The sequence below is a fragment of the Streptomyces sp. NPDC002838 genome (genome assembly GCF_040295365.1).
GTDB lineage: Bacteria > Actinomycetota > Actinomycetes > Streptomycetales > Streptomycetaceae > Streptomyces.
Genome location: NZ_JBEOVF010000057.1, coordinates 1 through 55,361 on the forward strand (window position 1 = coordinate 1; position 55,361 = coordinate 55,361).

At 69.8% G+C, this 55,361-nt stretch carries 50 protein-coding genes and 1 pseudogene; 15 read left to right on the top strand and 36 right to left on the bottom strand.

Annotated features, from left to right (window positions below):
* Window positions 1–101: 101 nt before the first annotated feature.
* The 4 genes from ABT063_RS43015 to ABT063_RS43030 are packed head-to-tail and all read right to left on the bottom strand — an operon-like array spanning window position 102 to window position 3,709.
* Complete coding sequence (locus tag ABT063_RS43015; protein ID WP_351066407.1) at window positions 102–1,193, bottom strand: amidohydrolase family protein; 1,092 nt, start codon at window positions 1,191–1,193, stop codon at window positions 102–104.
* 10 nt (window positions 1,194–1,203) lie between these two features.
* On the bottom strand, window positions 1,204–2,013 hold the full coding sequence (locus ABT063_RS43020; RefSeq protein ID WP_351066408.1) for an amino acid ABC transporter ATP-binding protein: 810 nt from the start codon (window positions 2,011–2,013) through the stop codon (window positions 1,204–1,206).
* Window positions 2,010–2,843, bottom strand: a complete 834-nt coding sequence (locus ABT063_RS43025) for an amino acid ABC transporter permease (RefSeq protein WP_351066409.1) — start codon at window positions 2,841–2,843, stop codon at window positions 2,010–2,012. Before ABT063_RS43025 ends, ABT063_RS43020 begins: the two co-directional genes overlap by 4 nt.
* Complete coding sequence (locus ABT063_RS43030; RefSeq protein WP_351066410.1) at window positions 2,840–3,709, bottom strand: transporter substrate-binding domain-containing protein; 870 nt, start codon at window positions 3,707–3,709, stop codon at window positions 2,840–2,842. The genes ABT063_RS43025 and ABT063_RS43030 overlap by 4 nt, the downstream gene beginning before the upstream one ends.
* A 203-nt stretch (window positions 3,710–3,912) precedes the next feature.
* Here ABT063_RS43030 and ABT063_RS43035 point away from each other — a divergent pair, with 203 nt between their 5' ends.
* From ABT063_RS43035 to thpD, 6 genes are all read left to right on the top strand, one after another.
* Window positions 3,913–5,013 (top strand): pyridoxal-phosphate-dependent aminotransferase family protein, encoded by a 1,101-nt coding sequence (locus ABT063_RS43035; RefSeq protein ID WP_351066456.1) that lies wholly within the window; start codon window positions 3,913–3,915, stop codon window positions 5,011–5,013.
* A 117-nt stretch (window positions 5,014–5,130) separates the two neighbouring features.
* On the top strand, window positions 5,131–5,658 hold the full coding sequence (locus ABT063_RS43040) for a DinB family protein (protein WP_351066411.1): 528 nt from the start codon (window positions 5,131–5,133) through the stop codon (window positions 5,656–5,658).
* 305 nt (window positions 5,659–5,963) lie between these two features.
* The gene (gene ectA / locus ABT063_RS43045) at window positions 5,964–6,506 is read left to right on the top strand and encodes a diaminobutyrate acetyltransferase (RefSeq protein ID WP_351066412.1); all 543 of its coding nucleotides are present in this window, start codon (window positions 5,964–5,966) and stop codon (window positions 6,504–6,506) included.
* A 41-nt stretch (window positions 6,507–6,547) separates the two neighbouring features.
* Window positions 6,548–7,819: a diaminobutyrate--2-oxoglutarate transaminase gene (gene ectB / locus ABT063_RS43050; RefSeq protein ID WP_351066413.1), complete on the top strand. Its 1,272-nt coding sequence runs from the start codon at window positions 6,548–6,550 to the stop codon at window positions 7,817–7,819.
* Window positions 7,820–7,839: 20 nt separating this feature from the next.
* Window positions 7,840–8,244: an ectoine synthase gene (locus ABT063_RS43055; protein ID WP_351066414.1), complete on the top strand. Its 405-nt coding sequence runs from the start codon at window positions 7,840–7,842 to the stop codon at window positions 8,242–8,244.
* A 7-nt stretch (window positions 8,245–8,251) separates the two neighbouring features.
* Window positions 8,252–9,154, top strand: a complete 903-nt coding sequence (gene thpD / locus ABT063_RS43060; RefSeq protein ID WP_351066415.1) for an ectoine hydroxylase — start codon at window positions 8,252–8,254, stop codon at window positions 9,152–9,154.
* A gap of 37 nt (window positions 9,155–9,191) precedes the next feature.
* Here thpD and ABT063_RS43065 read toward each other — a convergent pair whose 3' ends face one another.
* From ABT063_RS43065 to ABT063_RS43090, 6 genes are all read right to left on the bottom strand, one after another.
* Complete coding sequence (locus ABT063_RS43065) at window positions 9,192–10,211, bottom strand: maleylpyruvate isomerase family mycothiol-dependent enzyme (RefSeq protein WP_351066416.1); 1,020 nt, start codon at window positions 10,209–10,211, stop codon at window positions 9,192–9,194.
* A gap of 43 nt (window positions 10,212–10,254) precedes the next feature.
* The gene (locus ABT063_RS43070; protein WP_351066417.1) at window positions 10,255–10,881 is read right to left on the bottom strand and encodes an RNA polymerase sigma factor; all 627 of its coding nucleotides are present in this window, start codon (window positions 10,879–10,881) and stop codon (window positions 10,255–10,257) included.
* A 45-nt stretch (window positions 10,882–10,926) separates the two neighbouring features.
* The gene (locus ABT063_RS43075; protein ID WP_351066418.1) at window positions 10,927–11,976 is read right to left on the bottom strand and encodes an aminotransferase class V-fold PLP-dependent enzyme; all 1,050 of its coding nucleotides are present in this window, start codon (window positions 11,974–11,976) and stop codon (window positions 10,927–10,929) included.
* Between the two features lie 124 nt (window positions 11,977–12,100).
* Entirely contained in the window at window positions 12,101–12,817 is a 717-nt protein-coding gene (locus tag ABT063_RS43080) for a DsbA family oxidoreductase (protein ID WP_351066419.1), read from the bottom strand.
* A gap of 98 nt (window positions 12,818–12,915) precedes the next feature.
* Window positions 12,916–13,308: a GNAT family N-acetyltransferase gene (locus ABT063_RS43085; RefSeq protein WP_351066420.1), complete on the bottom strand. Its 393-nt coding sequence runs from the start codon at window positions 13,306–13,308 to the stop codon at window positions 12,916–12,918.
* On the bottom strand, window positions 13,305–14,300 hold the full coding sequence (locus ABT063_RS43090; protein ID WP_351066421.1) for a GlxA family transcriptional regulator: 996 nt from the start codon (window positions 14,298–14,300) through the stop codon (window positions 13,305–13,307). The genes ABT063_RS43085 and ABT063_RS43090 overlap by 4 nt, the downstream gene beginning before the upstream one ends.
* A gap of 70 nt (window positions 14,301–14,370) precedes the next feature.
* Between ABT063_RS43090 and ABT063_RS43095 the strand changes: the two genes are divergently transcribed.
* Complete coding sequence (locus ABT063_RS43095) at window positions 14,371–15,762, top strand: MFS transporter (RefSeq protein ID WP_351066422.1); 1,392 nt, start codon at window positions 14,371–14,373, stop codon at window positions 15,760–15,762.
* On the opposite strand, the gene ABT063_RS43100 is transcribed toward ABT063_RS43095, so the two are convergent.
* Window positions 15,722–16,330, bottom strand: coding sequence for a DUF1349 domain-containing protein (locus ABT063_RS43100; RefSeq protein ID WP_351066423.1), 609 nt, complete (start codon window positions 16,328–16,330; stop codon window positions 15,722–15,724). The genes ABT063_RS43095 and ABT063_RS43100 overlap by 41 nt on opposite strands.
* 106 nt (window positions 16,331–16,436) lie before the next feature.
* Window positions 16,437–17,966 carry an aldehyde dehydrogenase (NADP(+)) gene (locus ABT063_RS43105; protein ID WP_351066424.1) on the bottom strand — a complete coding sequence of 510 codons (1,530 nt, stop codon included), beginning with the start codon at window positions 17,964–17,966 and terminating at the stop codon, window positions 16,437–16,439.
* Between the two features lie 146 nt (window positions 17,967–18,112).
* Here ABT063_RS43105 and ABT063_RS43110 point away from each other — a divergent pair, with 146 nt between their 5' ends.
* From ABT063_RS43110 to ABT063_RS43120, 3 genes are all read left to right on the top strand, one after another.
* A complete protein-coding gene (locus ABT063_RS43110; RefSeq protein ID WP_095751788.1) occupies window positions 18,113–18,886 on the top strand; it encodes an IclR family transcriptional regulator in 774 nt (257 codons plus the stop codon).
* 3 nt (window positions 18,887–18,889) lie between these two features.
* A complete protein-coding gene (locus tag ABT063_RS43115) occupies window positions 18,890–19,360 on the top strand; it encodes a GNAT family N-acetyltransferase (protein WP_351066425.1) in 471 nt (156 codons plus the stop codon).
* Window positions 19,361–19,455: 95 nt separating this feature from the next.
* Window positions 19,456–20,904, top strand: a complete 1,449-nt coding sequence (locus tag ABT063_RS43120) for a peptidoglycan D,D-transpeptidase FtsI family protein (RefSeq protein WP_351066426.1) — start codon at window positions 19,456–19,458, stop codon at window positions 20,902–20,904.
* A 53-nt stretch (window positions 20,905–20,957) separates the two neighbouring features.
* On the opposite strand, the gene ABT063_RS43125 is transcribed toward ABT063_RS43120, so the two are convergent.
* Window positions 20,958–22,415 (bottom strand): NCS2 family permease, encoded by a 1,458-nt coding sequence (locus ABT063_RS43125; protein ID WP_351066427.1) that lies wholly within the window; start codon window positions 22,413–22,415, stop codon window positions 20,958–20,960.
* A gap of 285 nt (window positions 22,416–22,700) precedes the next feature.
* Between ABT063_RS43125 and ABT063_RS43130 the strand changes: the two genes are divergently transcribed.
* The 3 genes from ABT063_RS43130 (at window position 22,701) to ABT063_RS43140 (ending at window position 25,024) form a co-directional block, all read left to right on the top strand.
* On the top strand, window positions 22,701–23,264 hold the full coding sequence (locus ABT063_RS43130; RefSeq protein ID WP_351066428.1) for a SigE family RNA polymerase sigma factor: 564 nt from the start codon (window positions 22,701–22,703) through the stop codon (window positions 23,262–23,264).
* Entirely contained in the window at window positions 23,261–24,109 is an 849-nt protein-coding gene (locus ABT063_RS43135) for a hypothetical protein (protein ID WP_351066429.1), read from the top strand. Before ABT063_RS43130 ends, ABT063_RS43135 begins: the two co-directional genes overlap by 4 nt.
* An 84-nt stretch (window positions 24,110–24,193) precedes the next feature.
* Window positions 24,194–25,024 (top strand): pectate lyase, encoded by an 831-nt coding sequence (locus ABT063_RS43140; RefSeq protein WP_351066430.1) that lies wholly within the window; start codon window positions 24,194–24,196, stop codon window positions 25,022–25,024.
* A gap of 135 nt (window positions 25,025–25,159) precedes the next feature.
* Here ABT063_RS43140 and ABT063_RS43145 read toward each other — a convergent pair.
* A pseudogene (locus tag ABT063_RS43145) lies at window positions 25,160–26,011 on the bottom strand (right-handed parallel beta-helix repeat-containing protein); the annotation flags it as partial.
* 238 nt (window positions 26,012–26,249) lie between these two features.
* Here ABT063_RS43145 and ABT063_RS43150 point away from each other — a divergent pair.
* Window positions 26,250–28,463, top strand: coding sequence for a glycoside hydrolase family 43 protein (locus ABT063_RS43150; RefSeq protein WP_351066432.1), 2,214 nt, complete (start codon window positions 26,250–26,252; stop codon window positions 28,461–28,463).
* A gap of 6 nt (window positions 28,464–28,469) precedes the next feature.
* Here the strand turns inward: ABT063_RS43150 and ABT063_RS43155 are convergent, their stop codons facing one another.
* From ABT063_RS43155 to ABT063_RS43260, 22 genes are all read right to left on the bottom strand, one after another.
* The gene (locus ABT063_RS43155) at window positions 28,470–29,582 is read right to left on the bottom strand and encodes a right-handed parallel beta-helix repeat-containing protein (RefSeq protein WP_351066433.1); all 1,113 of its coding nucleotides are present in this window, start codon (window positions 29,580–29,582) and stop codon (window positions 28,470–28,472) included.
* 37 nt (window positions 29,583–29,619) lie between these two features.
* Complete coding sequence (locus ABT063_RS43160) at window positions 29,620–30,666, bottom strand: dienelactone hydrolase family protein (RefSeq protein WP_351066434.1); 1,047 nt, start codon at window positions 30,664–30,666, stop codon at window positions 29,620–29,622.
* Window positions 30,659–31,921, bottom strand: coding sequence for a pectate lyase family protein (locus tag ABT063_RS43165; RefSeq protein ID WP_351066435.1), 1,263 nt, complete (start codon window positions 31,919–31,921; stop codon window positions 30,659–30,661). Before ABT063_RS43165 ends, ABT063_RS43160 begins: the two co-directional genes overlap by 8 nt.
* On the bottom strand, window positions 31,914–32,945 hold the full coding sequence (locus ABT063_RS43170) for a pectinesterase family protein (protein WP_351066436.1): 1,032 nt from the start codon (window positions 32,943–32,945) through the stop codon (window positions 31,914–31,916). Before ABT063_RS43170 ends, ABT063_RS43165 begins: the two co-directional genes overlap by 8 nt.
* 1 nt (window position 32,946) lies before the next feature.
* Window positions 32,947–34,077: a pectinesterase family protein gene (locus ABT063_RS43175; RefSeq protein ID WP_351066437.1), complete on the bottom strand. Its 1,131-nt coding sequence runs from the start codon at window positions 34,075–34,077 to the stop codon at window positions 32,947–32,949.
* Between the two features lie 132 nt (window positions 34,078–34,209).
* Complete coding sequence (locus ABT063_RS43180; RefSeq protein WP_351066438.1) at window positions 34,210–35,532, bottom strand: pectate lyase family protein; 1,323 nt, start codon at window positions 35,530–35,532, stop codon at window positions 34,210–34,212.
* Between the two features lie 32 nt (window positions 35,533–35,564).
* Entirely contained in the window at window positions 35,565–36,359 is a 795-nt protein-coding gene (locus ABT063_RS43185) for a rhamnogalacturonan acetylesterase (protein WP_351066439.1), read from the bottom strand.
* A 182-nt stretch (window positions 36,360–36,541) separates the two neighbouring features.
* The gene (locus ABT063_RS43190; RefSeq protein ID WP_351066440.1) at window positions 36,542–37,888 is read right to left on the bottom strand and encodes an ABC transporter substrate-binding protein; all 1,347 of its coding nucleotides are present in this window, start codon (window positions 37,886–37,888) and stop codon (window positions 36,542–36,544) included.
* Window positions 37,889–37,959: 71 nt separating this feature from the next.
* On the bottom strand, window positions 37,960–39,975 hold the full coding sequence (locus tag ABT063_RS43195; protein WP_351066441.1) for a pectinesterase family protein: 2,016 nt from the start codon (window positions 39,973–39,975) through the stop codon (window positions 37,960–37,962).
* A 37-nt stretch (window positions 39,976–40,012) separates the two neighbouring features.
* Window positions 40,013–41,530 (bottom strand): glycoside hydrolase family 43 protein, encoded by a 1,518-nt coding sequence (locus tag ABT063_RS43200; protein WP_351066442.1) that lies wholly within the window; start codon window positions 41,528–41,530, stop codon window positions 40,013–40,015.
* Window positions 41,527–42,372, bottom strand: a complete 846-nt coding sequence (locus tag ABT063_RS43205; RefSeq protein WP_351066443.1) for a DUF6807 domain-containing protein — start codon at window positions 42,370–42,372, stop codon at window positions 41,527–41,529. Before ABT063_RS43205 ends, ABT063_RS43200 begins: the two co-directional genes overlap by 4 nt.
* Window positions 42,372–43,526: a Gfo/Idh/MocA family protein gene (locus ABT063_RS43210; protein ID WP_351066444.1), complete on the bottom strand. Its 1,155-nt coding sequence runs from the start codon at window positions 43,524–43,526 to the stop codon at window positions 42,372–42,374. Before ABT063_RS43210 ends, ABT063_RS43205 begins: the two co-directional genes overlap by 1 nt.
* A complete protein-coding gene (locus tag ABT063_RS43215; RefSeq protein ID WP_351066445.1) occupies window positions 43,523–44,815 on the bottom strand; it encodes a pectate lyase family protein in 1,293 nt (430 codons plus the stop codon). The genes ABT063_RS43210 and ABT063_RS43215 overlap by 4 nt, the downstream gene beginning before the upstream one ends.
* Window positions 44,812–45,708: a carbohydrate ABC transporter permease gene (locus tag ABT063_RS43220; RefSeq protein ID WP_351066446.1), complete on the bottom strand. Its 897-nt coding sequence runs from the start codon at window positions 45,706–45,708 to the stop codon at window positions 44,812–44,814. Before ABT063_RS43220 ends, ABT063_RS43215 begins: the two co-directional genes overlap by 4 nt.
* Complete coding sequence (locus tag ABT063_RS43225) at window positions 45,705–46,640, bottom strand: carbohydrate ABC transporter permease (RefSeq protein ID WP_351066447.1); 936 nt, start codon at window positions 46,638–46,640, stop codon at window positions 45,705–45,707. Before ABT063_RS43225 ends, ABT063_RS43220 begins: the two co-directional genes overlap by 4 nt.
* A 122-nt stretch (window positions 46,641–46,762) precedes the next feature.
* Window positions 46,763–48,499 carry an L-arabinonate dehydratase gene (gene araD / locus ABT063_RS43230; RefSeq protein ID WP_351066448.1) on the bottom strand — a complete coding sequence of 579 codons (1,737 nt, stop codon included), beginning with the start codon at window positions 48,497–48,499 and terminating at the stop codon, window positions 46,763–46,765.
* Window positions 48,496–49,404 carry a dihydrodipicolinate synthase family protein gene (locus ABT063_RS43235; RefSeq protein WP_351066449.1) on the bottom strand — a complete coding sequence of 303 codons (909 nt, stop codon included), beginning with the start codon at window positions 49,402–49,404 and terminating at the stop codon, window positions 48,496–48,498. Before ABT063_RS43235 ends, araD begins: the two co-directional genes overlap by 4 nt.
* Window positions 49,401–50,069, bottom strand: coding sequence for a GntR family transcriptional regulator (locus ABT063_RS43240; RefSeq protein ID WP_351066450.1), 669 nt, complete (start codon window positions 50,067–50,069; stop codon window positions 49,401–49,403). The genes ABT063_RS43235 and ABT063_RS43240 overlap by 4 nt, the downstream gene beginning before the upstream one ends.
* A 144-nt stretch (window positions 50,070–50,213) precedes the next feature.
* Window positions 50,214–50,966, bottom strand: a complete 753-nt coding sequence (locus ABT063_RS43245; protein ID WP_351066451.1) for an MBL fold metallo-hydrolase — start codon at window positions 50,964–50,966, stop codon at window positions 50,214–50,216.
* A 40-nt stretch (window positions 50,967–51,006) separates the two neighbouring features.
* Window positions 51,007–51,594 (bottom strand): TIGR03086 family metal-binding protein, encoded by a 588-nt coding sequence (locus tag ABT063_RS43250; RefSeq protein ID WP_351066452.1) that lies wholly within the window; start codon window positions 51,592–51,594, stop codon window positions 51,007–51,009.
* Window positions 51,595–52,017: 423 nt separating this feature from the next.
* Complete coding sequence (locus ABT063_RS43255) at window positions 52,018–53,181, bottom strand: hypothetical protein (protein ID WP_351066453.1); 1,164 nt, start codon at window positions 53,179–53,181, stop codon at window positions 52,018–52,020.
* A 25-nt stretch (window positions 53,182–53,206) separates the two neighbouring features.
* Window positions 53,207–54,148, bottom strand: coding sequence for a 5-dehydro-4-deoxyglucarate dehydratase (locus ABT063_RS43260; RefSeq protein WP_351066454.1), 942 nt, complete (start codon window positions 54,146–54,148; stop codon window positions 53,207–53,209).
* Window positions 54,149–54,375: 227 nt separating this feature from the next.
* Between ABT063_RS43260 and ABT063_RS43265 the strand changes: the two genes are divergently transcribed.
* The gene (locus ABT063_RS43265) at window positions 54,376–55,200 is read left to right on the top strand and encodes an NAD-dependent epimerase/dehydratase family protein (RefSeq protein ID WP_351066455.1); all 825 of its coding nucleotides are present in this window, start codon (window positions 54,376–54,378) and stop codon (window positions 55,198–55,200) included.
* Window positions 55,201–55,361 lie beyond the last annotated feature (161 nt).

Consider the following 55,361-nt stretch of genomic DNA (forward strand, 5'->3'; position numbering starts at 1 on the left):
TTATCGCCCACTCGCTCCTCTTTTTTGTTTTTTGGGTGGCGCCCCTCGCTTGCATCCACCCGGGTCCTGCCCGCTGTGGTATGTTGGGGGGGGTCGCGGGACTACCCCGCGACCCGCCCGTTCAGCATCACCCGCCGCGGCGTCGCCAACACCCGTACTTCGACCCGCGGATCCGCCTCGTACACCACCAGGTCCCCCACCGCCCCCTCCTCCAACCCGGGCCGCCCCAGCCACTTCCGGGCGCCCCATGTCGTCGCCGACAGCGCCTCCACCGTTGGGATCCCGGCCGTCACCAGTTCCGCCACCTCCGCTGCCACCAGCCCGTGCGGCAACGAACCCCCCGCGTCCGTGCCCACATACACCGGGATCCCGGCGTCGTATGCGTTGCGGACCGTGTCGTACCTGCGTTCGTGCAACCGCCTCATGTGGGCCGACCAGCGTGGGTACTTCGACGCTCCGCCCTCAGCAAGCTGAGGAAACGTCGCGATGTTGACCAGCGTCGGGACGATCGCCACGCCCCGCGACGCGAACAGCGGGATCAGGTCCTCCGTCAGGCCCGTCGCGTGTTCGATGCAGTCGATGCCCGACTCCACCAGATCGCGGAGTGAGGACTCCGCGAAGCAGTGGGCCGTCACCCGGGCGCCCAGGCGGTGGGCCTCCCTGATCGCCGCCTCGATCGCGTCCCTCGGCCAGCAGGGCGACAGGTCGCCCACCTCGCGGTCGATCCAGTCGCCGACCAGCTTCACCCAGCCGTCGCCGCGCCGGGCCTCCTGCGCGACGTACGCCACGAGGTCATCCGGCTCGATCTCGTGCGCGTAGCCCCGGATGTAGCGGCGCGTGCGCGCGATGTGCCGGCCCGCGCGGATGATCTTCGGGAGGTCCTCGCGGTCGTCTGTCCAGCGGGTGTCGGAGGGCGAGCCCGCGTCGCGGATGAGGAGCGTGCCCGCCTCTCGGTCGGTCAGCGCCTGCTTCTCCGCGACGTTCGCCTCGACCGGACCGTGCGGGCCGAGGCCCACGTGACAGTGAGCGTCGACCAGGCCGGGCAGCGCCCAGCCCTTCACCGTACGGATGTCACGGGCGCCGACGGGACGGTCGTAGGAGATCCGGCCGTCGACCACCCACAGCTCGTCCCGGACGTCCTCGGGTCCGACCAGGACCCGTCCCTTCACGTGAAGCACCGCACGATCGCTCATGTACCGCACCTTAGTCAGGCGTGCCGCCCACCTGATCGGACGCCTCCTCCACGTCCGCCATCGCCGGGTCGAGCAACCTCGACAGGAAGTGGCGGGTGCGTTCGTGACGGGGTTTGCCGATGACCTGCTCGGGGATCCCGTCCTCGACGATCACGCCGCCGTCCATGAAGACGACCCGGTCGGCGACCTCGCGGGCGAAGGTCATCTCGTGGGTCACCACCATCATGGTCATGCCCTCGTTCGCCAGCATGCGCATGACCGCAAGGACGTCGCCCACGAGCTCCGGGTCGAGCGCCGACGTCGGCTCGTCGAACAGCATCACCTCGGGGCCCATCGACAGCGAACGGGCGATCGCGACGCGCTGTTGCTGGCCGCCGGAGAGGGAGGCGGGGTAGGCGTCCGCCTTGTCCGACAGGCCCACCCGCTCCAGGTTCTCGGCGGCCACCTCGGCGGCTTGCGCCTTGTCGCGCCTGAGCACCCTGCGCTGCGGCAGCGTCAGGTTCTCGGTCACCGTGAGGTGCGGGAAGAGGTTGAACTGCTGGAAGACCATGCCGATACGGCGGCGTACGGCGTCGATGTCGACGTCGGGGTCCGTGAGTTCGATGCCGCCGACGAAGACCTGGCCCTTCGTCGGCTCCTCGAGGAGGTTCACGCAGCGCAGCAACGTCGACTTGCCCGAGCCGGACGGGCCGATCACGCACACGACCTCGCCCTGGCCGATCTCCAGGTCGATGCCGCGCAGCACCTCGTTGTCACCGAACGACTTGTGCAGGCCCTGGACTTGGATCTCCGGCCGCCCGCCGAGAGTCTTCTCGCTCATTTCACGGCCTCCTGGGCCTTGGCCTCCATACGCCGTACGACGAAGCCGAGCGGGATCGTCACCAGCAGATAGCACAGGCCGGCGACGAGGATCGGCGTGGAGTTGGCGGTCGTACTGGCCAGGTCGCGGCCGTACTTGGACAGTTCACGCTCCTCCAGGGTGACGCCGAGGAACAGCACCAGCGAGGAGTCCTTGAAGAGCAGGACCAGTTCGTTGGTGAGCGGCGGGAGGATGATGCGGAACGCCTGCGGGATGATGATCGAGATCATGGCGCGGGCGGGAGAGAAGCCCAGGGAACGGGCTGCCTCCATCTGCCCCTTGGGGACGGCCTGGATGCCCGCGCGGATCGTCTCGGCCATGTACGCCGCCGCCACCAGACCGAGCGCGAGCGCGACCTTGCCGTACGTGCCGCCGATGATCTCCGTGCCGGGGAAGGCGAGCGGGACGGCGACGCCGATGAAGATGAAGATCAGCAGGGCGGGCAGGCCGCGGAAGATCTCGATGTACACGCCGGCGAACCAGCGGTACGGCCCCACCGACGACAGTCGCATCAGCGCGATCACCATGCCGAGCAGGAGTCCGACGACGAAGCCGGACACGGTGTACAGCACGGTGTTCTTCAACGCCAGTGTGATGACGTCCGGGAACATCTGATCGGCGATGTCCGCCTGCGCGAACTGGTTCTGCAGCCGGTCCCAGTCCGCCGAGACCGCGAAGGCGATCACGGCGGCGAGGAAGACGGCGTACTGGATGCCGCGCGACAGACGGCGCTTCTGACGCCGTGTCAAGCCCTTCCTGTGGGGCGCGGTTCCAAGCTTCGTATCACTCATGAGGCGGACGGGGACGCCGCGGACTCACCCTTTGCCGTAGAAGCGGCGTATGGGCCGATCCACTGCTCGTAGATCTTCTTGTACGTGCCGTCGGCCTTGGCGTCCGCGATCGCCTTGTTGACGGCGGCGAGGAGCTCGGTGTTGCCCTTCTTCACCGTGAAGCCGTACTGCTCACCGGTGTTGAGGTTGTCGACCACCTCGAAGGCATCGGCGTTGGCCTTGTCCTTCAGCCAGCCCTGGACGACCGGGTAGTCGATGATGACGGCCTTGACCTGGCCGGTGCGCAGACCGTTGAGAACGGCGTCGGAGGACTCGAAGGAGACCGGGTCGAAGCCCTGCTTCTTGGCGTAGTCCTCACCGGTGGTCTGCGCCTGGGCGCCGAGCTTCACGTTCTTGGACTTCACGGCGGCGAGGGAGCCGGCCCCGGCCTTCTTGTCGACCAGCACGGCCTGGGTGGCGTCGAAGTACGGGTCGGAGAAGTCGACGTTCTTCTTGCGCTCCTCGGTGATGGTCATGCCGGCCGCGGCGAGGTCGCACTGGCCGGAGTTGAGGGACCCGCCGGTCTTGAAGTTCTCGAAGGGCTGGTCGAGGATCTCCTGCTTCACGCCCAGGTCCTTGGCGACCAGGTCGATCAGCGAGACGTCGAAGCCCTGCACCTTGCCGTCGATCTCCGACTGGAAGGGCGGGTACGGCAGGTGCGTGCAGGTGGTGAGCTGCCCGCCCTTGACCAGCTCGACCCCGCCGGCGGCGGTCTTCGAGCCGCTGCCGCCGTCGTCGGTGGAGGTGCATGCGGCCACGAGCACCAGCCCGGCCGTCGCGGTGATGGCGGCCAGGACGCGGGTCCGGCGCCCGAGGAGCGTGTTCACGGCGGGCCTTCCTTGAGCCTTTGAGGTAACTGTAGGTTCCGATTATAAGGAGAGGTTTGAGTCTCTCAAACCAAACCGATGGCCGGGAGGCCGCCCGGCCTAAGAAGTCGCCAGTCCCCCAGGGGCGCGGAGACAGCCGATGGCCCTCGACGACCGCCGGTTACCCTCGACTCGTCTACCCCGTGAGTGAAGAGAGCACCCTCGTGACGCATCCGTTTCTGGATCTCGCCCCGTTGACCGCCGCGCACTTCGCGTCGATCGAGGACCGCGTGGCGCGGCTGCTGAGCACCGAGCAGGACGTCGTGATCATGCAGGGCGAGGCGCTGCTGCCGCTGGAGGGGGCGATCCGGGGGACGGCCGGTCCGGGCACGACCGCGCTGAACGTGATCACGGGTCCGTACGGGCAGACCTTCGGGGACTGGCTGCGGGACTGCGGCGCGACGGTGATCGATCTGGCGGTTCCCTTCCATGCGGCGGTCACGGCCGAGCAGATCCGGGAGGCCTTCGCCGAGCACCCGGAGATCGACTTCGTGTCGCTGGTGCACGCGGAGGCGGCGACCGGCAACACCAATCCGGTCGCGGAGATCGGCGAAGTGGTACGGGAGCAGGGCGCGTTGTTCTACCTGGACGCCGTCGCCTCCGTCGGGGCCGAGCCGGTGCTGCCGGACGCGTGGGGCGTGGACCTGTGCGTGATCGGGGCGCAGAAGGCGATGGGCGGGCCGGCGGGTGTCTCGGCGGTGTCGGTGAGCGAGCGGGCGTGGGCGCGGATGGCGGCGAATCCGGGGGCGCCGCGGCGGTCGTACCTCTCCTTGCTGGACTGGAAGGAGAGGTGGATCGACGGCGGCCGGAAGGTCCTGCCGCACGCGCCGGCGCAGCTGGAGATGCTGGCGCTGGAGGCGTGTGTGGAGCGGATCGAGGCGGATGGGCCGGCCGCGGTGACGGGGCGGCACGCGTCGGCGGCCGCGGCCACTCGGGCGGGGGCCGTGGCCTTGGGCGGGGGGCTGGAGCCGTATGTGTACGAGGCGGTGGACGCGGCGCCGGTCGCCACGACGCTGAGGGCGCCGTCGGGGGTGGTGGCGTCGGAGTTGGTGGCGCGGGCGTTGGAGTCCGATCCGGCGGTGCCGTTGGCGGCGGGTGGGGGTGCGTTGGCCAAGGAGATGATCCGGGTGAACCACTACGGGGTCGACGCGACGCGAGGGGCGGTGCGGGCGAGTCTTTCGGCGTTGGGGGGCGCGTTGCGCGAGAAGGGGCTGAGTGTGGATGTGGAGGGGGCGCTGCGGGCCGTGGAGGGTGCGTGGCGGTAGTCGCCGGCCGGGGTCCTGAAGCCGCCCCGCCGCCCGCCCCGTCCCATCACCAGGGGCTCCGCCCCAAAGGCGTTGGAGCGGCTGAGGATTGTCGTACCCCCGTGCCATGCTCCCTCTATGAGCACCGACACACCCCTCACCCTCCCCGACGGCCGCCCCATTCCCCTCCTCACCGGCGATGAGCGACCCATGCTCGAAAGCTGGCTTGCCTTTCATCGCGCCACCCTGGAGCTGAAGTGCGCCGAGTTGGATGACGCGCAGGTGCGGGCCGCGTCCGCCGAGCCGTCCTCGCTGACGTTGCTCGGACTGGTGCAGCACCTCACGGAGGTCGAGCGGAACTGGTTCCAGCGGGTGGCCGCGGGGCTGGACGTGCCGCCGGTGTACGGGAAGGGGAACGGGTACGTCCTCGAACCGGAGCGGGGGCTCGACGAGGCGCTGGCCGTGTGGCAGCGGGAGATCGCCCGGGGGGAGGCGCTGTGTGCCGGGCGGTCGCTGGACGACGTCGGGCGGATCGCCGACGGTCCGATGGCCGGTCTTGAGGTCAGTCTGCGCTGGGTGTACGTGCACATGATCGAGGAGTACGCGCGGCACAACGGGCACGCGGACATCTTGCGGGAGCGGATCGACGGAGTAACCGGAGCCTAATTCCGACGTAATTCTGGAATTCATTCGAGGGCAGCTTCCCGTATTCTTCTGCCCGCTTTCTCTCAACCTAAACCCGCAGATTCTGCGAACGCCGACCGGAGTAATTCGGGTGGGTCTCGTGGCGATTACATACCTGTGACGCGTTACACATTGTGATCGATTTGCCCCTTATTTACCGGACAAACCGACACAAGCGGGGTCACTTCCGCACGGCCATCCGCGCCCGCGCGATAACACAGACTCCGCCCGTGCGTAACCCCGACCGACGATGCAATTTTGAATTTCTCTCGGTAAATTCAATTCGCATGACTGCCGCACAAGCAGACCTGCAAGGCGATCTACAAGCCAGCTTGCGAATCGACCGCCCGACGGTGGCGGACGGAGCCGCGTTGTGGCGGATGGCCAGGGACTCGAAGGTCCTCGACCTGAACTCGTCGTACAGCTATCTGCTGTGGTGTCGCGACTTCGCCGCCACGTCTGCCGTCGCGCGCGCCGGGGACGGCGAGCCGGTCGGCTTCGTCACCGGGTACGTCCGGCCCGACCGCCCGGACACCCTGCTCGTCTGGCAGGTGGCCGTGGACGAGGCGTACCGCGGGCGCGGGCTCGCCGCCGCGCTGCTGGACGGGCTGGTCGCACGGACCGCCGCCGAGCGCGGACTGACCATCGTCGAGACCACGATCACGCCGGGAAACACCGCCTCCGAGCGGCTGTTCACCTCGTTCGCCGAGCGCCACGGCGCCGGCCTGGAACGCGAGGTGCTGTTCGAGACGGGCCTGTTCCCCGACGGCCCGCACGACCCCGAAGTCCTGTACCGCATCGGTCCCCTCTCCTTCACGACCTCTGCCTGACTCCGCCCACGGAACCCCCACGCAATGAGGAGCGATTCGTCGTGACCATCATCCAGCCCGACCTCAGCGTCTTCGAGACCCTCGAGTCCGAGGTGCGCAGCTACTGCCGCGGCTGGCCCACCGTCTTCGACCGCGCGCAGGGCAGCCGCATGTACGACGAGGACGGCCATGAGTACCTCGACTTCTTCGCCGGAGCGGGGTCGCTGAACTACGGGCACAACAACCCCGTCCTCAAACGGGCATTGATCGACTACCTGGAGCGGGACGGCGTCACGCACGGGCTCGACATGTCGACCACGGCCAAGCGCGCCTTCCTGGAGTCCTTCCAGAACCTGGTCCTCAGGCCGCGCGACCTGCCGTACAAGGTCATGTTCCCGGGGCCGACCGGCACCAACGCCGTGGAGTCCGCGCTGAAGCTGGCGCGGAAGGTGAAGGGGCGCGAGGCGATCGTGTCGTTCACCAACGCCTTCCACGGAATGTCGCTCGGCTCGCTCGCCGTGACCGGCAACGCCTTCAAACGGGCCGGCGCGGGCATCCCGCTCGTGCACGGGACCCCGATGCCGTTCGACAACTACTTCGACGGCAAGGTCCCGGACTTCCTGTGGTTCGAGCGGCTGCTCGAGGACCAGGGCTCCGGCCTCAACAAGCCCGCCGCCGTGATCGTGGAGACCGTGCAGGGCGAGGGCGGCATCAACGTCGCCCGCCCGGAGTGGATGCGTGCGCTCGCCGAGCTGTGCGAGCGCCAGGACATGCTGCTCATCGTCGACGACATCCAGATGGGCTGCGGCCGTACCGGCGCCTTCTTCTCCTTCGAGGAGTCCGGGATCACGCCGGACATCGTCACCGTCTCCAAGTCCATCAGCGGCTACGGCCTGCCCATGTCGCTGTGCCTGTTCAAGCCGGAGCTGGACATCTGGGAGCCGGGCGAGCACAACGGCACCTTCCGCGGCAACAACCCCGCCTTCGTCACGGCCACCGCCGCCCTGGAGGCGTACTGGGCGGACGGGTCCGCGATGGAGAAGCAGACCCAGGCACGGGGCGAGCAGGTCGAGCAGGCCCTGATCTCCATCACCGAGGAGAACCTCGCCGATGTGAAGGAGTACCGGGGGCGCGGGCTCGTGTGGGGCATGGAGTTCCACGACAAGGAGCGCGCGGGACGCATCGCGCAGCGCGCCTTCGAACTCGGGCTGCTCATCGAGACGTCGGGCCCGGAGAGCGAGGTAGTCAAGCTGCTCCCGGCGCTCACCATCACACCTGAGGAACTGGACGAGGGACTCAGCGTCCTCGCCCGTTCCGTACGGGAAACCATCTAAGTAGGAGGCATCGCAACACCGTGATCGTCCGTTCGTTCAAGGACATCGAAGGCACCGACCGGCATGTGAAATCCGCGTCCGGCACCTGGGAGAGCAAACGCATCGTCCTCGCGAAGGAGAAGGTGGGCTTCTCCCTCCACGAGACCATCCTGTACGCGGGTACGGAGACGTCGATGTGGTACGCGAACCACGTCGAGGCCGTCGTGTGCGTCGAGGGCGAGGCCGAGCTCACCGACGACGAGACCGGGCAGAAGTACACCATCACGCCCGGGACCATGTACCTGCTCGACGGGCACGAGCGGCACACGATGCGGATCAAGGAGGACTTTCGCTGCCTCTGCGTCTTCAACCCGCCCGTGACCGGACGGGAGGACCACGACGAGAACGGCGTCTACCCGCTGCTCACCGAACCCGAGGAGGTGTGACATCCCCATGACGACCACCACGCCCACCACCGTCACGGATCTCTACCCCAGCCGCGGCGCCACCGAGGTGGCGACCCCGCGCCAGGACCCGGTCGTCTGGTCCGCGCCCGGCACGCCCGGGCCTATCTCCGACACCGATCTCCAGGGGTTCGAGCGGGACGGCTTCCTGGCCGTCGACCAGCTCATCCGCGACGACGAAGTAGCCGTGTACCACCGGGAGCTGGAGCGGCTCGTCACGGATCCCGCGATCCGGGCCGACGAGCGGTCGATCGTCGAGCCGAAGTCCAAGGAGATCCGCTCCGTCTTCGAAGTGCACAAGATCAGCGAGGTGTTCGCGAATCTCGTGCGCGACGAGCGGGTCGTCGGCCGGGCGCGGCAGATCCTCGGCTCGGACGTGTACGTCCACCAGTCGCGGATCAACGTCAAGCCGGGCTTCGGGGCGAGCGGCTTCTACTGGCACTCCGACTTCGAGACCTGGCACGCCGAGGACGGTCTGCCGAACATGCGGACGGTGTCGGTCTCGATCGCGCTCACCGAGAACTACGACACCAACGGCGGGCTCATGATCATGCCGGGGTCGCATCGGACCTTCCTCGGGTGTGCGGGGGCCACGCCGAAGGACAACTACAAGAAGTCCCTGCAGATGCAGGACGCGGGCACGCCGTCCGACGAGGCGCTGACCGCCATGGCCTCCGAGTACGGCATCAAGCTGTTCACGGGCAAGGCCGGTTCGGCGACCTGGTTCGACTGCAACTGCATGCACGGCTCGGGCGACAACATCACGCCCTTCCCGCGCTCCAACGTGTTCATCGTGTTCAACAGCGTGGAGAACAAGGCGGTCGAGCCGTTCGCGGCGCCGGTACGGCGGCCGGAGTTCATCGGGGCTCGGGACTTCACGCCGGTGAAGTGAGCCTTCCGACGAGGTGAGCCTGCGGGAGCGGGCGGTGTCACAGCCACGCCAGTGACGCCGCCCGCTCCAGTACGTTCCGTACGGCTCCCTCGTTCCCGTTGGCACCCCGCGGCACCTCGTCGGGCGCGTACCGTCCGCCGATGAGGAGGCAGAAGTCGACCGGATCCAGGGCGAGTTCGGCGGTGACGGGTTCGTCCTCGGAGCCCAGCACCCATTCCTCGCCGCCGGTGACCGCGAACAGCACCGGCGGCGCGGTGGGTCCGAGGGCCAGGCCGAGGACGCGGACGGCGAGGCGGACCAGTTGCCACAGGTGTGCCTCGGGCGGCGGCGGGACGGACAGGCCGAGGGCGCGGCCGATGTCGTCGGTGTGGATCCACACCTCGAAGGCGCGTACCAGGAAGTGGTCGGCGACCGGCAGCCGCATTCCCATCAACGTCATGGCGGGGGCGGCGGGTTCGAGGTCGCGGGCCTCGGGCGTGGCGAGCAGCGCCTCCGCCTGCGCGGCCCAGTCGGCGACGGTCTCCTCGGGCGTACGGCGGTACTGGTGGGCGATGACATCGGCGGTACGCCGGTTCCAGGCGTCCTCCCAGGACATCCCCTCACCCGCCGGTGTGGCCGGCACCCGCGCCTCGATGCCGAGCAGACCGGCGAGCGGCTCGTCGGCGGCGAGCAGGTGGGCGACGGTCGCGTGTACGTCCCAGTCGTGCACGACCGGCGTACCCCAGCGGCCTTCCGCCTCGGGCAACAGCGCGTGCAGTCCGGCGACGGCACAGGCGTAGGGGGCGGCGTGCGGGGCCACGCGGGGGGCGGGGCGGCGGGTGCGCAGGGCACGGGAGAGCACGCCGTCGGTGAGCGGTGGTGCGGGGGCGCTGTGCCGCGGCGGCTCGGCCGGCGGCCCGTCCAGCAGTCGTACCGTCTCCCGCAGTCGTTCCGCCTCCGCCGCGCAGCTCTCGCACTCGGCCAGGTGCGGCGGAACCGCCTTCTCGTCGGCCGGTTCCAGGGCGCCGAAGGCCCACGCGGCCAGCAGGTCCCGTACTCCGTCGTGATCCGCGGTCACCGTACGCCTCCTTCCGTGGCTTGCCCGGCTTCCCTGCTCGTCATCATGCGCCCTTTTCCCACGCCGGATCGGGTGGGTCGGGCGCATCCGCCAAGGACGCGGCCAAGGTGCGTAACGCCCTGCGCATGCGGGTCTTGGCGGTGCCCTCGGGGATGCCGAGTTCGATGGCGGCCTGCCGGTAGGTGCGGCCGGCGAAGTAGGCCAGGTGCACCACCTCCCTTTCGGGCTGCGGGAGTTCGGCGAGTGCGGAGTGCAGCAGCAGGGAGCGTTCCCGGTCCACGACCGTCTCGTCGGGGCCGGGGCCCGCGTCGGCGATCGCATGCAGCGCCGAGTCGTCGGCCCGGACGTCCTTGCGGTGCCGGGCCTCGCTGCGCACCCAGTCGACGGCCCGCCGGTGTGCGAGCACGGACAGCCAGGTGCGCAGGCTGCCGCGGCCCGCGTCGAAGGCGTACGGTCTGCTCCACAGGTGGGCGAAGACCTCCTGTGCCACGTCCTCGGCGGCGGCCGGACTGCGGGTGACCCGCACGGCCACCCGTCGCACCAGCTCGCCGTATGCCGTGTACACCTCGGCCAGCGCGGACTCGTCGCCGTACACCAGCCGCCGCCGCAACTCCGCGTCGGCGGCCGGTTCGACGGACGTCTTGCCCGTGGACTCCAACGGCACCACCACCCCTGGTGCCCTTCCTAGCGTCCCGGACGGGACCGCGCCAGTGGTTCACGAAGACAGGACGTCCAGCAGGCGGTCGACGTCCGCGATCGTGTTGTAGAGGTGGAAGGCGGCCCGCAGGTTGCCCGCGCGGTCGGAGACTTCGACGCCGGCGCTGCTCAGGCCGGACTGCCGGTGGCCCAGGCCGGGGACGGAGACGATCGGCGAGCCGGGCGCCGGGACCGGCTCGTGTCCGAGATCGTGCAGGCCGTCGCGGAAGCGGTCGGCGAGGGCGAGGTCGTGGGTGCGTACGGCGTCCACGCCCAACTCCTCCAGCAGGGCGAGGGAGCGGCGGGCGCCGGCGTAGGAGAAGAGGGCGGGGCTCTCGTCGAACCGGCGGGCGGAGTGGGCGAGTTCCTCGACCGGACCGTAACAGGCGTCCCAGGGGCGCTCCCCCGCCACCCAGCCGGCGAACAGCGACGGGAGTCCGCCGAGGTCCTCCGGGACGACCAGGAAGGTCACCCCGCGCGGGCACACCAGCCACTTGAACGCGACGGAGGCGACGTAGTCGTAGGCGTCGGCGGTGAAGTCCATCCATCCGGCGGCCTGGGACGCGTCGACGTACGTACGCGCCCCGTGCTCGCGCGCCGCCGCCCCGATGGCGGACAGGTCGGCGACCCGGCCGTCCGCCGACTGGGCGGCGCTGACCGCGACCAGCGCCGTACCGGGCCGCACCGCCTCGGCGACACGCTCCAGCGGCACGCTGCGGACCTTGAGGTCACCGCGGACGTGGAAGGGGTTCACCAGGGAGCTGAAGTCGCCCTCGGCGGTGAGGACTTCGGCACCGGCGGGCAGGGATGCGGCGACCAGCCCGCTGTAGACCGCGACCGAGGCACCGGCGGCCACCCGGCCGACGGGAACCCCGGCCAGTCGGGCGAAGGAGGCCCGGCTCGCCTCGACGTCCGCGAACATGTCCGTCGGCTGCCCGGCCGCGGCCGCTTCCACGGCCGTATGCATGGCCGCGACGGTACGGGCGGGCAGCAGCCCGGTGCTCGCGGTGTTCAGATAGGTGTTCTTCGGGGCGAACTCGGCACGGACGAGGCTCTCGAAGGTCTCCATAGGAACCACTGTGAGCCCCTGGGATCCCCTCGTCCATTGCGAATCTTTACGTGGTTTCGCTAAGGAACGCTTATACGTCGGCCCCGACCTGCACCGTTTCCCAGCTTCCCAGGTTCCCGGCTTCTCAGCGCTGCGGCACCGCACAGCCGTCGGGACCACACGCGTCCGCACCACCGTCGTCGATGAGCTTCAGCGGCGACCGCTCGCCCCAGGCCTGCGTCAGCGCCTGCGCGAAGGCCTCGGCGGGCTGGGCGCCGGAGACGCCGTACTTGCGGTCGAGGACGAAGAAGGGAACGCCGTTCGCGCCGAGCTCGGCGGCCTCACGCTCGTCGGCGCGGACCTCGTCGGCGTACGCGGTCGGGTCGGCGAGCACCTCGCGGGCGGCGTCGGCGTCGAGACCGGCCTCGACGGCCAGCTCCACCAGCCGCTCGTCGCCCTCCGAGAAGACGGACCGCTCCTCGGCGAAGTTGGCCCGGTAGAGGATCTGGATCAGCTCGTCCTGCTTCCCCTGCTCCTTGGCGAGGTGGAGCAGCCGGTGCATGTCGAAGGTGCTGCCGTTGTCGCGGCCCCGGGTGCGGTACTCCAGGCCCTCGGCGGCGGCCTGCGCGCCCAGGTTCTCCTCGCCCGCCTGGGCCTGCGCCTCGCTCATGCCGTACTTCTTGGTGAGCATCGTGATCACGGGCTGGATGTCGCCCTTGGCAAGGCTCGGGTCCAGCTCGAAGGAACGGTGCACCACCTCGACCTGGTCGCGGTGCGGGAACGCCTCCAGCGCCTTGTCGAAGCGGGCCTTTCCTACGTAGCACCAGGGACAGGCGATGTCGGTCCAGATCTCGACGCGCATGTGTCGGCTCACTCCAAGTCGTACGGGTTCGGAGACTCCCTCCGATTAGTTGGTGAACGTTCAAGCAGCGGGGTTCATTCCCCGGCTCGTTCCCCGGATCACTCTCCGGCGACCGCGTGGCGCAGGAAGAGGTGGTGATCCCCGTGGGCGGGCGGGTGACAGGCCGCGTGCAGGGCCGTACCGACGCCGGAGCGCCAGCGGTCGGGATCGACATGGAACTGGAACAGCTTGACCATCTCCGCGGGGGCGCCCTCGGGGGTACGGAAGGAGGCGAGGCCGACGATCCTCCCCTGTTCGACGGCGCACAGCACACGCCCGTCGGGCCGCGCGAGAGCGGTCCGCCAGGCGGCGAGCCAGTCGGTGCCGTCGTCCGGGACACCGTCCGGGTAGTACGTCGCCCGGGCCCGCGCGTGCAGCGCGGTCACGGCCTCGGCCTCGGCGGGCAGGACGGTGCGGATCACCCGGCTTCCGGTCACGCGTTCGCTGATCACGCAGCGGAGGACGTGTCCGCGGCGGGCGCGGTTCCCAGGCGGCTGAACTGCGCCCGGTACGCGCTCGGCGTCAGCCCCGTGCGCCGGACCAGATGACCGCGCAGCGAGTCGGCCGTACCGAGGCCGCAGGCGCGGGCCACCTGGTCCATGGGCAGGGTGGTGGTCTCCAGCAGTTCCTTGGCGCGCTCGACACGCTGGTGGAGCAGCCACTGCAGGGGGCTCACCCCGCTCTCGGCGTGGAAGCGCCGGGTGAGCGTCCGTACGGACACTCCCGCCTGCCGGGCCAGGTCGGTGAGGGTGAGCGGCTTGTCGAGGTTGCGCATGGCCCAGCCGCGGGTGTCGGCGCAGGCGGTGCCGCGCTCGGGCGGCAGCGGGGTCTGGGTGAACTGGGTCTGGCCGCCGGGGCGGACGGGGGCGACGAGGGCGAAGCGGGCGACCTCGTTGGCGACGGCGGCGCCGTAGTCGCCGCGGATGATGTGCAGGCACAGGTCGATGCCCGCCGCGTATCCGGACGACGTCAAGTACGGCCCGTCCTGCACGTACAGCACGTCTCCCCGCAGGTCGACGTGCGGATACCGCCGGCGCAGCTCGTCGGCGTGGGCCCAGTACGTCGTGGCCCGGCGTCCCTGGAGCAGGCCCGCCTCGGCGAGCTGGAAGGCGCCGGTGCACAGGGACGCGATCCGCTTGCCGGCGGCGGCCGCCTCGCGGAGGGCGGTCACGATCCGCGATTCCGGCTCGAACGGCGCCCCGGTCCCCGCGACGAGCACCGTGTCCGCCTCCCGCACGGCGTCGAGCCCGTGCCGCACGTGCAGGTCGAGACCGCCGGTCGTGGGCACCGGTCCCGGCTCGGCCGCACAGATGACCACCTCGTAGCCCGGCCGCCCGTCCACCTCGACCTTGCAGAACAGCATCTCCGGGATGGCGAGGTTGAACATCGAGACGGGCGAGGGCGCGATGACGACGATGCGGTGCGGGGCGATCCCCTGGGGCATGGCCAGAACCTCCGGGTGCGTGGCATTCCGGCCACTACTGTACGACGGAGAAGATCCGCAGCATGGGAGCATGTCAACGAACGAGATGCTGAAGGGCCCTCAACTCACCTCTGCGGAGAGCGAGTTGGTCAGCGAGAGGCCGCCCTCCCCCGTCCTCACCCTCGCCGCCGCCCTCCTCGGCTTCGCGCTGATCTGCCTCGACGCGTCCGTGGTGAACGTGGCCCTGCCCGCGATCGGTTCCTCCTTCGGCGCCGGCATGTCCGGCCTGCAGTGGGTGGTGGACGCCTACACCCTCCCGTTCGCGGCACTGATGCTGTCCACGGGGGCCTTCGCGGACCGGGCGGGGGCGAGCCGGGCGTACGCGATCGGCACCACGATGTTCGCGCTCGCCTCCGCGGCCTGCGGGCTGGCGCCGAACCTGCCGACTCTGATCGGCGCGCGGGTGGTGCAGGGCGCGGCGGCGGCCGTCGTGCTCCCGGCATCGCTGGCGCTGGTGCGGCAGGCGTACACCGATCCGGCCCGGCGGGCCCGTGCGGTGGCCGCCTGGGCGGCGGGCGGTTCGGCGGCGGTGGCGCTGGGTCCGGTGGTGGGCGGCGCGCTGACCACGGCCTGGGACTGGCGCGGGATCTTCTTCGTCAATCTGCCGCTGGGCGCGGTGATCCTGGCGCTGCTCGTCCGGGCCCCGCGCTCACCGCGCCGCCCGGCACCGCTGGACCTGCCGGGCCAGGTGACGGCGGTGGTGGCCCTGACGGCCCTGACGTTCGCGGTGATCGAGGGCGGGACGCCGGGATGGGCGGCGCTGGCGGTGGCCGTCGTCGCGGCCGTCGTGTTCCTCCGGGTCGAGGCACGCGGGCTCCACCCGGTCGTCCCCCTCGACCTCTTCCGGAACCGGACCGTGGCCGTGGCGGTCGCGGCGGGAGCGGCGGTCAGCGTGGCCTTCTACAGCATGGTGTTCGTCTTCTCGCTCTTCTTCCAGCAGGTCCAGGGCCGTTCCGCGCTCTACGCGGGGCTCATGTTCCTGCCGATGACCGGGCTGATCGCGGTGACGAACGTGGTGGCGGGCAAGCTCGCGGGGCGCTACGGCGCGCGGTTGCCCATGGTGGTGGGGCAGGGCCTGGCCGTCGTAGGACTGCTCGTCCTGTTGTACGCCGATGCCGGCACGCCTCCCGTACTGCTGGCCCTGCTCCTCGTCCCCATGGCGCTGGGCTGCGCGCTGACGGTGCCGCCGCTGACCGCGGCGATGATGGACGCCGTGCCCGCCGAGCGGGCGGGCGTGGCGGCGGGCGTCCTCAACTCGGCGCGGCAGACGGCCGGAGCGCTGGGCATCGCCGTCTTCGGGGCGCTGGTCTCCGACGGTTTCGTGGCGGGGATGCGGCTGAGCCTGGTGATCAGCGCGGCCCTGCTCGCGCTGACGGGCCTCCTCAGCTTCCGTCTCGCAGGTCCTTCGGCCAACTCGGCCTGAACTCGAGGTGGTCGTACGTCACCACGCACCCCTCCCCCATCGGCGACTGCGCCATGAAGCCGACCAGGGCGGCGTCGCTCTCCTTCTCGTCCCCCAGCGTGAAGAGCCGGACGAAGGTCCACCGCCGGCCGTCACGGGAGGCGTGGAAGGCGAAGGCCCGCCCGGTGCGACTCACCCGCAGCCATACCGAACTCCCCTCCACGGTGAAGGAGTTGGCGTCGTCGGAGTGCCCCCGGGTGACCACCGTGCAGACGGTGGGCACATCCGGGGAGTACTCCAGACACAACTTGGCCCAGGCCCGCTCGCCCACATGGACGTAGAGAACCCCGGCGTCGAAGGCCCCGGCGAACCCGACGGTGACGCGGGCGATCAGCTGGAAGTCCCCTTCGGGGGCGCCCAGGAGACGCGGTGCGTCGGAGGCGGGGTCGAGGGCCTCACCGGTGGGCGGCACAAACCGATCCTGCCGGGGCCCGGCCCATCCGGTGAGGACTCCGCCCTCGTAGGACCAGTTGCCGTCGGGCCCGTAAGTGCGCAGGGGGAAAGGGAGTTCGGAAAGTTCCACGTCCATCAAGCAAGCATCTCCCGCCAGGTTCGGGTTACTTCAGGGGCGCGGGGAACTGCGCGACCAGCCACGACGGTCCCGCAGTCCGCAAACGACCGCGCCCCCTACGGCGTTACCGTTCCAAACGCCCGTTGAACCGGCGAGGAAGCGCCAGTGGATTCTCATCCCGAAGCTCCGCCGGCAGCAGCGCCTCCGGCGCATTCTGATACGCAACCGGCCGCAGCCACCGTTCAATCGCCGTCCCACCAACAGAGGTCGACGTCGACGTCGTAGCCGGGTAAGGCCCCCCGTGATGCTGGGCCGGAGCCACAGCAACACCCGTCGGCCACCCATTCACCAGCACACGCCCGGCAAGCGGCGTCAGCTCGGCGAGAAGCTCGGCGCCGCGCCCCTCACCCGCCGCCTCCTCCGCGGACAGCTGAACCGTCGCCGTGAGATTCCCCGGCAGCCGCGACAGCACGGCCCGCGCCTCGGCGTCGTCCTCGTAGCGGGCGACCACGGTCACCGGCCCGAAGCACTCCTCCAGCAGCAGGTCGTGCTCCCCTTCCCGCGCCAGCTTGCCGGCCGGCACGGTCAGGAAGCCCGCGCTCACCGTGTGCTCGCCGCCCGCCCCCGGCGTCACCGGCGACTCGACCTCCGGCAGCTCGACGCGCTCGGCGATCCCGGCGACGAAGTTGTCCCGCATGCGGTGGTCGAGCAGTACACCGGAGCCGGTGTTGCTGACGGCGTCCGTGAGCGACTTGACCAGACCGTCGCCCGCCGCGCCGGACGGCACCAGCACCAGGCCCGGCTTCACACAGAACTGCCCGACGCCCAGCGTCATCGAGCCGGCCAGACCGGCACCGATCGTCTCCGCCCGCTCGGCCGCCGCCGCCTCCGTGACGACGACGGGGTTCAGCGACCCCAGCTCGCCGTGGAACGGAATCGGCACCGGACGGGCCGCGGCCGCGTCGAAGAGGGCGCGTCCGCCCCGGATGGAGCCGGTGAAGCCCGCGGCGGAGACCAACGGGTGCCTGATCAGCTCGATGCCCGCCTCGAAGCCGTGGACGAGGCCCACGACGCCCTCGGGGACGCCGTGCTCACCGGCGGCCCGCCGCAGCACCGCGGCGACCAGTTCGGACAGGGCCGGGTGGTCGGGGTGGGCCTTGACCACGACCGGGCAGCCCGCTGCGAGCGCGCTCGCGGTGTCACCGCCGGCGACCGAGAAGGCGAAGGGGAAGTTCGAGGCCGAGTAGACGGCGACGACGCCCAGGGGCACCTTGTAGCGGCGCAGGTCCGGGATCGGCGGGGTCGCGGTGTCGTCGGGGTGGTTGATCACGACGTCGAGGAAGGCGCCCTCGTCGACGATGTCCGCGAAGGCCCGCAGCTGGTAGCAGGTGCGGGCGAGCTCGCCGGTCAGCCGGACCGGGCCGAGCGCGGTCTCGGCGTCGGCGGCCTCGACGAGCTGGTCCTTGGCCGCCTCCAGGCCGTCGGCGGCGCCGCGCAGGAAGGCCGAGCGGACCGCGCGGTCGGTGAGCGAGCCGCGCGCGTCGTGCGCGGCGCGGACGGCGGCGTCGACCTCCTGGGCTGTGGCTTCCACCGCAACCTGTTCACGCTGCTTCCCGGTTCGGGGGTCGACACTCCAGACTGGTGCTGCTGCCACCGCGGGTCCCTCCACATATGTGTTGCTGCTTGTATTGCTCAGTGTTCCAGGTCATCCACCAGGGTCGTTCGATATACTGAACGCTGTCTCTGATGATGAATATGCTGTTGGAGACTATTTCCCGTCGAACGAAGGGGTCAAGGGCGATGTCGGCAGCCGAGACAGGCGGCGGGGCGCAGGTCAAGTCCGCGGTACGGACGGTTGAACTGCTCGAATACTTCGCCGGACGCCCCGGTATGCACTCCCTCGCGGCGGTCCAGGAGGCCGTCGGGTACCCCAAGTCCAGCCTGTACATGCTGCTGCGCACGCTCGTGGAGCTGGGCTGGGTGGAGACGGACGCGACGGGCACGCGGTACGGCATCGGCGTACGGGCCCTGCTCGTCGGCACCTCGTACATCGACGGCGACGAGGTGGTCGCGGCGGCCCGGCCGACGCTGGACCGGCTGTCGGACGACACGACGGAGACGATCCACCTGGCCCGCCTGGACGGCACGAACGTCGTCTACCTGGCCACCCGCCAGTCGCAGCACTACCTGCGCCCCTTCACCCGGGTCGGCCGCCGCCTCCCGGCGCACTCCACCTCCCTCGGCAAGGCGCTGCTGAGCACCTACACGGACGAGCAGGTCCGCAAGATGCTGCCCGAGACGCTGCCCGCCCTGACCGAGAACACCATCACCGACCGGGAAAAGCTCATCGAGGAGCTGCACCAGGTGCGGGAGCAGGGCTTCGCGGTCGACCGCGAGGAGAACACGCTGGGGCTGCGCTGCTTCGGCGTGGCGATCCCCTACCGCACGCCGGCCCGCGACGCGATCAGCTGCTCGGTACCGGTGGCGCGGCTCACGCCCGCGCACGAACAGATGGTGAAGGACGCGTTGTTCGACGCCCGAGACCGCCTCACACTCGCCACCCGGAGGCTCTGAAGGATGGAAGTCGCGATCCGCGAGGTCCACGACAGCGACCTGCCGGTCTTCTTCCGGCAGATGAACGATCCGGAGGCCCTCCGCATGGCGGCCTTCACCGCGAAGGATCCCGCCGACTGGCACGCCTTCGACGCACTCTGGAAACGGATCCGTTCCTCGGACGCCGTCGCGCGGACCGTCCTGGCGGACGGTGATGTGGTGGGCAGCGCGGCGGTGTACGGGGAGCCGGGCGAGCGCGAGGTGACGTACTGGATCGACCGCGCGTACTGGGGCCGGGGCATCGCCACCGCCGCGCTGCGCGACCTGCTGGCCGAGGTGCCGGAACGCCCGCTGTACGCCCGTGCCGCCGCGGACAACGAGGGGTCGCTGCGCGTGCTGGAGAAGTGCGGCTTCCGGGCGAGCGTGCGGGCCCGGGGGTATGCCCAGGCCCGGGACGAGGAGATCGACGAGGTCGTGCTGACGCTGGAGGAGTGACGTCCGTCACCCTGAAGGCCGCGCACATGAACACCCGATGAGAAATCCGGCGGAAGGGAACGCTCCGCCCGCCCTCGATCGTCTTTCCGAGCGGGATGAACAAGACGATCAGGCGCGCTTCCGTCTTCACGCTGCTGCTGGTGTTCGCTCTGCTGATCAGGGCGACCTGGGTGCAGTTCTACGACGGCACAGCGCTCGCGGACAACAAGAACAACCGGCGCAACGCGATCGAGCTGTACAGCGAGCCGCTCGGCAACATCGTCGTGGGCGGAAAGTCGGTCACCGGCTCGGCGCACACGACGAGCGGCGACCTCAAGTACAAACGGACGTACACGGACGGCAGTCTGTACGCGGCGGTCACCGGCTACAGCTCGCAGGTGTACGGCGCGACCCAAATGGAGGGCGTCTACCAGGACCTGCTCGACGGGACGGACAACCGGCTGAAGACCGTGCTGGACACGGTCACCAACAAGCGCGCCGACCCGGGCGACGTGATCACGACGATCGACCCGGCCACGCAGAAGGCGGCGTACGACGCGCTCGGCGACAAGCAGGGAGCCGCCGTGGCGATCGACCCGGCCACCGGCAAGATCCTCGCGGTCGTCTCCACGCCGTCGTACGACCCGTCGACGATCAGCACGGGCGACACCGACGCCTGGTCACAGCTGACCAAGGACCCCGACAAGCCGATGACGAACCGCGCGCTGCGCCAGCCGCTGCCGCCGGGCTCGACGTTCAAGCTGGTCGTCGCGGCTGCCGCGCTGGAGGACGGCCTGTACTCCTCGGTGGACGTAAGGACGGACAGCCCGGACCCGTACAAGCTGCCGCTGTCGACCGACGTGCTGTCGAACGAGAACCCGTCGGCCCCCTGCGAGAACGCCTCGATCCGGGTGGCCCTGCAGTACTCCTGCAACAACGTCTTCGCGAAGATGGCCGTCGACCTGGGCCAGGACAAGGTCAGGGCGATGGCGGAGAAGTTCGGCTTCAACGACGCGACGCAGGACGTGCCGGTGCGGGCGTACGAGAGCGTGTACCCGAAGGACATGGACGAGGCGCAGACGGCCCTGACGGGCATCGGCCAGTTCGACGTCACGGCGACCCCGTTGCAGATGGCCATGGTGTCGGCGGCCATAGCCAACGGCGGCAAGCTGGTCTCGCCGCACATGGTGTCGCAGATCACCGACAGCGGCGGTGACGTCCTGGAGAACTACGACGACAACACCTCGACGAAGGAGATCGTCAGCTCCTCCACGGCCGAGCAGCTGCAGTCGGCGATGCGGACGGTGGTCGAGAAGGGCACCGGCACGAACGCGCAGATCTCCGGCGTGACGGTGGGCGGCAAGACCGGTACGGCCCAGCACGGTGAGAACAACAGCGAGACGCCGTACGCCTGGTTCACCTCGTACGGCAAGTCCGACGCGACCGGCAAGGAGGCCGCCGTGGCGGTGATCGTGGAGCAGTCGGACGCGGCCCGTTCCGAGGTCAGCGGTAACGGGCTGGCCGCACCGGTGGCCAAGGCCGTGATGGAGGCGGCGCTGAACTAGGCACGGGGGGGGACAGCCCCGACAGGAGCTGTACAGGAGCTGTCCCCCGGACCTCACTTGGCGCCCAGGATCTGCTCGATCGGGTCGATCGCGAAGTACACCAGGAACAGCGCCGAGGTCGCCCACAGCAGCCAGTGGATCTCCTTGGCCTTGCCGAGGACCGTCTTGATCACCACGTAGGCGAGGAAGCCGGCACCGATGCCGTTGGTGATGGAGTACGTGAACGGCATCACGGCGATGGTCAGGAACGCCGGGATGGCGATCTCGTACTTGTCCCAGTCGATGTGCTTGACCTGGGTCATCATCAGGAAGCCGACGGCGACCAGGGCCGGGGCGGCCGCCTGGAGCGGGACGATGGTGAGCAGCGGGGTCAGGAACAGGGCGAGGGCGAAGAGGCCACCCGTGACCAGGTTGGAGAAGCCGGTGCGCGAGCCCTCACCCACACCCGCCGCCGACTCGATGTAGGAGGTGGCGGAGGAGGACGAGGCCGCGCCGCCCGCGACCGCCGCGGCACCGTCGATGAGCAGCACGCGGCCGAGGTTGGGCACCTTGCCCTCCTCGTCGAGGAGTCCGGCCTCCGCGCTGATGCCGACCACCGTGCCCATGGTGTCGAAGAAGTCGGACAGGATCAGCGTGAAGATCAGCAGGACGACGGTGACGACGCCGACACCGGGCGCGTCGAAGGCACCGAACAGGCTGAAGTGACCGATCAGCCCGAAGTCGGGCGTGTCGACCACCTTGCCGGGCCACTCGGGCGTGGTCAGGCCCCAGGCCTTGATGTCGGCGATCGAGTTGATGATCATCGCGACGATCGTCATGGTCACGATGCTGATCAGGATGGCACCCTTGACCTTGCGGGCGAGCAGTCCGATCGTCAGCAGAACGCCGAGGCAGAACACGAGAATCGGCCACCCCGCGAGGGTGCCGGTGCCGCCGAGCTGGACCGGGACGGTGGTGTTCGCGATGTCCGGGATCCGGGTGACGAACCCGGCGTCGACGAAGCCGATGAAGGCGATGAACAGGCCGATGCCGACGCTGATCGCCTGCTTGAGGGGCTGCGGAATGGCGTGCATGACCGCCTCGCGCAGCCCGGTCACCACCAACGCACAGATCAGCAGGCCCTCCAGGACGACCAGGCCCATCGCGTCGTCCCAGCTCATCTGCGGGGCGATCTGGAAGGCGACGACCGCATTCAATCCGAGGCCGGCGGCGAGCGCGAGGGGCAGGTTGCCGCCCACGCCCATGATGACGGTCATGACGGCGGCCACCAGGGCGGTGGCGGTGGTCAGTTGGACGGGGTCCAGTTGCTGGCCGAACTTGTCCTTCGCGCTGCCGAGGATGATGGGATTCAGGACAAGGATGTAGGCCATCGTGAAGAACGTGGCGAAGCCGCCGCGTATCTCACGGCCGAAGGTGGATCCCCGCGCGGAGATCTTGAAGAACCGGTCGACGCTGTTCGCCGCTGGTGGCGGGGCACTTGACCGGTCGGCCACCTTCTGCGATTCGGACATGACTGCTGCTCCTCGGTGCCTGAATGATCGGTGTGCGGATGCTGGCTGGATTGTTCCCTCGTTGAACCTGTTTCAGGTTTTCTCCGTGTTACGGAATCGGCGTCGACCCTCCAGACTGTGAGCGTCGGACCTCCAGACAGTGTTCGAAGACCCGTACGAACCAAGCAGTCCATCACTGCTACGCTTCCGGATCTCGTCCGGGCCACCCCCGGATGATCACATGTCAGTCACATGACACACGCAGGCGCCGGGGGGCGCCCGAGTCGCCGTGAGGAGAGGTCGCCCGTGGGCACAGTCGTCGACGACGCCGCCTCCGTGGAATTCCACGCCTTCTTCGAGCGCCACTACGCCGAACTGTCCCGCCTCGCCCATCTGCTGACGGGCGAGGCGGACGCCGCCGACGACCTGGCGGCGGACGCGTTGCTGGCCCTGTGGCACCGCTGGGACCGGGTGCGCGCGGCCGACCATCCGGCGGCGTACGCGCGGGGGGTCGTGGCCAATCTGGCCCGTACCCGGATCCGCAGCGCGGTACGTGAGCGGCGGCGCGTCGCGCTGTTCTGGTCGCAGCGCGAGGAGAAGGCCGAGAACCCGGACGTGGCGGGGGTGGTCGACGTCCAGGGGGCGTTGCGTAGACTTCCGTTCCGCAAGCGCGCCTGCGTGGTGCTGCGGCACGCCTTCGACCTCTCGGAGAAGGACACAGCGCTCGCCCTCGGCGTCTCGGTCGGTACGGTGAAGAGCCAGACTTCCAAGGGGATGGCCGAACTGCAGCGGTTGCTCGGGACACAGGCAGCTCCGCAGAAGGTGCACGCCGCGATGGCGCGCACCGGCGACGCCGGAAGGGGCCGATGACCATGCGGCGGGACGTGCACGACGAGTTGCGCGCCCGGCTGCACGAGGCGGCCGGGGCGCACGAGCCCGACCGCGCGCGCATCCTGGCGCGGATCGAGCGCGGTATGACCGAACAGACCCGCCCCGACCATCGGGCGACCCGTCCGCCGGTGTTCGGCTGGGTGCGGGTGGTGAGCGCCACGGCCGCGGTCGCGGGCGTGCTCGGGGTCGGCGGCTACGCGGTCGCCTCCGCGGTGAAGGACGAGGTTCCCCCGCAGAAAGTCGCGGTCACGGCGACGCCCACTCCGTCGCCGGACCCGACGAGCCGCGCGCCCGAGCCGCCCGTGGACCCGAAGCCGAGCACCCAGGAGCCCGAGCCGAGCAAGCCCCCCGCGCGGACGCCGAGTACGTCGGTCACCGCGGCGCCGCCGGCCTCCGGCACCGAGGACGGTCCGCTGTGGTCGGACGGCTCGGTGGACCCGCACAGCAACGACTTCTGGGCGCAGAGCAACATCACCCTCAAGACCTCCGAACAACTCACCTCCCTCACCGTCGAGTTGAGAGTCGCGCAGACCGGCGGTGTCACCAACGCCGGTGCCTGGCGGTCGCTGCCCGAGGACGACTTCACGCTGACGGTCGGCGAGCGGGACGGCTTCCTCGTCTACACCTGGGTGCTCAAGGAGGGCCGTACGGTCCCCAAGGGCGAGTGGGTGTTCGCCGGGCAGTACAACCACCAGCGCGGCGGCCGGGACGCGAAGGACGACACCTACACGGCGTCGGCGGCCGCGGGGTCCGAACAGGCGGCCGTGAAGGGCGACTTCGCGGCGCGCGACGACAACGACTCCTCCGACGACGGGGATTCGTAAAGAAACTCAGGAGACGCGGCAACCCTTTCCTCACCAGTGGCGACCAGGAAACGCAAGGTTCCTCTCCCACGCAAGGAAATGGGCATGACTGCACGAGCTGAACAGCGCGTCCGCCACCGCTGCCGGGTCACCAGGCGGCGGGCGGCGATCGCCGGAGCCTCCGCTCTCGGCATCACCGGAGCGGCGATCGTCACCACGACGATGCTGTCCTCCGCGGGCGCGGCCTCGTCGTGGCCGGCCGCCAAGGGCAGCAAGGCCGTCTCGTCGACGATCAAGGTGTCCGGCACGTACGACGGCAAGCTCCAGAAGTTCTACGGCTCCGGCGCGTTAGGCGGCAGCGGCCAGGAGGAGGGCCAGGACCCGGTCTTCGAGCTGGCCGACGGCGCGTTACTCAAGAACGTGATCATCGGCACCCCGGGCGCGGACGGCGTCCACTGCAAGGGCAGTTGCACGCTGCAGAACGTGTGGTGGCTGGACGTCGGCGAGGACGCAGCCAGCTTCAAGGGCAAGTCGTCGTCGGCCGTCTACAAGGTCATCGGCGGTGGCGCGAAGAACGGCGCCGACAAGGTGCTCCAGTTCAACGGCGCCGGCAAGCTGACCGTGAGCGGCTTCCAGGTCCACAACTCGGGCAAGCTGGTCCGCTCCTGCGGCAACTGCAAGACGCAGCACAAGCGTACGATCGTGCTGAGCGACATCGACGTGACGGCGCCGCTGAAGGCGATCGTCGGCGTCAACGCCAACTACGGGGACACCGCCACGCTGTCGAAGATCCGTATCCACGGCGACAGCAAGAAGAAGACCAAGACCTGCGTCCGCTTCAAGGGCAACAACTCCGGCAAGGAGCCCACGGAGCTGGGCACGGGCCCCGACGGCAAGACGTGCAAGTTCAAGAGCTCCGACATCAGCTACGGCTGACCTCCGAACTCCGGCCGGCCGAAAGCCCCCCTTTGGGCCCGCCGGAAACACTGGTCGAGCCCCCTCTCGACCGGTAACGAGAACGCCCCCGCCGGTGACGACCGGCGGGGGCGTTCGCGCCCCTCAGGGGCGCGGGGCTGTATCGATGAACCCCTGCCGCCTGTTGTCCCAAGCGGCGCTGTTCTCCACCTTGTGCGCCACCGAGGCCCCTCCACCACCCAACTCGAACCCGTTGCCGCTGCCCTCGAACGCCGGGTCCCCCCACCGGTTCCTGCCGTTGCCGAAGGCCGACGAGTTCTTGATGGTGACGGGCGTCGAGAACTGCCAGAGGTCGAGGCCGTCGTCCGAGTTGTTGTGCAGGCGCGCGCCATCCACGACGTTGCCGACACCCGAGCCGAACTTGATGGCGATCCCGTCGGCGTTCTGCCCATGCTCGGCCGGGTCGTAGTTGCCGTGACTGTCCAGGTTCTGCACGAGGTTGTTCGTCGTACCGTCGCCGCGCAGGGTGAACCCGGAGTCGCCGTTGTCCGCCGTGACGAGGTTCTTGAAGACTCCGCCCACGGACGACGTGGCGACGAACCCCTGCGCCGGCGCGTTCTGGAAGGTGAGGTTCTGCACGGTCCAGTAGTCGCCGTGGATCCCGGCCAGCCAGGAGCCGTCCGGCAGCCTGGAGCCGTCGATCCTCACCTTCTCGCCGCCGTACGCCCGCAGCGTGATCCGGGCCGAACCCGTGCCGTCCGCCGTGGACTTGAGAGTGGCCGTCGGGTGGTACGTCCCGCCGCGGACCTGGACCGTGGTGCCGGCGGTCGCGTTCTTGACGGCCGACTCCAGCTGCGCGGTGGTGGACACCGTGACCGTCGTGGAGACGGCCCGGGCGCCGTCCTCGGTGAGACCGAGGTAGACGCCGCTCGCCCCCGAGGCGACGGCCACCGCCGCGGCGATCGAGAGGGTCCGCGTCCTGCGGTGGCGTCCGGTGCCTAGACGCACGGAAAGTTCCTTTCGTCGACATCGGGGGAGGACGAAACGGGCCAGAGGGGCCGCCCCGGCCCGTTTCTGAGACCAGGTCGCCGCCACTGGCCGGAAAGGTTGCCGACACCCGCGAAAGCGATCGAAACTTTCGCTCCCTCTTGTCCCACGCACACCGATTGACCAGCTGTCTCCCGCCGATGACACTCCCAAGGCGAGCCGACCCAACAGAAACCCCCACACTCCCACAGGATGTGTCATGCGACGCCGTACCGCCCGTACGCTCCTGGCCCCCTTCCTGGCCCTCCTCCTCTCCCTGATCGCCATACCCCCGAGCACCGCCCAATCAGGAGCACCACCCGTGAAGCACCAGCCCAAGTACGCCGGCTATCTCTTCGCCTACTTCACCGGCGAGGGCACCGCCGACGGCGAGCAGATCCGGTACGCCCTCAGCCGGGGCAACGACCCACTGCACTGGCGCGAGCTCAACGGGGGCAAGCCGGTCCTCACCTCCACCATCGGCGAGAAGGGGCTGCGGGACCCGTTCGTGATCCGCTCCCCGAAGGGCGACAAGTTCTACGCCATCGCCACGGACCTGCGGATGTACAAGAACTCCAGCGGCAGCTGGGACCACGTCCAGCGGCACGGCAGCAAGTCGATCATGGTCTGGGAGTCCACCGACCTGGTCCACTGGACCGACCAGCGCCTGGTGAAGGTCTCCCCCGACAACGCGGGCAACACCTGGGCACCGGAGGCCTATTGGGACGACTCGCTCGGTGAGTTCGTCGTCTTCTGGGCGTCGAAGCTGTACGCCGACGACGACCCCGACCACACGGGCTCGACGTACAACAAGATGATGTACGCCACCACGAAGGACTTCCGAACCTTCAGCGAGCCGAAGGTCTGGAACGACCCGGGCTACTCGGTCATCGACTCGACGGTGGTGAAGCACAAGGACACCTACTACCGCTACACCAAGGACGAGCGGGACCCGACCTCCAGCTCGCCCTGCGCCAAGTTCATCACCGGGGAGAAGTCGACGAGCCTGACGTCGGCCAAGTACGACTTCGTCGCGGACTGCATCGGCAGCGGTGCGATGGACCGCGGTGAGGGCCCGACGGTCTTCAAGTCCAACACCGAGGACAAGTGGTACCTGTTCATCGACGAGTACGGCGGCCGCGGCTACATCCCCTTCGAGACCACCGACCTCGACTCGGGCAAGTGGACCCCGTCCACGAACTACCAGCTGCCGGCCAGCCCCCGGCACGGCACGGTGCTCCCGGTGACGCAGGCGGAGTACGACCGGCTGCTCGCCGCCTACCCCTCCACTCCGACCTCGGTCATGGACGCCACGGCGAAGGGCCAGAAGGGGTACGCGATCGTCACCGACGCCGCGTCGAAGGTCGTGCTGCCGATGGAGCCGGGCGCGGACCTCTCGCGGCTGGCCCCGAAGCTGTGGGCGGGTGAGGGAGCGACACTGAGCCCGAGGTCGGGCACGCGCCGCGACTTCCGCAAACCGCAGAAGTACACCGTGAGAGCCGCCGACGGCACGACCCGCACCTGGACGGTCGAGGCGGTGGCGACCCGCAGTCCCGTCCTGCCCGGCCTCAACGCCGACCCGGACGTGCACTACCTGAACGGCGAGTACTGGATCTATCCGACGACGGACGGCTTCCAGGGCTGGAGCGGGACGAAGTTCAAGGCGTACTCCTCGAAGGACCTGGTCCACTGGAAGGACCACGGGGTCATCCTGGACCTCGGACCGGACGTGACCTGGGCGGACAAGAACGCGTGGGCGCCGGCGATCGCCGAGCGGAACGGCAAGTACTACTTCTACTTCTGCGCCGAGCAGCAGATCGGCGTGGCGGTGGCCGACTCCCCCGCGGGCCCGTTCAAGGACGCGCTGGGCAAGCCCCTGGTGGCGAAGGGCGGTTCACTGAAGGGCCAGATGATCGACCCGGCGGTCTACACGGACGACGACGGGAAGTCGTACCTGTACTGGGGCAACGGCCACGGATACGTCGTGCCGCTGAACGACGACATGGTGTCCTTCGACGCCTCGCAGGTGAAGGACATCACCCCGGACAACTTCCGCGAGGGCGCTTTCGTGATCAAGCGGAAGGGCACCTACTACTTCATGTGGTCGGAGGACGACACCCGCAGCGAGAACTACCACGTGGCCTACGCGACGGGACCGTCCCCGCTCGGCCCGTGGACCAAGCGGGGCACGATCCTGTCCAAGCGCCCCGACTACGGCATCCTCGGCACCGGCCACCACTCCGTGGTGAACGCGCCCGGCACCGACGACTGGTACATCGTCTACCACCGGTTCGCCCTGAACGGCCCCGGGAAGCCGGGCGGTGACGGCATGCACCGCGAGACGACGATCGACCGCATGAAGTTCGCGGCCGACGGCACGATTCTGCCGGTGGTGCCGACGCTGGAGGGCATCAAGCCGGTACGACGGGGCTGACGAGGCTCAGTCCATCGTCGCGCCGATGGTGGTGCTGCCCGTGGTCAGGAACGTGGTCACGGGCAGCGCGCCGCTGGACTGCCGGGCGTTGTACGTGCTCGACGCGTCCGTCGACCGGAAGGCGGGCGTGCTGACGCCGCTGTCCCAGTTGTTCCCGGCCGACACCACCGAGGAGCCCTTGTTGACCGAGCCGCCGCCGTTGCTCACGGCGAGGTTCTTGCCGAGGCGGGCCGCGCCGGTGGCGAAGTAGTAGCCCCACTTGGCGTTGGCGTAGGCGGTGGTGCGGTTGATGACGATCGCGCCCTTGTTGGAGTTCTCCGTGAAGCCGTTGCCGGCGTTGTCCCAGGCGGCGGAGTTGTTGACGACGTGCGCGACGACCTCGCCGTCGCCGCCCAGCTTGTAGCCGTTGCCGTCGCCCGCGAAGGCGGAGTCGCCCCAGCGGTTCTTGCCGTTGCCCATGGCCCAGGTGTGCTCGACGGTGACGGGCGAGGAGAAGGACCAGAAGTCCAGACCGTCGTCGGAGTTGTTGTGGAGGCGGGCCCCGGTGATCAGGTTGCCGGTGCCGGAGCCGAACTTCACGGCGATGCCGTCGGCGTTCTCGCCATGGGTCGCGGCGTCGTAGTGGCCGTAACTGTCGATGTTCTTCACGGTGTTGTTGACCGTGCCGTCGCCGGTGAGCGTGAAGCCGGAGTCGCCGCCGTTGATGGTTTTGATGTTGTTCCAGCTGGTGCCGGTGCAGGACTGGCAGACGACCGCGCTGTCCGGGGAGTTCTGGAAGGTCATGTTGGAGACGTTCCAGTAGTCGGCGGTGAGCTTGAAGATCCAGCCGCCGGCGGGGAGGTTCGAGCCGTCGATCTTCACGGTCTCCGAGCCGTACGCGGTGAGCGTGATCCGCGAGGACGACGTGCCGTTGGCCGTGGACTGGAGGGTGGCCGTCGGGTAGTAGGTGCCGCCGCGCACCTGGATGACCGTGCCGGGCGTGGCGTTCTTGATGGCGTTGGACAGGTCGGTGGAGTTGCTGACGACCACGGTCGCTGCCTGGGCCTGGGTGGGGAGTACGGCCAGGCCGGTGCCCAGGGTGAGCGCCGCGACGGCCGTGAGAGCGGTACGACGAGACATGGAGTGCGGGTCCTTTGCTCGTTCGGGTGGGGAGGGGTCACAGGACGCGGTCCAGCCAGGTGAGGACCTCGTCCTGCATGCGGTCGACGAAGACATGGCCGAGGTCGGGCCAGGTCTTGAGGCGCAACCGCTCCTCGGCGTGACGCGAGCGCCAGACGGCGCGCAGTTTGTCGTGGGCCACCCGAACGCCGTCGGCGGGGAAGAGGGTGTCCAGCGCGCCGCTGAAGAAGAGCATCGGCCTGGGTGCGGCGATGCCCGCCACGTCGGGGAAGTCGAGGAACCGGGGCAGGCCCGGGTGGAGCATGTAGTACGACGACTGCCCGCGCAGCGTGTTGTTGCCGGGCACCATCATTTCCTTCAGCCCGGTCATCCAGCACACGCTCGCGGCGGCGGCGATGTGGTCGCTGAGCGCGGCGGTCTGCCAGGCGCGGTAGGCGCCCATGGAGAACCCGACGGCCGCGACCCGGCGGGCGTCCACGCGGTCGAGGCCGGCCAGGAATCCGGCGGCGCGGGCGTCCTCGCGGGCCATGAGTCCGGCGAGCGAGGAGCCGAGGTTGTAGAAGTTGGAGGCCAGGGCCTGCTGCTGGTCATAGGTGACGGGGCCGCGGTCGCCCCAGCCGAGTGCGTCCAGGCAGAGGACCACGTATCCGCGCCGGGCCAGTTCGTCGCCCACGAACCGCCCGCTGAAGTGCTGGTCCGCCCAGGCCTGAGCGGAGGCGATCCGGGTGTCGTCGTACCAGGGCCGGACGAACTTCTCCTTTCCGATGTCGAATCTGGACCCGTGGTCGTGGAGGAGGAGTACGGCGGGGAAGGGTCCGGTGCCGTGCGGGGTGAGCAGGGCACCGCGGACGCGTTCGTGACGGGTGAGGGAGAGGGTCACCAACTCTCTTGCGTAGACGCCCCCTTGGGGGCCGGGGGCGAATTCGGGTGCGTACGGAGTCCCGTCCTGCCGGTCGACGAGGAGGTGCTCCTCGACCTTGGAACGGGCGGCCCGGCGCCAGGCCTTGAAGTCGCGGACCGGTGAAGTACCCCAGGCGAGCGGGAAGTTCAGCTCGCCCTTCAGGGAACCCAACGGCTCACGCATACGGCCTCCCGGCACCGGCGTGACGCAGGACGTGGTGCTCGACCGCCGACCGGGAGGTGAGGGGCCGGTAGTCGTAGACGTCGGCGGGGTTCCAGGCGACGTCGTCGGTCAGACCGAGGCCGCTCGCCACCGCGTTCAGGCGGGCGGGCCGGCCGTTGAACCAGGAGCCGGTGTCCCGGAAGTGCTCGCCGCCGTAGTCCGCGACCGACAGGGCCGGGTCGCCGTGCCGGTAGGCGAAGACGTTGCGCTCGGAGAAGATCGCCGACTCGACGCCGACGCCGAGCGCGTACAGGGTGCCGTCCGCCCGGCCCCGGTAGACGTTGTTGACGACGTGTACCTGCCCGAAGCGGACGCGCGGGGCGCGCTGCACGATGTCGGTGAAGAGGTTCCGGACGAAGGTCACCTTCAGATGCCCCCGGTCCCGGTCACCGCGCCCGTCCCCCGACCCGATGAGGATCGCCTTGTCGTGGTCGGTGAACCGGCTGTCCGAGACCGTCATGAAGTCGGAGCCGTCCTCGATGTCGAGCAGTCCGTCGTGCCGCTGGACGCGCTCGCCGTGGAAGCCGAGGGGTGCCTCGCGGTCCGGGAAGCGGCCGTCGGTGAAGGTGCAGTGGTCGACCCAGATGTTCTTGCCGGTGATCACGGTCATCGCGTCGAAGCGGGCGTTCCAGCTGCCCTGTGTGCCGTCGCCCGGTGACCAGGTGGTGAAGTGGTCGACGGGAGCTTCGAGGTGCAGATTGCGCACGATGATGTTCGTGCCGGTGTTGACGGTCAGGAAGACCCCGAGGAGCCGGGCGTCGCGGCCCACGCCGAGCAGGGTGGTGTTGCTCGGCACGGTCAGCTGGATCTGCGCCTTCTCCTTGTTCGACCCGGTCTGGCGGAGCTGACGCTGCTGTTTGCAGTAGTCGTGACGGGTGTCGGACCAGACGGACCCGTCCTCGCCGAAGCAGGACATGTACTTGGCAAGGTCGTATCCGGGCGCGTAGTCCTGCTCGCCGAGCAGGGAACCGTCCTCGGCCTCATGGCCGTTGATGTCGCCGACGACCCGGATCACCTTGGGTGCGGTGGGGTCGCCGCGGTTGGTCAGGGCCTCTTTGAGCTCGGCGCGGGTGTCCACCGTCCAGCTGGTCCCGCCCGTGCCACCGGTGGTGCCGGGGCCGGTCGAGGCCCAGCCGACGGGGCCGCGCTCGGCGGCGGAGGCCTGGCTCGGCCAGAACAGGCACAGGCATGCGAGGAGGGCGGCGACTTTACGCATACGGCCGCCAGTCACCGAGATAGGCCCGCTTGGTGTGCGACGCGGCGTCACTGGAGGTGAGTTGGGGCCGGTTCTCCGGAACCGTGATCACGGCACCCGGCCCGGTGTTGCGGTACTCGGCGAACCGCATGGTCTGCCAGGGATAGGCCTCCCGCATGTTGGTGTACGGCGCCACCGCGTCGATCCCGGAACCGATCCGGGTGTCCCGCACGACGAGGGACGGCCAGGCGGTCGTCTCGTACGACGGCACCCAGGGCCGGGCCAGCTTGTACGCCCCGTCCTCGGCGGCGGAGGTGATCCGGGAGCGGACCGCCAGGATGCCGTGGGGGTTGGCGCGGGCGGTGGACGGGGCGAAGACCATGCCCTTCGGAGTGAAGGTGACGTCCCGTCGCAGCGTGCGGAAGTGGCAGTCCTCGAACACGGCGGTCGCCCGTCCGAAGACGAAGTCGACGTCACCCTCGATGTAACAGCGGTGGAAGTACTGCCGGTCGAAGGTGTCCAGCGCGGTCGTCTCGACGAAGAGGGTGTCCTGGTGGGCCAGCAGGCGGACGTTCTCGAAGTGGGTGCGGTCGCCGTGGGTGTACGACGCCACCGCCTGGGTGCCGGTGATCTCGGGGTGGTCGGCGCGCAGCCAGTCGTTGGCGAGGGTGAGGTCGCGGACGGTCAGGCCGGGGGCCGCCGAGGTGAAGGTGGCGGAGCCGGCCGTGCCGTACGTGCCGGACCCGTCGGGTTTCGGGGTGCCGTTGGCGTTGTCGTAGACGATGACGGTGTGGCGGGGGTCGCGGGTGGCGCCGCGCAGGGTCAGCTCCGCCTTGTCGGCGGGTACTTTGACGACTTCGCGGTACGTCCCCGGGTGCACGACGATCGTCCAGCCGGGCCCGGCCACCGCGTCCACGGCCGCCTGGACAAAGTCGCCGGGGCGGACGTGCAGGACGCGGCGGCCGCCACCGGCGAAGGCGGGACCGGTGCCGGCGGCCACGAGACCGCCGGCGATCCCCGTCAGAAGGGTGCGCCTGCGCGGCATCTCAGCGCGCCTCCTTCCACGGCGTCCAGTCGCCGAGGTACGCCGCGCGGGTCGCCGACGCGGCTTGCTCGGCGGTGAGTTGGGGCCGGTTCTCCGGAACCGTGATCACGGCTCCCGGCCCGGTGTTGCGGTACTCGGCGAACCGCTGGTTCTGCCAGGGGAAGGAGGCCGACATGTTGGTGTAGGGCGCGACCGCGTCGATGCCGGGGCCCATGCACGTGTCCCGGACGGTGAGCATCGGGCGGGCGGTGGTGTCCGAGCTGGGCACCCAGGGGCGGGCCAGCTTGTAGTGGGCGTCGGGGGCCTCGCTGCTGATCCGGCCGCGGACGACCAGGTAGCCGCGCGGGTTGGCGCCCGCCGTGGACGGTGCGAAGACGAAGCCGTACGGGGCGCCGCCCAGGTCGGTGCGGTTCAGGGTGCGGAAGTGGCAGTTCTCGTACACCGCGGTCGCCCGCCCGAAGACGAAGTCGACGTCACCCTCGACGTAGCAGTGGGAGTAGTACTGGCGGGCGAAGGCGGTCAGGGCCGTCGAGTCGGCGTACAGGGTGTCCTGGTGGCCGAGGAAGCGGCAGTGGTGGAAGGCCGAGCGGTCGCCCTGGACCTTGATGGCGACGGCCTGGGTGCCGGTGATCTCGGGGTGGTCGGCGCGCAGCCAGTCGTTGGCGAAGGTGATCCAGCGGGCGGTGAAACCGGCGGCCTGCACGGTGGTGGTGGCGGACCCGGTGGTGCCGTAGGTACCGCCGCCGGGCTTGGGGGTGCCGGCCGCGTTGTCGTAGACGATGACGACGTCGCGGGGGTTCTCGCTCGCGCCGATCCAGGTCGCCTCCGGGCGGGTGGCGTCGACGGCGACCGTCTCGCGGTAGGTGCCGGGGGCGATGACCAGCGTCCAGCCGCTGCCGGTCGCGGCGGTCACGGCGTCCCGGACGGAGGTGTGGTCGCCTTGGCCGTGCGGGTCGACGTACAGGGTCTTCGGGGTGAGGCGCGCGGCCGGTGACCCGTATCGGCCGAACGGGCGCTTTCCGCCGCCGGCCCGCGCGGGGGCCGGCGTGAGAGCGAGCGCGGCGCCCGCTCCGGCGCTCGCCATCAGGAATCCCCTTCTGGACAGGGGGAGTTGGAGGTGGGGCGAGGGCATGCGGGTGCTCCTTCGAGGTGCGGCTCTTACAGGGGTGGATCAGGGACTCCCCCGCAGTGGGGGCCGGGGCGGGCGCACCCCGTGGTGGGGGTGCGGTGCGGGCCGCCCCGGCCGGTTCTCGGAAGGGGGACGTCAGCAGATGCGGCCGGCGCCCGCGCGGTGGCCGACGATGCCCGGGACGGCCTTCGGAGAGTCGACCTTGGTACGCAGGGTCGGCTTCCAGCCGGCGCCCGACTGGAGGGTCTCGCCGGGGATCTCGGCGTTGTGCACGGCGATCAGGTCCGTCAGCTTCCCGTTGACGTAGTTGTTCTCGGCGGTCAGCGGGGACTCGTTCCACTTCTTCAGCGCCTTGCCGACGCTGGCGCCGGCCGGCAGCGAGATGGCGTTGTGGCTGGCGTGGAGCTGCGAGGAGATACCGACACCGAAGATGTAGTAGTCGTCCTTCTGCTCCTCGTTCACCACGTAGTGGTTGTTGTAGACGTCGACCTGTCCGAACCGCACACGCGGAGAGCGCTGGAGGATCCCGTCGAAGCGGTTGTGGTGCATGGTGACCTTGAGCTTGCCGGCGTCGATGGCGGCGAGGCTGTCGCCGTTGCCGATCAGCATGTTCTTGTCGTGGTTCTCATAGCGGTTCCAGGACACGGTCACGTAGTTGGAGCCGCGCACGATGTCCGTCAGCCCGTCGTGCTGCTGGAACACCTTGCCGAAGTAGACCGGCCGCTCGCTGTCGGGGTAGCGCCCGTCGGTGAACGTGTTGTGGTCGAGCCACACGTGGTCCGTGCCGTAGACGACCACGGTGTCGTACTCGGAGTTCCAGTTGCCGGTGTTGTTGTCGTCGGTCGGGTCCCACTTGGGGAAGCAGTCGAGCGGGGCCTCGATGGTGAGGTTGCGCATGATGACGTTCGAGACGCCCTTGATCTGGATGCTGCCGCCGAGGATGCCGGAGTTCTTGCCGACGCCGACGATGGTGGTGTTGCTGGGGATGTTGGCCTTGATCTCCGAGTCCTGCCTGGCGGCGGACGCGACCCGCGCGTCCTCCTGCGGACCCATGGCGACCTTGTCGTTGCCATAGACGGCCGGGTCGTAGTCCTTGAGGTACTGCTGGAGGTCGTAGCCGCCGGTGACGAAGGCCTCGCAGCCCTGGGAGACGGCGTCGATCATGCCCTTGACCTTGATGATCTTGGGCGCGTCGCCGCCGTCCTTCAGCGCGGCCTTGAACTGAGCCCAGGTGGTGACGGTGTAGACGTGCTCGGCGTCGGCGGCCGACCCACCGGTCGTGCCCGCGCCCTGCGAGCCCCAGCCGTCGTTCGCGCCGAGCACCTGACGACCGAGGTCGCGGGAGCCTGAGCCGGCCTCGGCGGCGGTGCCGGTCAGGGACAGCGTGAGAGCGGTGCAGCCGACCAGAACGGCCGCTCTCTTTGTAATGACATGCTCATGCCATGCCTGTGCGCGCATTGTGCGGCTCTCCTTTTTTCAGGGACGGGGTGTTACGCGGCGGCCTGCGGCCAGGTGATCCAGGACGCGGGAATCTCCTCGTCCAGCCGGCGTACATCGCGCGGCGCGAGCACCCGCGTACGCAGCAGTTCCTGGGCCACGAGCCGCGCCACGGCGATCGCGCCGGGCGGGTTGAAGTGCGTGTTGTCCTGCTCGGTCGCGGTCCAGTTGAAGTACGTCTTCGTCTCCTCGACGCCGAGCCGCTGCCACAGCGCGAGGGACAGGGCCTGGAGGTCGAGCAGAGCGACGCGCTCCTCCTTGGCGAGCGCACGCATCGCCGCCGGATAGTCGCCGTGACTCGACACGGCGTTGCCGCCCGCGTCGAACCTCCTGCGCTCGACGGGCGTGGCGAGCACGGGCCGGGCACCACGGGCCCGGGCGCCGTCGACGTACTGGCGCAGATAGTCCTGGTACGTAGTCCAGGGCTCGGTGTAACGAGTGGGGTCGTCCGCCTTCTCGTCGTTGTGAGCGAACTGGATGATCAGAAAGTCGCCCGGCCGGATCGCCCCGAGGACGACATCGAGCCGCCCCTCGTCGATGAAGCTCTTCGAACTGCGCCCGTTCACGGCGTGATTGGCGACGACCAGATCTTTGCGCAGAAAGAACGGAAGCGCCATGCCCCACCCGGTCTCGGGGGCGGCGGGGGCGTACTTCTGGGCCGCGGTGGAATCACCGGCGACGAAGAGAGTGCGGGACCTTGCGTGAGAGACAGCGGTCCCATGGGCCGCGAAGGCAAGAGGAACAGCGGCAAAAGCCGCACTGGTGACCTGTCTGCGGGTGAGTGACACAGAGGCGCCTTTCTCAACAGGCATTGAGGAAATGCGTTTGGCGGTGCCTTTCAAGTGGGGGGTAACCCCCGCGCCCCTGCTTTTCAGGGGCGCGGGACTGTGCTGATATGCGGCTACCGCCGCGTGGGCGCGACCAGCCACAAACAACCCGCAGCCGGCCGCCGACAAACAGAACCGAGCTCTTAGCCGTTCTGCTCTTTCCACTCGGCCTGAGCCGTGTTCAGCTGCTCAGCCAACGTGTCGAGGAACTCCTTCGCACTCATGTCCCCAAGCAGCACCTTCTGGAAGTTCGGCTCGTTCTCGGACTTGGAGACCGTGTTCCAGTCCGGCAGGTAGTACGGCAGCTGAACAATGGTCGTGGACCCATCACTCAACGCCGCCGCGGCCAGCTTCGTGGGCTCCGCCTCGGAGATCCACGCATCCTTCGCGGCGTCGCTGTTCGCCGGAACCTGCCCGGCCGACTTGTTGAACTTCGAGTTCTCCTCGTGCGAGGTGGCGAACTCGATGAACTTCCAGGCGGCTTCCTTGTTCTTGGAGCTCTTGAAGAGGCCCAGCCCGTCAACGGGGTTGGACACCTGAACCCGCTTGCCCCCGGCCCCGATCGGCTGCGGGATGCCACGGAACTTCTCCACCCCGAGCGCCTTCACATGGTCCTGGTACGAGCCCAGGTTGTGGTTCAGCATCCCGATCGTGCCGGAATCCCACTGAGCGACCATCTTGGTGAAGTCGTTGTTGAGGTCGGCGGCCGGTGTGACCTTCTTGTACAGGGCCGCGTACTTCTCCAGTGCCTCGACGTTCTTCGGGTCGTTGACCGTGGTCTTCTCACCGCTCGCGTCCCAGAAGGACGTGATGCCGGACTGCCCGTACATCGCGTCCAACGCCTGGGCGATGGAACCGGCGCCACCCCGGATGGTGTACCCGAACTCGTTCTTGCGCGTGTTCGTGAGCTTGTCCGCGGCCTCGTAGAACTTGTCCCAGGTCGTCGGCTCGTCCAGGCCCGCCTTCTTGAACAGGTCGGTGCGGTAGTAGAGGACACCGTTGTTGGCGGAGGTCGGGATCGAGTACAGCGAGTCGCCGCCGCCGGCGGACTTCAGCGACTCGATCATGGACTCGTTGAGCTTGCCGTTGAGGGAGGACTTGGAGAGCCGGTCGTCCAGCGGCTCCAGCGCGTTCTGGGCGGCGAATCCCGCGGCCATCGCCGCACCGACACCGCCGACGTCCGGCAGTCCGCCGCCCTGGATGGCGGTGTCGACCTTGGACTGGTACTCGGTGGAGGCGATTCCGACGTACTCGACCTTGATGTCCGGGTTCGCCTTCTCGAAGTCGGCGATGATCTCCTTCCAGATGTCGGTGCGGACACCGCCGTTGTTGTCCCAGAAGACGATCTCGCCCTTGCCGCTGCCCTCTTCGCCCTTGTCACCGCCCGCGCCGCTGCCGTCGTCACCACAGGCGGTGGCGGTCAGGGCCAGTACGGAGCCCAGGGCGACGGCTACGGCAGCGCGCCTGCTTCTACGGATGCTGATCTTCATTGGTCGGCTCTCTCTTGTGGATCCAGCGAGATATGAAGTTGTGGGGGGTCGGTTCGGTTCACCACGGGACCTCAGCGGCGGGTGTACGGCGCCCAGCCGTCCGCGCCCTTGAGGTAATTCGCGACGGTGTACGCCTTCGCGTCGGCGTCACTCATCTGCGGCCGGTCCGCTGAGGCACCCGCGCCCGGACCGAAGTTGCGGTACTCGGCGAACCGCGCGTCCTTCCACGAGAACCCGCTCATGTCGGTCCACGGCGAGGACTTGATCGCGGCGGGCAGCTCGGTGTTCCGGATCAACACCTGGGCGACCGCGGCGGGTTCACCGCCCGGGTGCCAGGGCCGCCCCAGATGGAAGGTCCCGGCGGGCGCGTCACTGACGATCCTCGATCCCGTGATCAGGAACCCGTACGGATTGCCCGTCCACGTCGAGGCGGCCGTGATGTACCCGTTGTTGGTGGCGGAGCCACGGCTCAGCGCGCGGATCACGGACCGCTCGACGACGGTGGTCGCGCGTCCGTAGACGAAGTCGACATCGCCCTCGATGTACGAGTCGCGGATGTAGACCCGGCTGATCACGTCCAGCTTGGGGCTGTCGGTCATCAGGGTGTCCTGGTTGCCCAGGAAGGCGGTGTCCTCGAAGACGATCCGGTCGCCGGTCGTCTTCATCGCCAGCGCCTGCTCGCCGTTGACCTCGTGCGCGGCCTCGTCGAAGTCGTTGCTGAAGGTGAGGTTGCGGGCCGTGACGTCGTTCGCGGCGATCCGTACGGTCGCGCTCCCGGTGGAGCCGCCGTTCGCGGCGGGCGTGTCGTAGACGATGACGGTGTCGGAGCGATCGTGTCCAGTCCCCTGCAGCAGGATGTTCGGCTTGCCCGCGGGGATGAGGACCTTCGCCCGGTACGTACCCGGCGCGATCGCGATCGTCACCGGGACGTCATTGCCCTCGGGCACGGCGTCCACGGCGGCCTGCACGGTCGGGTAGTGGGCCGGGACGTGCAGCGTCACCGGGTCGCCGATCCGCTTCTGCGGTCCGGAGAAGCGCTTGACCAGCGCCGGGACGGCTGCCGCCGGATCCAGCCGGTAATCGTAGAACTCCCGTGGGTCGAAGGCGGCACCCCACTCGTCGTGCCTGCCCGTCGTGTTCTTCAGGATCGACCCCCGCTCCACCAACTCGGCGGTGGTGTCGGCCTGGTAGGGGTGCTGGACGTTCCGGTAGTAGCTGTTCTCGATGACCATCTTGGTCTTGCCGCGCGACCAGTTCCCGTACGTCCACACGGGGTCGCCGTCCGCCAGCTGATCCGACAGGTAGTTGTTGTAGAGGTGCGCGTAGGCGCAGTTGTCGGCGGACGGGTTGCGCTGTTTGGTGCCCGTGAACCAGTTGTGGTCGATGGTGATCTGCGTCTTGACGTTCGGGGTCCAGCCGATGCCGAACGTCTTGTTGTTGTCCGTGAACTGGTTGTAGGAGACGGTGACGTACTCGCTGTCCTTGCGGATGTCGAGCTGGCCGTCGCAGATCCGCGAGAAGCGGATGTGGTCGACCCACACGTGGTGGACGGTGTCCATCCGGATGCCGTCGAAGTCGGTGTCCTTGCAGTCCCAGTTGCCCTCGATCGCCGTGTCACGGATGGTGAGGTTGCGGATGATGACGTTGTGGGTGCCGGGGTCGAGGTTGAAACCGCCGTGGACGATCTCGGCGCTGTCGCTCACGCCGATGATGGTCTTGTCGGAGGCGACGGCGATCTCCGTGCCGAAGGGATCCATCTCCAGGGCGCCCTTGACCCGGATGACGTACGGCTCCTCGGCCGCCGCGTACTTCGCCAGTGAGGCCTGGTCGGTGACGGTCACGACCTTGCCGCCCGCACCGCCGGTGGTGCCGCCGGCGAGGGAGGCGAAACCGTGCGGACGGTCGGTCCAGCGGTCCGCGGTGGTCGCGGACCGGTCGGCGGGGGTCGCGGATCGGTCGACGGGTGCGGCCTCGGCCTCCCCGAGCGCCCCGAGACTCAGCGCGGCCACGAGGCCGATCACGGCGGCCAGGACCCTGCCGTGTCCCGACCTCGGTCTCGGCAAGCGCTTGCTATGGAGGTGCGTCATTGCGGCTCCCAACAGGCGTACGGGTGCGGTGCGTGCGTTACAGAGGGTTGATCCGGAACTGCGTGAAACTCGCGGCGCCGGCGTGTCCCGGGCCGACGGGCGCGAGGGCGAACAGGCCGAGCAGGGCGCCGACCCAGCGCCAGGGGGTGGCGGCGAAGACCTGACCCGAGGGGCGAAGGCCGTCACCGACGTCGTGGAAGAAGCGGCAGCGTGCTCCGGCGTCGATCTCGATCCGCAAGCGCGCCCGTCCCTCGGGGGCGAGCCGCGGATGGTCGGCGTCCCGCTCCTTCTCGGCAACGGCCTCCGCGAACCGGTGCACGACGTGGACCGCCCCGTCGGCCCCCCGTTGCAGTCCGATCCAGCTGAAGGCGTCTCCGAGAACCGCGAGCCCGGCCCGCGCGCCCGGTTCCTCGCCGTGCAGCCTCAGCTCGACCTCGACGGCGGACGGGATGCCCGGCAGCCGCTGGGTGAGCACGTTCGGCAGTTTGCGCAGGTCGTGCGCGTCGGCCGAGCGGACGCAGGCCAGCCTGAGGCCGTCTCCTGAGTGCTGGGTGGCCCAGCCGTCCTGCGGGTTGGCCGTCCACTGCCACTGGCGGCCGAAGCGTCCGCCGGGGAAGTCGTCGTCGGTGGCGGGCGCGGCGGCCGGCTGCGGCGGCAGGTCGGGCCGCGGGTGTACGGCGACGGGGGCGCCGTCCTCACCGAGCACCGGCCAGCCGTCCGCGCCCCAGCGCATCGGCTGGAGGTGGACGACCCGGCCGTACGCACCGCGCTGCTGGAAGTGCAGGAACCAGTCCTCGCCGGACGGGGTGCGCACCCAGCCGCCCTGATGCGGCCCGTTGACGTCGGTGTCCTTCTGCTCCAGGACGACCTTCTCCTCATACGGCCCGAAGAAGCCGCGGGAGCGGAAGGCGCCCTGCCAGCCGGTCTCCACGCTCCCGGCGGGGGCGAAGATCCAGAACCAGCCGTCGTGCCGGTAGAGCTTGGGGCCTTCGAGGGTGAACCAGCCGGGGATGCGGTCTCCGTCGACGATCACCTTGCCCTCGTCGAGAAGTGACGTCCCGTCGGGATGCATGCGGTGGCCGGTGAGGCGGTTCTTGATCCCGGAGCGGGACTTGGCCCAGGCGTGCACGAGATAGGCCTCGCCGGTCTCGTCGTCCCACAGGGGGCACGGGTCGATGAGTCCCTTGCCCTCCTTCACCAGATGCGGATGGGTCCAAGGGCCGCGTATGCCGGGGGCGTTGACCTGGAAGATGCCCTGGTCGGGATCGCCCCAGAAGATCCAGAAGCGGTCGTCGTGGTGGCGCAACGACGGTGCCCAGACTCCGCAGTCGTGGCGCGGGGCCTTGAACTCGCCTGCCGGTTCCAGGCGTTCGACGGCGTGGCCGACCAGGGTCCAGTTGACCAGGTCGCGGGAGTGCAGCAGCGGCAGGCCGGGGGCGCGGCCGAAGCTGGAGGCGGTGAGATAGAAGTCGTCGCCGACGCGGACGACGTCCGGGTCGGACCAGTCGGCGTTCAGGACGGGGTTCGTGTATGTCCCCACGGTCTCCGCGGTCATGGGCTCACCGCCTTCCTGATGAGGGCCGCGGCTCCGTCCCGGTCGAGACGGCCGTCGGCGACCACGGTGACGATCCGCCGTACGACGGTGTCGCCGGGCGGGATCGGCAGCCGCTCGTCGTACGCCAGGGACGAGCCGATGCCCGGGTACTCGGCCGTGCGCACGAACCACGGGTCGCGCCGGGTCTGCTCGGTGGCCCCGGCGAAGACCAGCGTCCAGGTGGCGCCGGCCAGGGCGAGCCAGTCGGCGCGGGTGCCGTGGACCTCGGCCTCGCCCTCCGTGGCGGCGGTGAAGACGTGCGGGGCCTCGTGCTCCTTGCGGGCCCGCCAGAAGAAGCCGCCGTAGGCCGCGCCGGGCCGCCCGTTGGTGGCGGGGCTGCCGATCGACAGCGGGTCCGGGGTGACGTTGGTGAGCGAGAAGGTGAAGTCCAGCGCCCAGGCGGCGTCGGTGAGTTCGGTGGCCGCGACCGTACGGCGTTCGCGCAGCAGCTCGGCTCCGGCCGCCACCCAGCGCAGCTCCTCGACGAAGCCGTCGGGGTCGCGCAGTTGGAAGGTGGCGTGCCGCTGGGCGCCGTGGTTGTCCAGTTCGGTCGGGCCCTGGTCACGGACGTAGGTGCGTCCGCCCCAGAAGTTGGCCCCCTCGACGTCGGGAACGGCGACACCGACGCCGAGGTGGTGTGTGTGGTCGGCGGGGCTGAGCTCGGTGACCGCCGTGCCGGCCAGGGTGGTGACGGGGTGCAGGTAGGGGCGCGGGGAGAGCCGGGCCGGCAGCTCGGGCCGGGTGACGTACCGGCCGACCGGGCGGCCCGCGACGCGCAGCACCGGCGTGTCGTTGGTCGTCATCAGGTGCTCACCTCTTTTCGGAGTCCGTTCGGGACCGCCCAGGGGGCGTCCAGCTCGGAGAACAGGGAGAGGGTGTCGGCGGCTGCCGCGACGAGTCCGTCGACGCCGGGGACTACCCGGCGCCGCTCGTCGGGGAGCAGGTGCCAGGTCCCCTCCGGCAGCGGAGCCGGGTCGGGGGCCTGGCGGATCGCCTCGACGACCTTCATGAAGGAGCCCGTGGCGTCCGGCGTGACCAGCAGGTCGGCGCCGTCGGTGAGGTGCTCGACGAGGTTCTCCAGCAGGTCGGTGCGGCCGTACTCGTACTCCTCGGGGCCGTGGTCGGCCCGCTGGAGCAGGACGCGGTCCTGCTTGTACCAGAAGGTGATCCGGCCCCGGCTGCCGTGCGCGACGACGTACGGCTCGTCGGGGTCCTCGGCGCACAGGGTCGCCGCGACGGTCACCGGGAGGTCCCGTGTGGTGGTGACGCGGACGCAGGAGGTGTCGTCGGACTCGATGTCGTTGGCGCGCAGCAGCTCGGTCTCGATCTCGGTGACGTCCTCGGCGTGCGGGGCCCCGGCCAGCGCCAGGGCGGTGGCGACGGCGTGCGCGAGCGGGTTGGTCAGCGCCCCGTCGATCACGTCGACCCCGTGCAGCCTGCGCTTTCCCGCCCACGGCGCCCGCCGGTAGTACGCCTCGGGACGCGCCCAGGCACCGGCCCCGCCGACGCCCTCGAGTTCTCCGATCGCGCCCTCGGCGATCAGCTCGCGGATCGCGGGCACGGCGTGCGAGCCCAGCGACTGGAAGCCGATCTGGCAGGCGACGCCGGCCTTGGCGACCCCGTCGGCCATCCGGCGGTACTCGGCGTAGGAGGGGGCGGGCGGCTTCTCCAGAAGCAGGTGCACGCCCTTGCCGGCGGCCGTCAGCGCCAGGTCCGTGTGCGTCGGGATCGGCGTACAGATCACGGCGATCCGGGCGCCGGTGGAGTCGAGGAGGGCCCCGAAGTCGGCGGACTGCTCGGGCGTGCCCAGGCCCTCGGGGATCTCGTCCCCGGTCAGCGGGGTCAGCTCGCAGATCCCCGCCAGCCGGACGATGCCCTTGTCCTGGAGCCGGCGGATGTCGTCCAGGTGCCAGCGGCCGTGGCCGCGTGCGCCCGCGAGAACGATCGGAACGGTCATGGGGTCCTCCCTGCGCCCGCGCCGCGTGCCACCTCTCGGTCGGCCGTGGCGGCGTTGTCGATCTTTGTGTGCAGGGTAGGTCTCCAGCCGACGTCCGCCGTGAGATCACGCTCGCTGCCCGAGTTGTAGGCGTTGTAGATGGCGAGCAGGTCCACCGGATAGCCGTTGAAGAGGGTGCCGCTCTGGTGCAGGGCGGTGCCGTTCCAGCTCTTGACCAGGTCGGCGACCTCGATGTGGCCGGGGGTGGTGAAGGCGTTGTTCTCGGCGTAGACGGCCGACTCGGTGGAGACACCGACGGAGTAGCGGTAGTCGTGGGCGTCGTCCGGGACGACGTACCGGTTGTTGTAGAGATGCACCTGCCCGAAGCGGACCCTGGGCGCCCGCTGGACGATCGACTCGAACTCGTTGTGGTGCAGGGTGACGCGGAGCTTGCCCCGGTCGCCGGTGGCCGTGTCGCCGTTGCCGATGAGGATCGCCTTGTCGTGGTCGGCGAACCGGCTCCAGGAGACGGTGACCAGGTCGGATCCGTTGGTGATGTCGAGCAGGCCGTCGTGGCGCAGGTAGTTGCGGGCGTAGTGGGTGGGTTCCTTGGCGTCCGGGTGGCCCTTGTCGCTCAGGGTCACGTGGTCGACCCACACGTGGGTGGCACCGCGCAGCCAGAGGTTGTCGTAGGCCGTCTTCCAGTCGCCGAGGCCGCCGGTGTTGGGCTGCCAGACGGGGAAGCAGTCGTAGGCGTCGCGCAGGTCGAGGTTGCGGATGATCACGTTGTTCGCGTTCTTGACCTGGAGGCCGGCGCCCTTGAGGACGGCCTTCTTGCCCAGGCCGACGATGGTGGTGTTGGAGCCGACCGGCAGCACGATCCGCTCGGCCTGCTTGGCCGCCGAGGCCTGGCGGGCCTCCTCCTGCGGGCCGCTGGGCTTGGCCGGGCCCCAGGTGCGGGGGTCGTAGGCGGCCAGGTACTTCTTCAGGCTGTAGCCGTCGGTGGCGTAGTCGGCGCAGTCCAGGCGGTCGCCGTCGTCGTCGGTGTTGGCGTCGATGGTCCCGGCGATCTTGATGATCTTCGGGGTGTCGCTGCCGCCGTCGAGCGCGCGGACGAGTCCGGCGCGGTCGGTGACGGTGTGGACGTGCGCGTCGTCGGCCGCGGCCCCTCCGGTGGTGCCGCCGGCGGCGGAGGCCCAGCCGTCGTTCGGGGGCAGGGTGTCGCGGCTGATGTCGCGTTCCTCGGCGTGCGCGGGGACACACAGAAGACCCAACGCGGCGCCGACCACCGCGATCTGACGGAGCCTCATCCCTTCACCGCCCCCGCGCTGAAGCCCGTGATCAGCCACTTCTGGATGAAGGCGAACACGAGCACGACGGGTACGGCCGCGATGATGCCGCCCGCGGCGAGTGCGCCGAGGTCGACGCTGTCCGCGCTCATCAGGGTGTTGAGGCCGACCGGGATGGTCTGCTTCTCCTGGTTGTTCAGGAACATCAGGGCGAACAGGAAGTGGTTCCAGGAGTGCACGAAGGCGAAGGAACCGACGGCGATCAGTCCGGGTCGCAGCAGCGGCAGGACGACGATCCGGAAGGCGGTGAACCGGTTGCAGCCGTCGACCCAGGCCGCCTCTTCCAGCGAGTACGGCACGTTCTTGATGAAGTTGCTGATCAGGATCATCGACAGCGGCAGCTGGAAGACGGTCTCCGCGATGATCACACTGCCCAGCGAGTTGATCATCTGGAGTTCGGCGAAGATCTCGAACAGCGGGACCAGGAGCAGCGCGCCGGGCACGAACTGGGAGCAGAGCAGGGCCAGCATGAAGGCCTGCTTGATCTTGAAGTCGAACCGGGCGAGGGCGTAGCCGCCGGCCAGTGCGACGAGGGTCGTCATCACCAGGGTGGCGACGCCGACGAGCAGGCTGTTCTCGAAGTAGGTGCCGAAGCTGCGCTCCGTCCACACCTTCTCGAAGTGGTCGAAGGTCATCGGCCAGGGCACGAGCGAGGTCGAGCCGGCCGGGCGGAGGGCGAAGAGCAGGATCCAGTAGAAGGGGATGAGGGTGAAGACGAGGTAGATCGACAGCGGCAGGTAGATCTGCCAGCGGGGCGCCTCGTCCCAGGCACGGCGCTTGCCCGTGGGGCGCTGCGGTTCGACGACCGCGGGCTCGGGAGCCGGTGCCACCGCGGTGGCCTCCTTGGTGCTCACTTGTCCCCACCTCCGAACTTGCTCAGGCGCAGATAGACCATCGAGCAGAAGAGCAGGATCACGAACGCCACCGTGGTCAGGGCGGACGCGTAGCCGAAGTTGTGCGCGTCGACGCTGGTGTTGGCGATGTAGAGCGGGAGGGTCGTCGTCTCGCCCGCGGGTCCGCCGCCGGTCAGGGTGTAGAGCAGGTCGACGTTGTTGAACTCCCACACCGCGCGCAGCAGCGTGGACAGGATGATGGCGTCCTTCAGGTGCGGCAGCGTGATGTGCCAGAACTGCTTGATGCGGCTGGCCCCGTCGACCTCGGCGGCCTCGTACAGGTCCCTCGAGACGGACTGCAGGTCGGCGAGGATGAGGATGGCGAAGAAGGGGACACCGCGCCACAGGTCGGCGACGATCGCGGCCCAGAACACGGTCCCGGTGTCCGACAGCCAGCTGGTGCCGTAGCTGCCGATGCCCATGTCGGCGAGGTAACGGGTGATGCCCGTCTGGGAGTTGTAGAGCAGCACCCAGATCGCGGAGGTCAGCACGCCGGAGACGGCCCATGGGGAGAAGACCATGGCGCGTCCCAGCCCCCGGCCCACGAAGGTCTGGTTGACGATGAGGGCGAGCGCGAGGCCGAACAGCAGCTGGAGGCCGACCTCGACGACGACCCACTTGGCGCTGAAGACCAGTGTGTCCCAGAACAGCGGGTCGTCGGTGAAGGCGTGGACGAAGTTGTCGAAGCCCGCGTAGCCGTTCCGCCACGGCTTGGTGGGGTTGTAGTTCTGCAGGCTGTAGTAGAAGACGCTGATCACCGGGTAGGCGATGAAGCCGAGCATGAGCAGGGCCGCCGGGGCGATCAGCAGGTACGGCAGCCTGCGCGGCGTGGCGGAGGCACGGCGCCGCCGGGGTGGCGCGGGCGGTTTCGCCACGGCTGCGGCTTGGGCCATGACTGTTCTCCGTTCTGGTACGTCGTGCGTGCTTCGTGCGTGGGTGGTGCGTACGTCGTGCGTTCTCGTGCAGGAAGCGCTTTCTCGCTGTACAGGGATGTGCCAGGTCGTGCTGCGGTGGTTCAGCCCGCGTACGGGTCCTGCACCTTGCCCGGGCGGGCCAGGAACTCGAAGTCGCAGCCGGTGTCGGCCTGCGTGATCTGCTCGTTGTAGAGCGCGCCGTAGCCGCGCTCGTAACGGACGGGCGGCGGCGTCCACTGCGTTCGGCGACGCTCCAACTCCTCGTCGTTCACGGCGAGATGGAGGGTGCGCGCCTCGACGTCGAGGGTGATCGTGTCCCCGGTGCGGACCAGGGCCAGCGGGCCGCCGACGTACGACTCGGGGGCCACGTGCAGCACGCACGCGCCGTAACTCGTGCCGCTCATCCGGGCGTCGGAGATCCGCACCATGTCCCGCACGCCCTGCTTGAGCAGGTGGTCGGGGATGGGCAGCATCCCGTACTCGGGCATGCCCGGTCCGCCCTTGGGCCCGGCGTTGCGCAGCACCAGCACGCTGTCGGCGGTGATGTTCAGCGACGGGTCGTTGATGGTGCGCTGCATCGTCCGGTAGTCGTCGAAGACGACCGCGGGACCGGTGTGCTTGAGCAGGTGCTGCTCGGCGGCGATGTGCTTGATGACCGCGCCGTCCGGGCAGAGGTTGCCGCGCAGGACGGCGACCCCGCCCTCGTTCGCGACCGGGTTGTCCCGGGGCCGGATGACGTCGTCGTTGTGCACCTGCGCGCCGGTGATCTGCTCGCGCATGGTGTCGTACGAGACGGTGGGCCGCTCCAGGTGGAGCAGGTCCGGGATCCGGGAGAGGAACCCGGGCAGTCCGCCGGCGAAGTGGAAGTCCTCCATGAGATACGTCTGTCCGCCGGGCCGTACGTTGGCGAGCACCGGGACCGTGCGGGCGACGCGGTCGAAGTCGTCGAGGGTGAGCTTGACGCCCGCGCGGCCCGCCATGGCGATCAGGTGGATCACGGCGTTGGTGGAGCCGCCGAGGCCCAGGACGGTGGTCACCGCGTCCTCGAAGGCGTCGCGGGTGAGGATCTCCGAGAGTTTCCGGTCCTTGTGGACCAGTTCGACGATGCGGAGGCCCGCGGCGGCGGCCATCCGGTCGTGCCCGGAGTCCACGGCCGGGATGCTGGAGGCGCCCGGGACCGTGACGCCGAGGGCCTCGGCGGCGGCGGTCAGCGTGGACGCCGTACCCATGGTCATGCAGTGGCCCGGCGAGCGGGCGAGGCCGCTCTCCAGCTCGGTCATCTCGCAGTCGCCGATGAGGCCGGCCCGCTTGTCGTCCCAGTACTTCCACATGTCGGTGCCGGAGCCGAGGACCTCGCCCCGCCAGTGGCCCGGCAGCATGGGCCCGGCGGGCACGAAGACGGCGGGCAGGTCGACGCTCGCGGCGCCCATGAGGAGCGCGGGCGTGGACTTGTCGCAGCCGCCCATGAGCACGGCCCCGTCGACCGGATAGGACCGCAGCAGTTCCTCGGTCTCCATCGCCAGCATGTTGCGGTAGAGCATCGGGGTCGGCTTCTGGAACGTCTCGGAGAGGGTGGAGACCGGGAACTCCAGCGGGAAGCCGCCCGCCTGCCACACCCCTCGCTTCACAGCCTGCGCGCGGTCCCGCAGGTGCACGTGGCAGGGGTTGATGTCCGACCAGGTGTTGAGGATCGCGATGACCGGCTTGCCCAGGTGCTCTTCGGGCAGGTAGCCGAGCTGGCGGGTACGGGCGCGGTGGCTGAAGGAGCGGAGGCCGTCGGTGCCGTACCACTGATGGCTTCTGAGCTCTTCTGGACGCCTTCTGATCGGCTCGTTCATATCGACCACCCGGCGGCGATGGCGGCGACCTCGGCGCGTTCGTCCTCGGGCAGGTGCTTGCTCGGCGGGCGGACGTCGCGGCGGCACAGGCCGAGGGAGGCGAGGGCCTCCTTCACGACGGTGACGTTGTTGGCGGAGCCGTTGGCGGCGCGCAGCTCCTCGAAGCGGCGGATCTGCTCCCAGACCTTCATGGCGGCCGGGTAGTCGCCGGATCGAAGCGCTTCGATCATGTTCAGCGAAACGGACGGGGCGACGTTCACGAGCCCCGAGGTGAAGCCGGTGGCGCCCGCGGAGAAGTACGAGGGGGCGTACGGCTCGGCGAGCCCGGCGACCCACACGAAGCGCTCCAGCCCGGCGTCGCGGGCGAACGCGGCGAACTTGGCCGCGTCCGGGACGGCGTACTTCACGCCGATGACGTTCGGGCAGGTGTCGGCGAGTTCGGCGAGGCGGACGCCCTGCAGCTGCGCGTTGCGGATGTAGGGCACGACGCCCAGCTCCGGTACTGCCTCGGCGATGGCGCGGTGGTAGTCGACCCAGCCGGCCTGGGAGACGTACGGGTGGACGGGCTGATGGACCATCACCATCTGGGCGCCGCGCTCACGGGCGTGCCGCGCGGAGGCGATGGCGGTCGGCACGTCGTGGCCGACCCCGACGAGGACCACGGCGCGGTCGCCGGCCTCGTCGAGGGTCAGCTCGGTGACGAGCTGCCGCTCCTGGGGGGTGAGGGCGTAGAACTCCCCGGTGTTGCCGTTGGGAGTGAGGGTCGTGATCCCTCCGTCGAGCAGACGACGCAGCAGGGCCCGGTGGGCGTCCTGCTCGACGGAGCCGTCCTCGGCGAACGGGGTCACCGGGATCGCCACCACGTCGGCCAGGGCCGCCCGTTGGGTCTCGAACGTCGTTGTCATGCCTGACCGTCCTCTCCCTGGGCCTCGGACTCCGCTTGGGGGAAGGCCCGCTCGACGAAGGACCCGATGTGCGAGTGCAGGGCTCTCGCCGCGCCGTCGGCGTCACCGGCCAGGGCGAGCCGCAGGATCTCCCGGTGCTCGCCCGCCTCCCGCTCCCAGGAGGGCGAGGCGGCCCAGGCGACGGCCGAGACGAGGGCGGCCTGGTCGCGGACCTCGTCGAGCATCCGGCCGAGCAGCGGGTTGCCGCAGGGCAGGTACAGGGCGCGGTGGAACTCCCGGTTGGCGAGCGACCGTTCGGCGGTGTCGGTGGCCGCGTCGGCGCGGGTCAGCGCGTCCCTTGCGGCATCGAGGGACGCTCCCCGCTTGACGGCACGCTTCAGCGCCTCGGGCTCCAGCAGGAGCCGCACGTCGTAGACCTCGCGCGCCATGTCCGCGTCCACCATGCGCACCGTGACGCCCTTGTACTGGCTCATCACGACGAGCCCCGTACCGGCCAGGGTCTTGAGCGCCTCACGGACGGGGGTCTTCGACACCCCGAACTGCGCGGCGAGCTCGGTCTCGACCAGAGCCTGACCTGGCGTCAACTGCCCGGTGAGGATGCGGTGTTTGATCCCTTCCAGCACGTACTGCGTGCGGGAGGGGATCGGCGTGGGCACAGAGGTCATGCGCGCCTCTCGGATCTCGCGTATCGGATCTCACGTATCGCGTCTCATATATGACGTACGAAGTACGACGCGTTGAAGGTAGGAGGGCCCCTGTGTTTCGTCAATGCTTCTGGCAAAGGAAGTTGAAGTTTCGGTGAAGAGCCTTCAGACGTCCCTGGTCTCGCCCACGTGGGCGGCGCGGGTCGGCCCGCCGAAGGCCGAGGCGGCCCGGACGGTCGCCGCCTCGGGGGTGAGCGTGGGCCCGACGTGCGTGACGAGCAGCTGTCGTACGCCGGCCAGACGGGCGGCGGCACCGGCGTCCTCCGGAGTCAGATGCACCTGTTCGCCTTCGCGATGCCGGTCGATGTCGGCCTCGCAGAGGAACAGGTCGGCGCCCCCGGCGAGATGGAGCAGCCCGTCGCAGGGCCCGCAGTCCCCGGAGTACGCGAGAACCCGCCCGCCGCTTTCGGCGCGCAGCCCGTAGGCCTCGACGTCGTGCTCGACGGCGTGGGCGGCGAGGGTCAGGTCGCCGTGCCGGGCGGTGTGGCCGTCGTACAGGGACTGAAAGGCGAAGATTCCGTCGAGGAACCCGGCATCCGGCCGCCCGAAGAAGCCCGAGAGGCGCTGTGCGCAGCCGGCCGGGGCGTAGACCGGAATGGGAGCGTCCGGCGTGAGCCCGCCATACGCCAGCCCGTACACGGCGGCCACCAGATCGGCGCTGTGGTCCGCGTGCAGATGCGAGATCCAGATGGCGTCGAGCCGAGCCGGATCGGTGTGCCGCTGCAACTCGGCGAAGGTCCCGAACCCGGCGTCCACCCACACCTCGGCACCCCCGCCCCGCAGCAGATAACCGGAGCACGGCAGGTCCGGCCGCGGATGCGGGGAGGCGGTGCCGAGGACGGTGAGAGTGAGGGGCATGCGGGGAGCGTACGGTCGCCGTACGCTCCCCGCCTCTCGATTACGGCTTCCAGCCCGGGTCCCGCCCACTCAGCCCCACCGCACGGTCGAGGAGCGGGGCCTCGTCCGGGACGGAGACGACCGGGCCGAAGATGTCGTCTCCGCGGTCGGAGTCCTCCGCCGCGGCGAAAAGCATGTCGTACGACGCCTGCAGCGCGGCGGGGTCCGGCTCGTACCGTTGGCCGGTGGCCCGGGCCAGGTCCCAGCCGTGGATGACCAGTTCGTCGGCGACGACGGCGGCGGCGACCTCGCCGGGCAGGTCGATGCCGCCCGCTCGGGTCATGCCGGTCCAGGCGGCCGGGTCGCGCCAGGCGTCGGCCAGTTCGTCGAGGGCCTTGGAGAGCTCCTCGCGCCAGCCGGGGCCGATGTCGGGCACGGCGGCTTCCGGGCTGGTGTCCGTCGTGACGCCCAGGTCCTTGCGGGCGGCGTCGCGGAAGGCGACGGCGAGGCCGGTCAGGTGCCCCAGCAGGTTGCGCACCGCGAGGTCCGGGCACGGCGTCGCGGCGGAGAGCTGCGCGTCGGTGACGCCGTCGGCGAGGCGTGCCACGATGCGGGTCTGCGCACCGAGGTCGAAGGTCGGGGCGGTCATGCGGCGGCTCCAGTGGTTGGGTTCCTGCAAGGTTGACCGGCCGCGACCGCGAAACTCATCGCTTCGGACGGTGCCGTCCTGGACCCGGGCCGTCCCGCCGCGGACCGGCACCCTGCCGTCCCGCTCCTTGGCGCCTTTGGCTGCCCGCGCCCGGCGCGACAGCTCGCGCGGTGTCGCCCCGCCGCCCAGGCACCACAGCGCGATGACCGGGTCGCGGATCGCGCAGCCCAGCGACGAGTCACGACGTAGGCGGCGACCACGGTGAAGGCGCACTCCCAGCCGCCGAGCCCGCCGCCGCACGTTGAGGCGGCGGCGGTGCGGTTCCCGGACGAGGGACATCAGCAGGATGTGGCGAAGGCCGATGAGGATCGGAACGACGTCGCTCGTGCGGTCGACGCCATGGGCCCAGCCGGTGGCGCCGGCTCAGAGCCCGCTGAGTCCCTCGCGCACCGCTTCCAGGTCGGCGTCCGACGCCAACCCGGCGTGATACAGCCGCAGTTCCGTCGCTCCGAGCTCCCGGGCCCGCGCGGCGTCCGCCGCGACCGTGCCCGGGCTGCCGCCCATACCCGAGACCACGCCCAGGTTGGCGGCGATGACGGCGCCTTCCCGCCGCTGCCGCGCGAAGGGCGTCAGCAGGCCGGGGCCGCCCGCGCACGGCACGACCACACCGTCCGCGACGGACAGGATGTGCGCGGGGTCGACGCCCGGGTTGGCGCCGACGTGGTAGGTCACGGGGTCGGCGTGCAGCAGCACCTGGAAGCCCTCGGGGGCGGCCGCGCGGACCGCGGCGACGGCTGCCTCTTGCAGCGTGCGGGCGGTTTCGTCGCGCCACGCGCGCGTGGCGGCCGCGTTCGTCTCGCCGAGGAGCTTCTCGACCCCGGCCCATCCGCCGTCGTCGTGCGCGCCCCGCCACAGCGGCTCCAGCGCGGCGCGTACGGCGGCGGCCAGCTCGTCGGCGTCCAGGCCCTGGCTGCCGTATCCCTCCCGGCAGGTCGGGCAGAAGCAGAGGGCCATCAGGTACATTCCGGCGTCGCCGAGGCCGACTCCGCCGGTCTTGTCGTGGGCGTGCAGGTGCTGGAGTCCGTACCAGCCGAGGGACTCCAGTTCGGTGCCGCGCGCGCCGGGCCGTACGGCCGCCTCGGCGGCGAGGTCGACGAGGTACGCGCGCGTGGCGGGCTGCGCGACGCAGGGGGCCCACGGGTAGCGGTCACCGTAGGCGTTGACGACCGAGGTGCCGGGGTGTTCGGCGCCCAGGCGGGAGTTGTGCGCGAGGACGACCCAGGTGTGCACTTCCAGACCGGCGTCCACGAGCGCTGCCGCCGCTTCACCGAAGGCGTCTCCGGGCGCCCAGTCGCCGGCCGCGTACGGGCGCAGCTTGCGCCCCTCCCACCGGTCGTCCGCGGGATACAGCACGGCCGCGTGTTCGGCGGTGACGATGCGGTGGCGCGGGTGGCGGGGGGTCAGGGCGCGCGTGGAGTGGTAGGCGGCGGCGAGCGTCACCTGTTGCACGCCGAGCGCGGCTATGCGTCCCGCGGCCTCCGGGTCACCGTTGACGTCCCAGGGGTAGACGAAAGTCGACGCCTTCACTTGTTCCCGCCTTCGTTCTCCGCCGTCACTTGTCCTCGTCCAGCAGCGCGTATCCGCGCTCGATGATCTGAGCGAGCTGCTTGACATGATCCTCGCTCGGCTCGTGCAGCGGGGGCCGGACCTCCCCCACGTCGAGTCCACGCAGCCGTACACCGGCCTTGACGAGGGCGACGGCGTAGCCGCGGCCCTGGGCGCGCAGCTCGACGAAGGGGCAGTAGAAGCCGTCGAGCAGGCGGTTCGCGGTGGTGTCGTCGCCGGTCTTGTGGGCCTCGTAGAAGGCGAGGGCGATCTCCGGGGCGAAACAGAAGACGGCGGAGGAGTAGAGCGTGATGCCGATGCCGCGGTAGGCGAGCTGGGTCTGCTCGGCGGTCGGCAGCCCGTTGAAGTAGAGGAAGTCGCCGGGGACCTCGGTGCGGACGGCGCTGATGACGCGCTGCATGAGGTGGAGGTCGCCGAGTCCGTCCTTGAAGCCGATGATTCCGTCCGTGCGGGCGAGCTCGACGACGGTCTCGGGCGTGAAGACGGCGTTGTCGCGTTGGTAGACGATCACCGGCAGCGAGGTCGCCGCGGCCACCTCCCGGTAGTGCCGCAGCAGCCCGTCCTGCCCGGCGATCACGAGGTACGGCGGCATGGCGAGCAGCCCGTCGGCCCCGGCCGCCTCGGCGAGCCGCGCGTACCGCACGGCGAGCGCGGTGCCGTATCCGGCGCCCGCGACGACCGGCACCCGGCCCGCCGTCTCCTCCACGGCCGCCCGCACGCACGCCTCGAACTCCTCCGGCGCCAGCGCGTGGAACTCCCCGGTGCCGCAGCACGCGAAGACGGCGGCGGCCCCGCCCTCGACCCCGCGGCGCACGTGTGCGCGGTAGGTGTCGAGGTCGACCTCGCCGTCGGGGCCGTAGGCGGTGACGGGGAAGAACAGCGGCCCGCCGGGGATGCCGAGTCGAGCGGCGAGGGGGGCTGATGTCACGGGCTCTCCCTAGAACAGGCGCTCATGTTTATGACTTGCATCTACATCTATGAACGCGTCCACCCTAAGGAGGCCTCTCAGGGGCGGTCAAGCCGACAAACGCGCATCACAGAAGCGGATTTTCCGGCTCCGGGTCACACTTGACGGGATACGGCCACCATCCCTAGCGTGTCCACGCTTGTGAATGCCATCCATGCATGCGGCCGCCGACTCAAGGAGACCCGAGGATGCCCGCTCCCCGCACCGTTCTGCTCACCGGCGCCGCCGGCGGGCTCGGCACCCTGATGCGGGACCTGCTCCCCGACTACGGCTACGAGCTGCGCCTCCTCGACCTGCGCCCCATCGACGGTGAGCCGGACGCGATCGTCGCGGACCTCACCGACCAGGACGCCGTGCGCGAGGCCGTGCGGGGCGTCGACGCGATCATCCACCTCGCGGGCATCTCCCTGGAAGCCTCTTTCGAGAAGATCCTCAAGGCGAACATCGAGGGGACCTACAACCTGTACGAGGCCGCACGCGAGGAGGGCATCCAGCGGATCGTCTTCGCCTCCTCCAACCACGCCGTCGGCTTCACCCCGCGCCCCCAGGGCGACGCACCCTTCGATGCGGGCGCACTGATCCCCATCGACACCCCGCGCCGCCCGGACACCTTCTACGGCCTGTCCAAGTCCTTCGGCGAGGACCTCGCGCAGTTCTACTGGGACAAGCACGGCCTGGAGACGGTGTCCGTCCGCATCGGCTCCTGCTTCCCCGAGCCGACCAGCGTGCGCATGCTCTCGGTGTGGATGAGCCCCGCCGACGGCGCCCGTCTCTTCCACGCGGCCCTGACCGCGGAGAACGTCGAGCACACCGTCGTCTACGGCTCCTCCGCCAACACACGACTGTGGTGGGACCTGACCACCGCGCGGGCCCTCGGTTACGAACCACAGGACGACTCCGAGCCGTACGCCGAGAAGCTGATCGCCGAGCAGGGCGAGCTGGACCCGGAGAACATCGCGCACGCCCACCTGGGCGGCCACTTCGTGAGCGATCCGCCGATCTGGCCCTACTGATCCGGTCGACCGCCGCCCACCGCGGCGGAAAACAGACGTTCGCGGCGGGGGGGGGGGGGGGGCCCCCCGCCCCCCCCCCCCCCCCGGGGGGGCCCCCCCCCCCCCCGGGGCACGGGGGAGGGCGCAGCGCGCCGGGGGGCGGGGGGGGGGGGGCGCGGCGG

Coding starts and splice junctions, on each gene's coding strand:
- ectA (WP_351066412.1), top strand. CDS start 5,964: ATGACTGCCGCACAAGCAGACCTGCAAGGCGATCTACAAGCCAGCTTG.
- ABT063_RS43015 (WP_351066407.1), bottom strand. CDS start 1,193: ATGAGCGATCGTGCGGTGCTTCACGTGAAGGGACGGGTCCTGGTCGGA.
- ABT063_RS43125 (WP_351066427.1), bottom strand. CDS start 22,415: ATGTCCGAATCGCAGAAGGTGGCCGACCGGTCAAGTGCCCCGCCACCA.
- ABT063_RS43190 (WP_351066440.1), bottom strand. CDS start 37,888: ATGAAGATCAGCATCCGTAGAAGCAGGCGCGCTGCCGTAGCCGTCGCC.
- ABT063_RS43080 (WP_351066419.1), bottom strand. CDS start 12,817: ATGCGCGTCGAGATCTGGACCGACATCGCCTGTCCCTGGTGCTACGTA.
- ABT063_RS43040 (WP_351066411.1), top strand. CDS start 5,131: ATGAGCACCGACACACCCCTCACCCTCCCCGACGGCCGCCCCATTCCC.
- ABT063_RS43025 (WP_351066409.1), bottom strand. CDS start 2,843: ATGAGTGATACGAAGCTTGGAACCGCGCCCCACAGGAAGGGCTTGACA.
- ABT063_RS43170 (WP_351066436.1), bottom strand. CDS start 32,945: ATGCCGCGCAGGCGCACCCTTCTGACGGGGATCGCCGGCGGTCTCGTG.
- ABT063_RS43115 (WP_351066425.1), top strand. CDS start 18,890: ATGGAAGTCGCGATCCGCGAGGTCCACGACAGCGACCTGCCGGTCTTC.
- ABT063_RS43160 (WP_351066434.1), bottom strand. CDS start 30,666: ATGCGTGAGCCGTTGGGTTCCCTGAAGGGCGAGCTGAACTTCCCGCTC.
- ABT063_RS43240 (WP_351066450.1), bottom strand. CDS start 50,069: ATGACCTCTGTGCCCACGCCGATCCCCTCCCGCACGCAGTACGTGCTG.
- ABT063_RS43250 (WP_351066452.1), bottom strand. CDS start 51,594: ATGACCGCCCCGACCTTCGACCTCGGTGCGCAGACCCGCATCGTGGCA.
- thpD (WP_351066415.1), top strand. CDS start 8,252: ATGACGACCACCACGCCCACCACCGTCACGGATCTCTACCCCAGCCGC.
- ABT063_RS43180 (WP_351066438.1), bottom strand. CDS start 35,532: ATGCGCGCACAGGCATGGCATGAGCATGTCATTACAAAGAGAGCGGCC.
- araD (WP_351066448.1), bottom strand. CDS start 48,499: ATGAACGAGCCGATCAGAAGGCGTCCAGAAGAGCTCAGAAGCCATCAG.
- ABT063_RS43210 (WP_351066444.1), bottom strand. CDS start 43,526: ATGACCGTTCCGATCGTTCTCGCGGGCGCACGCGGCCACGGCCGCTGG.
- ABT063_RS43215 (WP_351066445.1), bottom strand. CDS start 44,815: ATGAGGCTCCGTCAGATCGCGGTGGTCGGCGCCGCGTTGGGTCTTCTG.
- ABT063_RS43150 (WP_351066432.1), top strand. CDS start 26,250: ATGCGACGCCGTACCGCCCGTACGCTCCTGGCCCCCTTCCTGGCCCTC.
- ABT063_RS43095 (WP_351066422.1), top strand. CDS start 14,371: ATGTCAACGAACGAGATGCTGAAGGGCCCTCAACTCACCTCTGCGGAG.
- ABT063_RS43140 (WP_351066430.1), top strand. CDS start 24,194: ATGACTGCACGAGCTGAACAGCGCGTCCGCCACCGCTGCCGGGTCACC.
- ABT063_RS43155 (WP_351066433.1), bottom strand. CDS start 29,582: ATGTCTCGTCGTACCGCTCTCACGGCCGTCGCGGCGCTCACCCTGGGC.
- ABT063_RS43205 (WP_351066443.1), bottom strand. CDS start 42,372: ATGACGACCAACGACACGCCGGTGCTGCGCGTCGCGGGCCGCCCGGTC.
- ABT063_RS43090 (WP_351066421.1), bottom strand. CDS start 14,300: ATGCCCCAGGGGATCGCCCCGCACCGCATCGTCGTCATCGCGCCCTCG.
- ABT063_RS43165 (WP_351066435.1), bottom strand. CDS start 31,921: ATGCGTAAAGTCGCCGCCCTCCTCGCATGCCTGTGCCTGTTCTGGCCG.
- ABT063_RS43175 (WP_351066437.1), bottom strand. CDS start 34,077: ATGCCCTCGCCCCACCTCCAACTCCCCCTGTCCAGAAGGGGATTCCTG.
- ABT063_RS43110 (WP_095751788.1), top strand. CDS start 18,113: ATGTCGGCAGCCGAGACAGGCGGCGGGGCGCAGGTCAAGTCCGCGGTA.
- ABT063_RS43235 (WP_351066449.1), bottom strand. CDS start 49,404: ATGACAACGACGTTCGAGACCCAACGGGCGGCCCTGGCCGACGTGGTG.
- ABT063_RS43200 (WP_351066442.1), bottom strand. CDS start 41,530: ATGACCGCGGAGACCGTGGGGACATACACGAACCCCGTCCTGAACGCC.
- ABT063_RS43225 (WP_351066447.1), bottom strand. CDS start 46,640: ATGGCCCAAGCCGCAGCCGTGGCGAAACCGCCCGCGCCACCCCGGCGG.
- ABT063_RS43075 (WP_351066418.1), bottom strand. CDS start 11,976: ATGGAGACCTTCGAGAGCCTCGTCCGTGCCGAGTTCGCCCCGAAGAAC.
- ABT063_RS43135 (WP_351066429.1), top strand. CDS start 23,261: ATGACCATGCGGCGGGACGTGCACGACGAGTTGCGCGCCCGGCTGCAC.
- ABT063_RS43195 (WP_351066441.1), bottom strand. CDS start 39,975: ATGACGCACCTCCATAGCAAGCGCTTGCCGAGACCGAGGTCGGGACAC.
- ABT063_RS43100 (WP_351066423.1), bottom strand. CDS start 16,330: ATGGACGTGGAACTTTCCGAACTCCCTTTCCCCCTGCGCACTTACGGG.
- ABT063_RS43265 (WP_351066455.1), top strand. CDS start 54,376: ATGCCCGCTCCCCGCACCGTTCTGCTCACCGGCGCCGCCGGCGGGCTC.
- ABT063_RS43020 (WP_351066408.1), bottom strand. CDS start 2,013: ATGAGCGAGAAGACTCTCGGCGGGCGGCCGGAGATCCAAGTCCAGGGC.
- ABT063_RS43120 (WP_351066426.1), top strand. CDS start 19,456: ATGAACAAGACGATCAGGCGCGCTTCCGTCTTCACGCTGCTGCTGGTG.
- ABT063_RS43245 (WP_351066451.1), bottom strand. CDS start 50,966: ATGCCCCTCACTCTCACCGTCCTCGGCACCGCCTCCCCGCATCCGCGG.